The following is a 57,671-nucleotide window of genomic DNA, read 5'->3' as shown; positions in this document are numbered from 1 at the left end:
ACGCTAAGGGTTTTGACACTAAGCTCGTTGACATAAAGGATTTCACTTAACCGTAGAACACTTATAAATAGGCCGTTAGTGTAACTCAGGCCATAGTCCTTGCAAACTCTGGCGATCTGCATCAAATAGGCTTTCTCGGCGCAAAAACTTGCAGCTCAAGCTAAAATCCACTATAAATGCCGCCCCAGAAAAGTGGAACGCCAGCATGAACTACCCAGTCAACGAAGTATTTGAAACCATTCAAGGTGAAGGTGTCTTTACCGGAGTGCCCGCCATATTTGTCCGCCTGCAAGGTTGTCCCGTGGGATGCGCTTGGTGCGATACGAAACAGACATGGGATGTGCTTGAAGTGAATAAAGTGACGCCAGAGCAAGTCATTACCGTAGACGGCACTATTGGGCGCTGGGCAGATCATACGGCGCAAAGTCTTATCGCAGCTTTTCATGCTAAAGGTTTTACTGCGCGCCATATAGTGATCACCGGCGGCGAGCCTTGTATGTACGATTTACGCGAATTAACTGAAACCTTGCGCAACCAAGGCTTTGCTACCCAAATCGAAACCAGTGGCACCTTCGACATCAATTGTGCCGATGACACTTGGGTGACGGTATCGCCCAAGTTGAACATGAAAGGTGGCTATAAGGTATTAGCGCAGGCGCTGAACCGTGCCAATGAGATTAAGCATCCTATCGCCACTGAAAATCACATTGCTGAATTGGATGAGTTACTGCAAGACATCGATATTTCAGCGAAAACGATTTGCCTGCAGCCGATTAGCCAAAAGCCCAGAGCGACTGAACTGGCGATGAAGGTGTGTATTGCCCGTAATTGGCGTTTATCGATCCAAACCCATAAGTATTTGAATATTGATTAATGCCCATGGGTTACTCTACCAACGATAAAAAAACGCCTCACAACAGTGGGGCGTTTTTTATGGCTGACGTTTAGCGGTGGACTTTAAAGCCGTCGACTCAAGGTAAAGTATTTAATCGAGTCGGTTAATCAAGCACACTTATTAAAGGCGCTTAGTCGTACGGGCTTAGTCATACGGGCTTAATCAAGCTCGCTTAGCTGACCAAAATGATTGAATGCTGCGAGTTGGCGCTGATAGGGCGCAATATCGCCGATGTTAGCCGCAATCCAGTCTGCATCGTAATAGGTATCGAGGTAACGCTCACCCGAATCACAAATTAGGGTCACGATTGAGCCTTGTTCTTCGCGCGCTTGCATTTGTACGGCAAGTTGCAATGCACCGTACAGGTTAGTGCCCGTCGATGCGCCGGTTTTACGGCCAATCAGTTGTTCTAACCAATGAATTGTCGCTACGGAAGCCGCGTCGGGGATTTGCAGCATAGAATCCACAACGCCAGGAATAAACGATGGCTCGACTCTTGGTCGACCTATGCCTTCAATTTTACTGCCATTGCAACAGGTTAAGCTGGCATCGCCGCTCTGATAAAAATCAAAAAATACCGAGTTTTGCGGATCAACTACGCAAAGCTGGGTCGCCAACCTTTGATAGCGGATGTAGCGGCCTATGGTCGCCGATGTGCCGCCTGTACCCGGACTCATCACTATCCAACGCGGGATTGTGTGTGGCTCGCGTTCCATCTGATTGAAAATAGAATTGGCAATATTGTTATTGCCGCGCCAGTCTGTTGCGCGCTCGGCGTAGGTGAATTGATCCATGTAATGGCCGCCCAGCTCTGCGGCTAGGCGCGCCGATTCGGCGTAAATCTCACTGGAATGGTCGACAAAATGACATTGGCCGCCATAGAAAGTGATCTGTTCAATCTTCTTTTTAGCCGTGCTTTTAGGCATCACGGCAATAAAAGGTAAACCGAGTAAGCGGGCAAAATAGGCTTCAGAAATCGCTGTGCTGCCCGATGAGGATTCGATAATGGGCGTACCTTGCTTAATCCAGCCGTTACACAGGGCATAGAGGAAGAGTGAGCGGGCGAGGCGATGCTTTAAGCTGCCTGTCGGGTGGGTACTTTCATCTTTAAGATAAATATCTATGCCATCGAGCATAGGTAATTCAAGCTTAATCAAATGGGTATCGGCGCTGCGCTGAAAATCCGCTTCAATCTTGCCTATCGCATGGGCTTCCCACGTTGGGCAGAGTCTGTGAGCGCTGTGTGAGTCCACTGGCGGTTGAATTGTGTTAGATATCATCATAGTCACTTCGAAAGGGATCATTTTTAGAGCATATCACAGGGACGGGCAAAGCGGTTTTATTGGATCTGCTTGGCGTTACTCGCTTGGGGGCATTAGCTTGAAGTCGCGCGAGGCGTGATTGATGTTAAAGACAAATATTGCGAACTAAAAAGATGGCTTCAAATAGAAGTGCAGTTTAATACAAAGAATGTAATTAGAACAAAATGAATAGATGAAGCTATGGCAGATAAAACTGGAATAGACAAAACGGAAGTTGAACAAGAGCGGTATATACAATGAAAGAAATGGTGGAGGGAGAAGGATTCGAACCTTCGAAGGCTGAGCCGTCAGATTTACAGTCTGATCCCTTTGGCCACTCGGGAACCCCTCCACAAACTTTCTTTACTTTTAAAACTCAACCAAACATTGGCCATGTTTGGTACTTGAAAATGATTATCTGCGTTAGAGATAAAGATGGTGGAGGGAGAAGGATTCGAACCTTCGAAGGCTGAGCCGTCAGATTTACAGTCTGATCCCTTTGGCCACTCGGGAACCCCTCCACGAATACCTTTAACGCTTTTGTAAAACTCTACATCATTTTCGAACAACACTCACAAACTTACAGTGCAAATGGTGGAGGGAGAAGGATTCGAACCTTCGAAGGCTGAGCCGTCAGATTTACAGTCTGATCCCTTTGGCCACTCGGGAACCCCTCCTCAATTGCGGCCGCCATAGTAGTCAGAAACCTTTTGCATGTAAATACCCAATTTAAAAATTTTCCTAAAGTTATGCATCAAATGGTCGATTAACTAACAACGAATTGTTTTGACGATGTTTTTTTATGCAAATTGATGTTCCTTTAGTCAACGAAGCCCAAATTGGCACCCGCTTAAACGCGGCGATAGAAAACGACAGACGGGGCGAATTCGCCCTGTTGCTGTCGTTACTGTCGGTTGACGCACGGGACATGGCGCAATTTCAATGGCAAAACGAGCTTGATATGGCGCAAAAATTACAGCGTCAGTTCGAATTACCACCGCAGCAAAGCTTAATGGCGGATTTATCTTGTGCCGAACCTGTAGTCGATAACAGCAGTATTTTTATGGCCCAAGGTCCGCGGGCATTTCAATTACAGCAGGCACTGCGACCGGAAGCCTTAGTGATCCGAGGCTGTGAGAGCGTAGCAATGGCCGAGGCCCTGAGTAACTGTGATCATGTCACCCAGCTCAGGCAAAGGGGCCAACTCAGCGCGCCTAAGGTTGAAATCATGCATTTTGCCGATCAATTGGCAATCCAACGTAATCTGGTGCCTCTGCTCGCTTCTGCCTAGTTACCAACTCCTGCAAGTGTTCTTTAAAACGCGTGTTCTGCTATAGCAATAGCAATAGCAATAGCAATAGCAATTGCGTCAATCTGCGCCATTTCAGTAAATAAGCGTGAGCTAAAGCCAGTTATCTTGAGGCTTAATTACCTATAATTCTGATTAACCTATCGAGTTAGCCACTTACCGCGCAAATAAATTAGCGAGCATAGTTTAGTGATGCCGTTAATCAGTCGCTTTATAAATAAGGAATACAGATGAAAGGCATAATAGAAGCACAAAATCCGGCAGTGAATGATACTTGCACCGATTGTGGCAGTTTTGTCGATATCGGCGCCGTCATTGATGAACACGATACCTTATTGACGTTAAATTTTGTTGGCGATAGCGCGCAAACAGATGCAGAAAGTATGGCGAGCCGTGCCCAAGCTCGATTTGCTGAAGTGCAAACTGAGTTTGTGACCACGGCTGCGGGTATCGATTTACTGCTGACCTTTGGTGTGAGCGCCGAGAAAATGATTTTCCAATTGGAAAACGGTTTATAAGTTTTTGTGCAGCACTTTTAGCGGATAGATTTTAGCGGATAGAATTCGAACTTAATCGTTTTAACTGTCTAAAAATGCTGCAGTTGTTAACTGAATTGTAATAAATTGTGCCACATGTTGCTGCACTTACAATAGATAGTGTAATCTGCCTCCAAATAAGAATAATTCAATCAGCTTAATTGCACATTTCAAGGTACGTTTGCGCGTAGCAAAGACCTTTAGCCCAACACGAAGTTTTGTAGGGAATCAGCGTGAAGCGACGTCAGCATCAGCATTTATTGGAGTCTTTGGTTCAGTCAACTGCAAAACAGCAGGGCGATTTCACCAAGACAGCAGAGTTAGCCACAGAGTTGTTGTGCCAGAATTTAACGGTTTCTTTGGTGTCAGTGTGGACGTTCTCAGCTGATCAACAAACCCAAACACTCGTTGCACAATTTGGTTCTATGATGTTGCAAGACATTCATAGGCCTAAACTATTACAAGCTTGTCCCCGTTATGTGCACGAGCTTAAAACCCTGCGCCATATCGATGCTGGCAATACGCTGACCGATCCCCGTTTAAGTGAATTGGCAGAGTGCTATTTTATCCCGCGGCACATCAATTCGAGTCTCGACATCGCCATTCGCATCAATGGTCGTCTGGAAGGTGTGCTCTGCATCGAGCGGGCGCAATTTACTCCCCATTGGCACGATAGCGAAATCCACCTCGCGTGCCAGATGGCAGATCAATTAGCCCTGACCTTAGCGACAAAACACAGCTACGACAAAGAAGAAAGACTGAGCTTGTTTCGCTGTGCGACGGAGCAATCGCGGCAGATCAGTATGCTCATTAATTTGCATACTGAAAAAGTCGAGTATGTGAATCAGGCGCACAGTGAAATCACTGGCATGCCCCGTGAGCAGATAATCGGCGCAAATATCCGTGAATTGGCTTTTTTTAAGCAGCATGCCCAATTAGCCGAGCAAACCCTAGCGCAAATTTTTAGGGGCGAAATTGCCAAAGGCGAAGTGCAGTTTAGTCGTGCCGATGGCAGCCGCTATTGGCTGACATACGTGCTGAGTCAATTTATTACCGATCGCGGCAATCATTATGCCTTGGTCTCGTGTGAAGAAAATACCGATGAGCACAACTACAAGTTAGAGCTTGAACGCCTCGCTTGGCGCTGTGGATTAACGGGGCTACATAACCGCACCCACTTTAATCGAGTGCTTGAACGTACCAATAAGGGACTGTTGTTATTAGTCGATCTGGTTGGATTTAAACGGTTTAACGATACCTATGGTCATGAGAATGGCGATAGCTTATTGATTGAAATCGCCCGCCGTTTGAAACATTTCTCCGAGATCAATAAAGCCACCGAAATTGCCCGCGTCGGTAGCGATGAATTTGCCGTGCTGCTGACCGATGATAACGCGGTATACGATCTCGATTATTTTAGTACGCGTCTGTATCAGCATCTGGCTATGCCTATCTTAATCGGTCGCGAACAAGTCGAGCCCAAGCCTGCCTTAGCTGTGGTTGATATCGCCTCGGTGGCGAGTTTGTTTGCCCCGTTAACCTGTGCCGATATTGCTGTGCAGTATGCTAAAAAGAAAAAAGGCACAGCAATCCAAGTGTTTAACAGCACTTTATTGAGCGCATTTAAAGAAGATGCACAGATAGAGCGTGATTTACACAGTGCCATCCGTGGCCGTCAGTTTGAGCTTTATTATCAGCCACTGAGGGATTTAGAGCAGAATACCTACATAGGTGCTGAAGCTTTAATCCGTTGGCATCACCCTAAAAGAGGCGTGTTATTCCCCGCGTCTTTTATCGACATTGCCGAGCAATCGGGGATGATTAATTCCATCGGCAGCTGGGTGTTAGAGGCCGCATGTCGCCAGCTAAACCTATGGCAACACCATAATGCGGACATGACGATGCACGTGAATGTGTCGGCCCGTCAGTTTTTCAGTGGCAATTTATTCGAGCAGGTCTGGCAGCTATTAACTCGCTATCGATTGAAACCTAATACGTTAATTTTAGAGATCACTGAAACTGAGTTGATGGGCGACATTCGCCATGCGACCTTGTTATGCCAAGAATTGGCTGAGTTAGGCGTGGGACTCGCGATTGACGATTTTGGCACGGGTTATAGCTCTATGCGCTATTTGAAGCAGTTCCCGATCAGTAAACTCAAAATAGATCGGTCGTTTATTTCAGATCTCACCGTGAGTCGTGAAAGCCGCGAAATTGTCTCAGCCATTATCGCCATGGCGAGTGCTTTGAATATCTCCTTGACGGCAGAAGGGGTTGAAACCCTTGAGCAAGAAGCCTTTTTAGCGAAAAGCTTTTGCCATCAGGCGCAGGGCTATCTCTATAGTCCCGCATTACGGGAGCCTGAGTTTGCACAATTTATCTTGTCGGCCAAAAGCCCTTCGGTCTTGACCCACTAAGCAGGTGTGAGCAGCTTTTAAACCGCTGTTTTCGATAACTCGCGATGACTCTTGATAACTTTTGATAAAGTAAGGGCAGGTAAGATTGCTAACTTAGATTACGCATCTAGCCTACACATCTAGAGCATAAACCTAGCCTGTCTTTATTTTTTAATCTCTATGCTTGTTAAATCAGTGATGTAAACCATTACTGTAATTCTTCAGCACAATTTTGCGCCGCATGCTCATAGCAACAGCTTATGATGTTAACTCAGAGAGACTTTAAGCAGCATTGTTTGAATTTTTTACCGCTATGGCAAACGCAAGCATCATTTCTGCCGGGTAACTTCGCCGTCATTTGCTGGCCTTGGCTGTAATACCAGCGGCCCGTTTGATAGATAAATTCCGAACGCTCATAGATAGCATCAATTTCACCTTCGAGTTTGTACCAAGCCTTAAATGTCACTGTGCCATGTCTTGGCTCCGCGATTGCTTGATTCGCAGCTTGAGAGTTGTGGGCGGGTGTTTCACTGCTGCTGAGTACTTCTAGTCCTAGCCAATGTGGGTGAGGGCCAGTATTAAGACACGCTAGGGTGAGGCCGTTTAGGTACTCGGGATGATGTGTTTTCAAAATGTAATCAAAATTTTTCAACACAAATGCGCAGTAACGTGAGCGCATGAGTTGCTCGGGCGTGCGCGCAACGACTTGCCCAGAATCGACATGAATATGCAGTGGATTGCAGCAATCTTGATAGCGTTTGCTACTGCCACAGGGGCAGCTTTGTTCAGTTGTAATCATGTTTTCTTTGCGATATCGATTAAATGATGATTTATTTCAATAAATTAGGATTTTATTCTAACGCATTAGGCTTGTATCTAAATGCGTTAAATAGCGTCAGCACAAAACTTAGGGTAATTTCTTACCCGCAGGTAAAGGCGGGAACTGGCGACCATAATACAAGTTAGGCACAGGTTTCGCATTCAGGTAATAGCTAGGTTCTGCACGATTATTGGTGTCTAAGCTCACTTTCCATTGGGTCGCTGAGACTTTTTCTGTACCAATGGCAAATTTGCCTGCAAATTCACTCACAGGTTCGCCCGTTTCTTTTGCTGGGTAAAATCGAACCAAATAATAGCCAGTATCTATGGCACCATCGCCGATAATTTTACGCTTGGTGATGCGAAAATCGACGTCGATAGTGGCTTTCTTCGCGCGGATTTTATCGAAAAACTTTTGGTAAATCGCGACGATATTATCTCGGCCATAGTAAATTTCTTTACTTTGACTCTCAGACAAGTAGCTAGCGTCATCGGCATAAATCTCACGAGTCACTTCAGGGGACAATTGATTAAAAGCGCTAATAAACAAAGGATAATTAGCGTTGATCAATTGATCATCGGTGGATTTTGTATGCGTTTTAGCTGGATTGGCTAAGCTTGGCAGCGACAATAGGCACATCAGGACTAGCGGCAAAAATTTCATTACTTTATTCTAATCTGGCAATCATGGCGTCACTATAATGGAGCCGCCCGCTGAACTAAAGCCTTGAATGATTACAAAGTGTGTTTCTGTACAAGAGTGTGAAGTAAAGGAGCTTGCCATGCTGGATGATGAATCAGCACTGTTTTTTGAGGAAATGGCTGGAGTTGTGCCACTGAAAGGCGAGGTGCCTGTGGTGAGTTTTGCGCCCAAAGCGTTAACGGCGGAACAAATCCACAGACGTGATGCCTTACAAAGGGAAGCTTATTTAGCGTGTATGCCGCTGGATTTAAAAGCGTTTGTGCAGCAAGCGCCGGATGACATTGTCAGCTTTAAACGTGAAGGGGTACAAGGCGGCGTTTTCAAGCTGTTACGCATGGGGCAATACAGTATCAAGATGGAGCTCGATGTGCATGCCTATCGGCTTAATCAAGCTCGCGAGGCCGTACTCAACTACTTACTGGCAGCGCATGCGCACGGTGAGCGGTGTGTGATGTTGATCCACGGTAAAGGTTATCAGAGCCAACCCTTTGCGGGATTACTCAAATCTGCTGTGTGTTGTTGGTTATCACAACTGGATATGGTGCTGGCCTATCATTCGGCGAAAACTGAGCAGGGCGGCACTGGGGCGCTGTATGTGATGTTAACTAAGTCTGAACAGCTAAAGCTTGAAAACCGTGAAGCCAATCGTAAAGGCATGGGATGGCGTTAGATCAAAACAGGCCATGTATTTGATAAAAAGTATTGAATAATAAGCTGGAATAAAAATGCCCAATCTCGTTGGGCATTTTGCTTTATGCAATTTGGCGATGACTTAACGCGTCATTACCAACCACATTGGCGATTTGCGGCAGTATTTTGCTCATCCAACCATGTTTTAAGTGGCGCGAAGTAATCGAGCACAGCTTTGGCATCCATAACTTCTTTGCCTGTGACTTCTTTCAATGCTTCAGGCCATGGCTTACTTAAACCTAACTCGAGCATCTTATTGAGTTTCTCTCCCGCAACTTGATTGCCATAAATACTGCATCTATGAACCGGACCTTTATCGCCCGCAGTTTCACATAGCGCTTGATGGAACTGGAATTGCAGAATATGCGCGAGGAAGTAACGAGTGTAAGGCACATTACCTGGCACATGGTATTTAGCGCCTGGATCAAAGTCAGCTTCGCTGCGCTTCGTCGGTGCTTTTACGCCTTGGTATTTTTCCCTGAGATCCCACCATGCTTGGTTATATTGGGCAGGTGTGATTTCGCCGCTAAACACTTTCCAGCGCCACTGATCTATCATCAGACCAAAGGGCAAGAAGGCGATTTTATCTAAAGCTTGCTTCAGTAAGAGGCCAATGTCCTTAGAGGCATCAGGTACTTCATCTAATAAGCCAATCTGTTTTAAGTAGCTTGGGGTGATCGACAGCGCAATCGTGTCACCAATCGCTTCATGGAAACCATCGTTGGCGCTGTTTTTAAACAGGAATGGTTGCTGTTTATAAGCGCGTTGATAGAAGTTATGTCCAAGTTCGTGGTGGATCACGCTAAAATCTTCGGCGGTCTTTTGGATACACATTTTTATACGAATATCGTCGAGATTATCGAGATCCCATGCCGAGGCGTGGCAAACCACATCACGATCCTTTGGCTGAACAAATAGAGAACGTGCCCAAAAACTTTCTGGCAATGGTGCAAATCCTAGAGACGTGAAGAAGCCTTCGGCTTGTTTCACCATTTTATGCTCGTCATAACCATTTTTTGCCAGTAGCTCAGTGACATCGTAACCCGGGTCGGCATTGTCAGGGGCGACTAAGTCATACACATTGCCCCATTGCTGGGCCCACATGTTACCGAGCAAGTGTGCAGGGATCGGTCCTGTGGTTGGTGCGATGCTATCGCCGTATTCTTTATTGAGTTCACCGCGTACGTAACAGTGTAATGATTCATAAAGGGGTTTCACTTGGCCCCAAAGACGATCGAGTTCCTGTGAAAAATCATCGGGTTTCAAATCATATTGACTGCGCCATAGCTCAGACAGGTTTGCATAACCAAGATCCTTAGCGCCTTCATTGGCCAGTTCCACTTCACGTTGAAACAAGGGACGCATGGGTTTGGCGATTTCACGCCAGCCTTTCCATGCTTCTAGTAAGGTTGCGGGATCCCGTGATTCGGCCATCAAACTCGATAGCTCAGGCTGGGTCATACATTTACCGTCAGTAAAACAGTATTTGCCTTTGCCGTATAAGCCATTTAACTCTGAACTTATTTGCGCAAGCTCGGCATTTTTCGCAGGGTCGAGCGGTGCGGGTAACACTAACGCACTGCGTAGGATATTAAGCTTGCGGGCATTAACGGGATCGAGTTGCACATTGGCGTACTTAGCCGCCTCTGTTGCAAATTTTACCGACGCTGCGCTGACCTTTTCACCGACTGCGGCAGACAGAGCCGCGGTATCATCGGTAATAAAGTTGCTGTAAATCCATTCGGCGCGATTAGACTCAATCGACAATTCAGCCATTTTAGCTTCAGCATCGTTAATAAAAGCAATGGCTTGTGCTTTATCTCGGGCGGTATTGATGACAGCCGCTTCAGTGCTAGCAGGCTTGTCGGTTTTGCTTTGTGCATCATTACAGGCCGTTAATCCCAGCGTTAAGGCCACTGTGAGGGCGATTTTACTGCGACGATTCAATGAAATAACCATGTCTACTTGTCCTTGTTGTTTTTGTGTTACACAGTTTACCTAAAGCTAAGGCTTATTGCACAAGGGTTAATGGGCTTGTTAGTCACACTTAATTCGTAGATGTTCGACATGCAGTGGGTATGCAGGCTAGAAAGCGGTGAGTTTGTCCAATTTTAGTTTGACATCCGTGGTGCCAATGTTTAATTTAAACGAGTGTTTTAAATTAATTCAAGGTCACGGAATGGCAAGTCGATCCGATACAAAAACTAGAATACTTGATGCCGCAGAAAAACTGTTCGCCGAACGGGGCTTTTCTGAGACCTCGTTGCGACTCATCACCAGTAAGGCTGAGGTGAATTTAGCATCGGTCAATTATCACTTTGGTTCTAAAAAAGAGCTGATCCGTGCAGTATTAGCGCGTTATTTAGACGTGTTTATGCCTGCGGCTTCAAACCAAATTAATCGCTTAAATGCCGCGCCAGCACAAGCAACACTCGAAGAAATTTTGTCTTCGCTGGTCGATCCTTTATTGGATTTAAACGCGCTACGTACCGAAGGCACTACGATCTTCCTGCAGCTTTTAGGCCGCGGCTATATCGAAAGCCAAGGGCATTTACGTTGGTTTATCACTACCCATTACGGCCAGCATCTCGATGCTTTTGTTAAAGCCGTGTCGGCCAGTGCGCCACATATTCCACCCGCTGAAATGTTTTGGCGTTTACACTTTACCTTAGGCACTATCGTATTCACTATGGCGTCCGCCGATGCCCTAAACGATATCGCTGCTGCTGAGTTTGGTGAGCATAACGACATCGAAGCCGTGATCCGTAAAGTGATCCCATATATGGCGGCTGGCGTATCAGTCCCTGTTTCTTCTTAATTAAAAGGTCTTGATAATGTTGACGATTATAATTCTTGCCCTGATAGCCATTGTCGTGTTGTTTGCGGTGAAAAATATCCGGATGCAGTTTATTACCCGCCCAGTTTTTAGTTTTTTCAAGAAGGTCTTGCCGCCACTTTCAGATACCGAGCGCGAAGCGATGGAAGCCGGTGATGTCTGGTGGGAAGGGGAGTTATTCCGCGGAAATCCTAACTGGAATACCTTGCACAGCTACGGCAAACCGACGCTGACCGCTGAAGAAAAAGACTTTATCGATAATCAAGTGATGACAGCACTGACGATGATTGATGATTTCGACATAGTGCATAACCGTAAAGATTTACCGCCAGAGTTGTGGGAATACTTCAAGAAAGAAGGCTTCTTCGCCCTGATCATTCCGAAGAAATTCGGTGGTAAAGCTTTCTCTGCCTATGCTAACTCTACCATTGTCAGCAAATTAGCCAGCCGTAGCGTAAGCGCCGCCGTGACTGTCATGGTGCCTAACTCTTTAGGCCCTGGTGAGTTGTTGACCCATTATGGTACGAGTGAGCAGAAAGAACGTTGGTTACCTGCTTTAGCTAAAGGCGATGAAATTCCTTGTTTTGCGTTAACCGGTCCAGAAGCGGGCAGTGATGCTGGCGCTATCCCGGATGTGGGTATTGTGTGCCGCGATACCTTCAATGGCGAAGAAATGCTTGGGCTAAAACTCACTTGGGATAAGCGTTATATCACGCTGGCGCCTGTAGCGACGGTTCTGGGTTTAGCGTTCCAAATGCGCGATCCAGAAGGTCTGCTTGGCGATAAGAAAAATTTAGGCATTACCTGTGCGTTGATCCCAACGGATCATCCTGGAGTGGTTATTGGTCGTCGTCATAATCCGCTAGGTATGGCGTTTATGAACGGCACTACCCAAGGTAAAGAAGTGTTTATCCCGCTGGATTGGATTATCGGTGGCCCTGAATTTGCTGGTAAAGGCTGGCGTATGCTGGTTGAGTGTTTGTCGGCGGGCCGCGGTATTTCATTACCTGCACTGGCAACGGCTTCTGGTCACATGGCGACGAAGACGACAACGGCTTACAGCTATGTGCGTCATCAGTTTGGTATGGCAATTGGCCAGTTTGAAGGGGTGCAAGAAGCGCTGGCACGTATTATTGCCAACACTTATCAGTTGGAAGCCGCACGTCGTTTAACCACTACGGGTATAGATCTTAAGGTGAAACCTTCGGTTGTGACTGCGATTGCTAAGTACCACATGACTGAGCTAGGCCGTTCTGTGATGAACGATGCCATGGATATTCAATCGGGTAAGGGCATTCAATTAGGACCTAAAAACTATTTAGGCCACCCTTATATGTCGAATCCAATTTCGATCACTGTGGAAGGCGCGAACATTCTAACCCGCTCCTTGATGATTTTTGGTCAAGGTGCGACTCGCTGCCATCCTTACGTGCTTGCCGAAATGGAAGCCGCAGCGATGGAGAACCAACATGAAGCCTTAGAGCGTTTTGATGCGCTATTAATGGGCCACATGGGTTATGCCACGCGTAATGCTTTCAGTGCGTTGTTTAGTGCCTTAAGTGGTAGCCGTTTTGGCAGTGCGCCAGTGAGCGGTGAAACTAAGCAGTACTATAAAGATATGTCGCGTATTTCATCTGCATTAGCCTTAATGACGGATTTATCAATGCTGATCATGGGTGGCGATTTAAAACGCAAAGAAATGCTGTCGGCACGTATGGGCGATGTGCTCAGCCAGTTGTATTTAGGCTCAGCAACCTTGAAGCTATTTGAAGACAATGGCCGTCAACAGGACGATTTACCCGCGGTACGTTACGTAATGGCCAATCGTTTGCACTTAGCGGCGAAAGCACTGGAAGACACGATTCGTAACTTCCCGAGCCGTCCTGTGGCATGGTTACTGCGCGGCTTAATTTTCCCGCTGGGTAATCACTTCAATGCGCCGAGCGATAAAATGGCGACCGATTTAGTCGGCGGCATGTTGAAGCCTGGCCCTGCTCGTGACCGTATTACCTTCCTATGTCCTGAATTTGAAGGAGATAAAGGCGGTATTGCGGAAGTTGAGCAAGCGTTTGTTGCGCAATATGCCTGTAAAGATATTTATAAAAAGCTGAAGAAAGCGCAGCGTGCCGGTGAACTGCCAGCCAAAGTGCCTAATCTCGTCTTGTTTGCAAAAGCACTTGAGACTGGCGTTATCACTGCTGATGAAGAGCAGAAATTGCAGCATGCTGATAAGCTGCGCTTAGCGGCAATTAATGTGAATGATTTCGAAGCGTTATAGTGATTGCTAGTGTTTGATGTTAGCGTTTAATGTTAGTGCGGTCTGGTCTAAGCGGTATTAAGTTTAATGATTACTCCGCTTGGGCCGTTTGGATTTCCCTCAGCAATGAGAGAACGACAAATTAGCACCAACAGAAATCAGCAGTCACAGATAACAGCATTTACAAAGAACTGCAGATATAAAAAAACCACCTTCATGAGGTGGTTTTTTATTGGCTTTTTTCTAACGCGCTTTAGTCGTTAGAAGAAGCTAAAGCAATTTAAGCTACGATCAACACTTTACAGGTGTTAGTGCCGCCAATCGTTTCCATTGCATCGCCTTTGGTCATCAGCACCATATCACCACTATTCAAATAACCTGCAGCAGTTAATGCTTTTAACGCTTTTTGCGCTAGCTCATCAGCTGGGTGGATAGTTGAATCGAAGTAGATTGGTAACACGCCGCGGTACAAGGCCATTTTGGCTAGGGTTGTTGCGTGACGTGATAAACCTAAGATCGGCAGTGCAGAACTGATGCGTGACATCAACTGTGGAGTCGCACCCGATTCAGTCAAAGCAATAATCGCCTTAACGCCTTCAAGATGGTTAGCCGCATACATAGTCGATAGTGCAATCGTTTCTTCAACTGAAGTGAAACGCACATCTAATCTATGCTTAGACACAATCACACTTGGGTGAGATTCTGCGCCAACACAGACGTTTGCCATTGCCTTAACGGTTTCTTCTGGGAAGTCACCGGCAGCAGTTTCAGCTGATAACATCACAGCATCGGTACCATCAAGCACAGCGTTCGCCACGTCCATTACTTCGGCGCGGGTTGGCATTGGACTTGAAATCATCGATTCCATCATCTGAGTGGCCGTGATGACGACTTTGTTCAGTTGGCGTGAACGGGCGATTAACTTCTTCTGCACCGCAACGAGCGCAGCATCACCAATTTCAACACCTAAGTCACCACGGGCAACCATAACAACGTCAGACGCTAAGATCACATCATCCATAGCCGCATCGGTCGCAACGGCTTCAGCGCGTTCAACTTTAGCCACGATCAAGGCATTACAACCAGCTTGACGGGCAAGATCACGGGCGTAATCTAAATCAGCACCACTGCGTGGGAACGAAACGGCTAAATAATCCACTTGGATCAATGCCGCAGTCAGAATGTCAGCTTTGTCTTTTTCGGTCAGCGCCGCAGCAGAAAGTCCGCCGCCTTGCTTATTAATACCTTTGTTGTTAGATAAAGGGCCAGCCACAGTCACTGTGGTGTGCACTTTACGGCCTTCAACACGCTCAACGCGTAATTGAACACGGCCATCATCTAACATCAGGATATCGCCAACAGTCACATCGTCAGGCAATTGCTTGTAATCGATACCCACTTGGGTCTCGTCGCCTTCACCTTTTGCTAACTCGGCATCAAGCACGTAGGCTTGACCTAACACCAGTTGCACTTTCTTATTGTCTTTGAAAGTAGAAACGCGGATTTTAGGGCCTTGTAAGTCACCCAGAATAGCCACATGAACGCCCAACTCTTTAGCGATTTCGCGCGCTTGAGTGGCTCGTTTTAAGTGATCTTCTGGGGAACCGTGGGAGAAATTAAGACGTACAACGTTTGCACCTGCCGCGATGATGCGGCGTAGATTATCATCACGATCGGTAGCGGGACCTAGAGTGGTGACGATTTTGGTTCTGCGGAACATAAGGATACTCCGTTAAAGTTAAAAAAAATCTTGGGCCTATATTACCATGCAATTCCAGATTATGTAGTAAAGTTACAATCAAATTGATCTAAAGTTATGTATGAAAATTGTGAGGTATCGCTGATATTTGCACGATAAATGGCTAGGTTAAGGATCAACACTAGCCATTTTTAGAAAAGGAAGTGAGTTACAGTATCGGATCTTTATTGATGCGAGACTCTTTTAATACTTCTTTCACCCGTTTCAAATTATCGCGGAAACGTGGGCCTCTGCGTAAGGTAAAGCCGGTTGCCAATACATCTATAGTGACTAATTGGGCTAAACGCGAGGCCATAGGTAAATACATGTCGGTATCTTCTGGCACTTCCATTGTCACGGGCAGCGTACATTCCATCGACAAAGGTGAGTTACGGGCGGTAATACCAATCACAGCTGCACCGTTTTCTCTCGCTAAACGTGCGATCTCAATCAATGACTTAGTGCGGCCTGTGTGGGAAATTAATACAACAACATCACCTTCATTGCTGTTTATACAGCTCATGCGTTGCATCAGAACATCGTCAAAACAGATGACAGGCACATTAAAGCGGAAGAATTTATTTTGGGCGTCATGGGCAACAGAAGCGGATGCGCCTAAGCCAAAAAAGGAAATAGTCTTAGCTTGAGTAAGTATATCAACCGCTTTGTTTATGGCTGAAATATCTAAACTTTGACGTGCGGTATCAAGCGAAGCCATTGAAGATTCGAAGATTTTTGTCGTATACGACTCAGTCGAATCATCTTCTTCAACGTGGCGGCTCACATAAGGAGTACCGTTCGCAAGACTTTGCGCTAGATGTAACTTAAAATCAGGGAAGCCTTTAGTATCTAAGCGGCGGCAGAAACGATTCACAGTAGGTTCACTGACATCTGCCATCTTTGCCAGTGTGGCGATGCTAGAATGTATAGCTGTCTGTGGTGATGCTAAGATCACCTCTGCAACTTTGCGTTCTGATTTACTAAAATGGGTGAGGCTTTTTTGAACCTTTTCTAGGGTATTCATACGCGTATGTCCGCTAAATTGAGAATGTAATTTTATTTATTTTTGTTTTGTGGGGACAGATCAAGGCTGGCGGCCCACAAAGAGACTCTATGTAGTAACTTTTCAGTACAATTTTGAAATAAGACTTTACTACCTTCAGTAATTTAAGCACAAAAAGCATATCAGATTAATGCTGTAAGTGCCTAGTTAGCTAGAATGTTAATATTTATAAAAATAGATGCATTTAACAAATTCTGTTGTTATATTACAACAAAAGTGTGGATTTCTTCATCGACATGAAGGGACACGACATACAAAGGAGATCGTAACGCAATGGGCAAAACAACATCAGGCGCCAAAGCTTGTGACTTCGTACTCTTTGGTACTAAAGGCGATTTGGCACGACGCAAGTTGTTACCTTCTTTATACCAGCTAGATAAAGCTGAACTTCTCGATAAAGATACGAAAGTGATCGGTGTCGCGAAAGACGAGTTTACTCAAGATGAGTTTATCGAATTAGTCACGCTTGCATTAAACACCTTCGTGAAAGAGCCTTTGTGCGAAGAGACTCTCCAACGTTTCCTGTCCCGCTGCCACTATATAGGTACTAACTTTACCGATTCAGCGGGCTACAGTGCCTTCCATGAACTGCTCAAACCAGAAGAGCGCGTCATGGTCAGTTACTTTGCTACGCCACCTGCGATATTCGGCGACATTTGCCGTTGTTTGCATGAACAAGATCTTATCCACCCCGATTCACGTGTGGTGCTCGAAAAGCCAATCGGTTCAGATTTAGACTCTTCTCGCGTTATCAATGATCAAGTTTCCGCTTACTTCAAAGAACGTCAGGTTTACCGTATCGACCATTACTTAGGTAAAGAAACCGTACAGAACTTGATTGCACTGCGTTTTGCTAACTCTTTATTTGCCTCTAAGTGGGACAACCGTACGATTGACCACGTCCAGATCACTGTTGCAGAAGAAGTGGGTATCGAAGGCCGTTGGGGTTACTTCGACAAAGCGGGTCAGATGCGCGACATGATCCAAAACCATTTGCTGCAAGTGTTAACGCTCGTTGCTATGGATCCACCAGTCAACTTAGACGCTGACAGCATCCGTGATGAAAAAGTCAAAGTGCTTAAATCACTGCGTCCGATTAATTCTGACAATGTGTATGAAAATACCGTACGCGGTCAGTACAGCGCAGGCTTCTTAAAGGGCAGCCCAGTACCGGGTTATTTAGAAGAGGAAGGCGCCAACCTTCAATCACACACAGAAACCTTCGTGGCGATTCGTGTGGATATCGACAACTGGCGTTGGGCGGGCGTGCCTTTCTATTTACGTAGCGGTAAACGTATGCCGTTTAAGAGCTCTGAAATTGTGGTGTATTTCAAAAACCCACCGCATAACTTATATCGCTCAAGCTACCGTAATCTGCCACCAAACAAGTTAACGATCCGTCTGCAGCCCCATGAAGGGGTTGAAATCCAGATGATGAACAAAGTGCCAGGTTTGGAGCAAAAACAACGTCTACAAACCACTAAACTCGATTTGAGCTTCTCCGATACCTTCAAAAATGAACGTATCGCCGATGCCTACGAGCGTCTATTACTCGAAGCTATGCTCGGTAATCAAGCGCTGTTCGTGCGCCGCGACGAAGTCGAGCAGGCATGGACTTGGGTGGATGGCATTATCCAATCGTGGGAACAAAGTAACGAAAAACCAAAACCTTATCCTGCGGGTACTTGGGGTCCAGTTGCGTCAGTTGCTTTGATCACCAAAGATGGCCGTTCGTGGGACGAGTAGGAGACTTTGATGATTAAAGAAACCGTATTCAAATCTTTCGATACGCCAAGTGCGTTAGAACAGCAACTGGCCAGCAAGATTGCGAGCCAGTTACAGGAAGCCGTCGATGCCCGCGGAAAAGCGAGCTTAGTGGTTTCCGGTGGTTCGACGCCGCTTAAGTTATTTCAACTATTGAGCATGAAGTCCATCGATTGGAGTGATGTTTATATCACTCTCGCCGATGAGCGCTGGGTTGAAGCCGACGCCGATGCTTCTAATGAACGTCTAGTGCGTGAACATTTATTACAAAACCGTGCGTCGAATGCCAAATTCCGCGGTTTAAAAAACATGTTTTCGACCGCAGAAGCGGGCGCCGATATGGCCGCCGAGTCTTTGTCTAATTTCCCTCGTCCTTTTGATGTGGTGGTATTAGGCATGGGTAACGATGGTCATACTTGTTCTTGGTTTCCCTGTAGCGCTGAGCTTGAAAATGCGCTCACAACCCAAGCCCTGTGCGTGGCGACGAACCCCACCACAGCGCCTCACGGCAGAATAACGCTCTCTAAGAGTGCGATTCTGAACAGCAGACAAATTTATCTGCACTTGGTTGGGGAACAGAAATTATCCGTATATCGTCAAGCGTTAGAAAGTGATGATGTCCATGCTATGCCTATCAGAGCCGTATTAGCGCAGCGTAAAACGCCCGTTGATGTGTTCTGGAGCGCTTAAGGAGTCAAGATGCACTCAGTAGTTCAAGCTGTTACCGACAGAATTATTGCCCGTAGCAAAGCGTCACGTGAAGGTTATCTCGCCGCATTGAATGATGCCCGTAACCATGGTGTACACCGTAGCTCATTGAGCTGTGGCAACTTAGCCCATGGTTTTGCCGCCTGTAATCCAGACGACAAAAATGCATTGCGTCAATTGAATAAGGCGAACATCGGCATAGTGACGGCATTTAACGACATGTTATCTGCGCACCAACCCTATGAAAGCTATCCTGAATTGCTTAAAAAAGCCTGTCAGGAAGTCGGCAGTGTTGCACAAGTGGCGGGCGGTGTTCCGGCCATGTGTGACGGTGTGACTCAAGGTCAACCCGGTATGGAATTGAGCTTACTGAGTCGTGAAGTGATTGCTATGGCAACGGCTGTGGGCTTGTCTCACAACATGTTTGATGGCGCTTTACTGCTCGGCATTTGCGATAAAATCGTTCCAGGTTTACTTATCGGCGCCTTAAGCTTTGGTCACTTACCTATGTTATTCGTGCCTGCTGGGCCGATGAAATCAGGTATCCCGAACAAAGAAAAAGCCCGTATTCGTCAGCAGTTTGCTCAAGGTAAAGTGGACCGCGCACAACTGCTTGAAGCAGAAGCCCAGTCTTACCACAGTGCAGGAACCTGTACCTTCTACGGTACGGCAAACTCGAATCAGCTGATGCTTGAAGTGATGGGGCTGCAGTTACCAGGCTCGTCATTTGTGAATCCTGATGATCCACTGCGCGAAGCCTTAAACAAGATGGCCGCTAAGCAAGTGTGTCGTTTAACCGAAATGGGTACCCAATATACCCCAATCGGTGAAGTGGTCAGTGAAAAGTCTGTGGTTAACGGCATTGTGGCGCTCTTGGCTACTGGCGGTTCTACTAACTTGACTATGCACATCGTCGCCGCGGCTAGAGCTGCCGGTATTATCGTGAATTGGGATGATTTTTCTGAATTATCAGATGCAGTGCCATTAGTGGCGCGCGTGTATCCAAACGGTCACGCCGATATCAACCATTTCCACGCAGCAGGCGGCATGGCGTACTTAATCAAAGAATTACTTGATGCGGGTCTATTGCATGAAGATGTGAATACCGTTGCGGGCTTTGGTTTACGCCGTTATACCCAAGAGCCAAAACTGCTCGACGGTGAACTTCGCTGGGTCGATGGCCCTACAACAAGTTTAGATACTGAAGTGTTGACTTCAGTCGCATCGCCTTTCCAAGGCAATGGTGGTTTGAAATTACTGAAAGGTAACTTGGGCCGCGCTGTGATCAAAGTATCAGCGGTACAGGAACAACATCGTGTCGTTGAGGCGCCAGCGGTAGTCATTGACGATCAAAACAAACTCGATGCCTTGTTCCAAGCAGGGGCTCTGGATAGAGATTGTGTAGTTGTGGTTAAAGGCCAAGGGCCGAAAGCTAATGGTATGCCAGAGCTGCATAAATTAACGCCATTGTTAGGCACGCTTCAGGACAAAGGCTTTAAAGTCGCGCTGCTGACCGATGGTCGTATGTCTGGCGCGTCGGGTAAAGTCCCTGCGGCCATTCACTTGACGCCAGAAGCCTTAGATGGCGGCTTAATTGCCAAAGTCAAAGATGGCGACTTGATCCGTGTCGATGCGTTAACAGGTGAACTGAGCCTGCTTGTCTCTGAAGCAGAACTTGCCACCAGAACCGCCAGAATAGTCGATTTACATCGCTCACGTTATGGTATGGGTCGCGAGTTATTTAGTGCGCTACGTTCCAATCTAAGCAGTCCAGAAACTGGTGCGCGTTGTACTAATGCCATCGATGAACTTTATTAATACAAAGGAAGAATAACGCAATGCTTGAGAATAACTGGTCACTACAGCCACAAGATATTTTTAAACGCAGCCCTATTGTTCCTGTTATGGTGATTAACAAGATTGAACATGCGGTGCCATTAGCGCGAGCACTGGTTGCCGGCGGCATTAGCGTGTTAGAAGTGACTTTGCGTACACCTTGCGCACTCGAAGCTATCACTAAAATCGCCAAAGAAGTGCCAGAGGCCTTAGTGGGCGCTGGTACTATTTTAAACGAAGCTCAGCTTGATCTTGCGATTGCCGCTGGTGCGCAGTTTATTATTACCCCAGGCGCGACGGTTGAACTGCTCAAAGCTGGTATGCATGGTCCTGTACCATTGATCCCAGGCGTTGCGAGCATTTCAGAAGTGATGACGGGTATGGCGCTTGGTTACACCCACTTTAAATTTTTCCCAGCCGAAGCCTCGGGTGGTGTGGATGCACTGAAAGCCTTCTCGGGTCCGCTAGCGGATATTCGCTTCTGCCCAACAGGTGGCATTACGCCAAGCAGCTATAAAGATTATTTAGCGCTGAAAAACGTCGATTGTATTGGTGGCAGCTGGATTGCGCCAACGGATGCAATGGAACACGGCGATTGGGATCGTATCACTCAACTTTGTAAAGACGCCATCGGTGCTTTATAAGTCGAGCTTGAAATAGCGACAAAAAAAACCACCGCAAGGTGGTTTTTTGTCTTTCATCTTTAGCCTTTGATAAAGAATGTCTGTGATAGCTGGCGCTATAGAAAGTCTAGCTTTTATAGATATTCGCACATTTACAAACGGTCTGGCTTTATAGCAAGTCGGGCCGCGCAATGCCTGCTTGGCTACATTTCCTTACTCAATTCGACATTTGAGCCGGCTTTTGGGCTAAATAGCTGTTGATACAGTCGCCCCGCAAACTCATCCGTCATTCCCGAAATATAGTCCGCCAAGACTCTGTGACTGTTTAAGCCTTGTTGCTCACTTTCGCGCCAGCGCTCTTGGGTGTTCAGCGGCAGTAAACGCTCGGGATCGGAAGCGAAGGCTTCGAATAAACCCATCACAATTTGCTGGCCTTTATATTCAAGCATTTGGATCTCAGGTTTACGGATCACGTATTTATAAACCAGTTGCTTGAGCACATTGAGCGCAATGGCAAATTCGGGCTCTAAGGTCGCATTAAAGCGTAATAATGGCTCTTCGAACACGTCATCTTCTGAGATAACAATCGCGGTGACAAAGCCATTAACGAGTGTACCTATGGCATCTTTACGTAGGTGATGCTCATGGGAAAACAGCTTATTGCCAATATCGGCAAGCTCTTGTCGTATCCACGCATCGCCGCTGTTTGTGAGTGTTGGTGCAACATCTTGGTGCCACTGGGATGCCGTGACTATGCCCATAACAATCGCATCTTCGAGATCGTGCACCGCATAGGCGATGTCATCTGCCAGTTCCATAATCGAGCAATCGAAGGATTTAAACTGAGTGCGCAGATGTGGATAGTGGTGCAGGGCGGGGTGTGATCCTTGCTGCGTAGATGTAAAACGACTGCGGTCTGCCTCAGACAAAGGCTCAAGTACCCAAGCGAAAATGTCGTTATCATCGTCGAAAATGCCCTTAACCGGCGGCCATTGTGACGGTTTGAGCTGTCTATGGTTGGTGATTTCGTTATGCTCGCCCGCGACAAATAACTTCGAGTGCGGCGCGGGGTATTTCAAAATCCCGAGCATGGTACGCCGACACAAGTTCATCCCGAAATCTAATGTATAGGGCTCAAGCTTAGAGAGAATTCGAAAAGTTTGGCCATTGCCTTCAAAGCCGCCGTGGTCGCGCATCATGTAATTCAATGCGACTTCGCCGCCGTGGCCGAAGGGAGGATGACCAATATCGTGGGCTAAACACAAGGACTCTAATAAGCTCATAGAGCAAAGCAGCTGCTTATGCTGTGGATATTTGCGTCTAAGCTGGGCGGCTATGCCAGTGCCAATTTGCGAGACTTCGAGTGAGTGGGTTAATCGAGTGCGATAGAAGTCATTCATGCCAACGCCGAGCACTTGCGTTTTGGCCTGCAGGCGGCGAAAGGCGGCCGAGTGGAGAATACGCGCCCTGTCTCTTTGGTAAGGGCTGCGGTGATCGTTACGCCGTTGTTTATCTTCACCATGACGGCGTTCTTGCCAAACACTTGAAGTCATATGCATTCCTAGCGAGAGTGGAAAATCAAAGCATCTTGTTAATTTCGTCTAAATTCAAGGTGAAACTGGGCACAAAGCAGCTCATAAAATACTGTACTGCGGGATCAGGATTTGTCGCCAGCATGTCTTCGAGACGCTTACGGGCGGTATTGAATTCACTGTTGCCGGCGCGGTTTTCTTCAAGACATTTAAGGTAAGCGCACAGAGTATCGGCGGATTTCACTATGGTCTTGTAAATGGGATCGGCGTAATCACTGATGAACAGACTGCGATAATCTTCTTTAAATTCCTCAGGCACCATATCCAGCATGCGCTGCTCGGCAATCGCCTCAATTTTTTTATACTCGGCTTCGATTTCTTTGTTGAAGTATTTCACCGGCGTCGGTAAGTCACCCGTGAGAATTTCACTGGCATCGTGAAAAATCGCCAGGCTCGTGGCTTGATGGGGATCAAGCGTCGTGCCGAACTTTTTATTACTGATGATCACCAGTGCATGGGCCACCATGGCGACTTGTAGCGAGTGTTCCTGAACATTTTCAGTGCGAACGTTGTACATCAAAGGCCAGCGTTGGATAAGTTTCATTCGAGCTAAATGGGCAAATAAGTGACTCATAGTTTTCCTGTTAATTCGAGGGCCTGCGTTGGATAAGCGTCATTCGTGTTCTAAAAACGGCACATAAATGACTCTTAGTTTGCCTGCTAATGAGTGAGTAGAAAGGCGACAAGCTGCATTGGAAGACGTGACACGCGTTGAATAAGCAGTATTGACGCTAATGAAGTCTTAGATTATCACAGCCTTGGGTGACACGTGAGTATGAGCGCGGAGGATTTGTCGAAATCACTAAAAATAAAGCGACCACTAGGATCGCTTTATGACTCAAACCGTTAGCCGAGGCTAAACCTACTGCCGATAGTTTTCGAGGAAGACGCCAAACTCGGTAAATGCTTTTTTCAGATCTTCTTTATAGGGTAAGAAAACCACTCGTAAATGGTCGGGCTCAGGCCAATTAAAGGCGGTGCCGTGCACTAACAAAATTTTCTTTTCTCTGAGTAAATCCAGCACTAAGCGCTCATCATCCCGCAGATTGAATTTCTTCATATCCAGTTTAGGGAAAGCATAGAGTGCGCCCTTAGGCTTTTTCACGCTGACGCCCGGGATTTGGTTAAGCAATTCGTAACAGGCATCCCGTTGAACTGTCAGGCGACCCTTAGGTAAAATTAGCTCGTTAATACTTTGATAGCCACCGAGCGCGGTTTGAATCGCATGTTGATTGGGCACGTTTGCACACAGGCGCATCGATGACAGCATCTCTAAACCTTCGATATAGCTCTTCGCTGCCTTAAGATTGCCAGACAACATCATCCAACCGACGCGAAAGCCCGCTGCGCGATAAGCCTTTGATAGACCATTGAAGGTAACAGTTAAAATATCGTCCGACAGGCCAGCCGCAGGAACATGCTTGGCTTCGTCATACAAAATTTTGTCGTAAATTTCATCGGCAAATAAAATCAAACTGTGTTCACGGCAAAGCTCAACCACTTGCAGCAGTAATTCTTTGCTGTAAACCGCGCCCGTAGGATTGTTCGGGTTGATCAGCACAATACCGCGGGTACGCGATGAAATCTTACTTTTAATGTCGTTGAGATCGGGGAACCAGTCCGCTTCTTCATCGCAACGATAATGCACGGCTTTGCCGCCAGCGAGATTGGCCGCCGCCGTCCACAGTGGATAGTCAGGCGAGGGGATTAAAATTTCATCATCGGTGTTAAGCAAACCTTGCATCGCCATCATAATGAGTTCAGAGACGCCGTTGCCTATATAGATATCTTCGATATCGACACCAAAAATCCCCTGAGCTTGATAATGCTGCACTATGGCCTTGCGGGCAGAGAATAATCCTTTTGACTCACAGTAGCCTTGGGCACTGGGTAAATTAAGGATCACATCGCGCACAATTTCCTCCGGCGCTTCGAAACCGAAGGGGGCCGGATTACCAATGTTAAGTTTGAGGATCCGATGACCCTCGTCTTCTAAACGTCTGGCTTCCTTGTGCACTGGGCCGCGAATGTCATAGCAAACGCTATCCAGCTTGTTGGATTTGATGATAGGGCGCATTTACACCTCGGAACATGCATAAAGTTTTGGCTTAAGTTAGCGCACCATAACGAAATTTCACTGTAGATGAAAGGGGGGAACTGCACAGAATGGGACTTTTTTTATAAATACTGCTTAGTTAAATATGCTTTAACAGTCAATCAATGAAATAAGAACAAGTTTTATATTCTGACTTTGGGATGGTTTTAAGAGTGTTTAGCTAATGCTGACGGTAAATAAAACCCGCTTTACGTGTTTTTGGCATGTAGGAAGAAAATAATCACGCTTGATGGAAATGCATTTTCAGTGGTTGACGGCTATTTCGTTTTATTTGTTTGTCCTATAAATCTTAGCAGGGGAAAAGTGTATTTTAGTAAAAGCTTAATGATTGATTTTTAATCACAGTTCCTCGATAAGATCAACTTATGCAAGCTGTATATGACCTTGTGATAAATAGGCATATTTATTGAATGCTTATTAAGCTGAGAGGATCATAAACGGTTTCGTTGCGAGTGAGTTAAAATGCTTTAAATTTAAAGTGTTATGTTGATTTTGTCTGCGACCGTTAAAATTATTTTCTATCAAGTTAAATTTATTGTTGACTCAATATTCGATGCGCTTTATTTTCTGCGCGATGTTTTTGGCAAGGCACCTCAGATAGCAAGCAATTAGCGGGTTTTATCTTCAGGGTTAGTCATCATGAAGCAGCTGTGTTGACGTTCTGAATCATGTTGATTTCAGACGTTATTCTAAAACCATTTGCCTTTTAGGCGATTTATTTAGAGGACCTAAGTGCATGTCTGAACCGACAGCGTTAAGTCTCATCCCACCTTTGGTGGTATTGGTGTTAGCTATTTGGTTACGCCGTCCCATTTTATCTCTGATCATAGGTGCGGTAACCGGTTTCCTGTTACTCGATCCCAGTCAAGTCTTAAACAATTTTGCCAGTGTGTCATTGAAGGTCATGGCCGATGAAACCATAGGTTGGTTGATTTTGGTGTGTGGTGGTTTTGGTGCGCTGATCGCGCTTTTGGTCCGCACTGGCGGCGCATTAGCGTTTGGTCGTAATGCACTGAGATTTGCTAAGGGACCCAAATCGTCCTTATTGATGACCTTTATTCTTGGGATCGTGATTTTCATCGATGATTATCTCAATGCGCTGACCGTGGGTGAAACCATGAAGCGTGTAACGGATAAGTTTAAAGTGTCCCGCGAGATGCTCGCCTATGTCGTGGATTCCACTGCCGCGCCTGTGTGCGTATTAGTGCCATTATCGACTTGGGCAGTATTCTTTGGTGGGTTATTGGTCGATAACGGTGTTGCGGCCGAAGGTCAGGGCATTGCTGTTTATATGCAAGCGATTCCTTACATGCTTTACGCTTGGTTAGCCGTGGCTATGGTGCTACTTGTGGTACTTGGCATAGTGCCTGCCATTGGCCCGATGAAAACTGCGCAGCTGCGCGCCGCCCAAGGCGAGCCAGCAGAAGCCCAAGTGGATTTCGACCAAGTACAAACCTCGGATGAATATGCGGTTAAAGCTATTGAAGAGGAATTTAAGCACGCCGATAATCATGGCAAATTACACAACTTTTTAGTGCCGATTGGTTTGTTAGTGGCCTTTACCGTGTACTTTGATATCGACGTGTGGAAAGGCTTGCTGGCGACTTTAGTCATCACTATCCCTTATTATGCTGTGCAGCGTTTGATGCCGTTATCCGAGATGATGGACCAGATGATTGATGGCTTTAAGAGCATGCTACCGGCGATTAGCACTGTGATTGCGGCGTTTGTGTTTAAGGACGTATGCGATCAGTTATTACTGCCGCAGTACGTGATTGAATCCTTAAGCCCGTTTATGACGCCTAAATTGCTGCCTGCTGTGGTGTTTTTATCCATGGCGATCCTCGCGTTTGCGACGGGTTCGAGCTGGGGCATTTTTGCGGTGACCATTCCTATCGTGATGCCATTAGCGCAATCGGTGGGCGCGGATATCCCATTAGTGATTGGTGCCTTGTTGTCGGCATCATCATTTGGTAGCCAAGCGTGCTTCTACTCAGATTCAACCGTATTGGCCGCACAAGGCTCAGGTTGTAACTTAGTGAGCCATGCAGTGACTCAGTTACCTTATGCGCTGATCGCCGCTGTACTGGCGTTTATCGGCTTTATAGTGATTGCGTAAACTAAGTCACTATTGAATTAGTCACTGTTAGAATAAGAAACCAGCTGCGGCTGGTTTTTTTATATCTGCCGTCATTGGGTTCGGCGGTTAAAGTTGGTAAAAGGCGAGTGGAGAGTGGCTAGGCTTGAACTAGGATAACCGCGCTTACACTCTTAAATGAAGACGCTCATCTGATGTCAAATTATATTTTACGGAATTGTCATTTATATTTTACATATTTCATCGTCGCCATGTAGCTTTTCAAATCAAAGCCTGATTATACTTTGCATCCTTCATGGTGTTATTTTCAACATTAGTGGCAAATGAATCAAATGGACTCAACCCTTCTTACTGCGTTTTTCCAGCACGGCACAATACGTGATGTCGAATGTTTATTCCCTGATATCTCAGGCTATCCAAGGGGGAAGCTCATGCCAGCCCGAAGCTTTGCTCAGGGTGCTGAGTTACGTATTGCCCAAGCGATTTCGATGCAGGCGATTACCGGTGAGTATTCCTACGATCCTATTTTCCCCGATGCTGATCCTGATCTGTTACTCGTCCCCGATTACAGCACCCTAAAAATGATCCCGTGGACCACAGTGCCGCGCGCATTTGCCATCCATGACTGTGTGTTGCTCGATGGCAATTTATGTCCATTTGCGCCGCGCTCCATTTTAAAAAATGTGTTGGCCCGTTACCAAGCCCTTGGGTTAACGCCCGTGGTGGCCCCTGAGATTGAGTTTTATCTGACTGAAGCCAATACCGATCCGAGTGCGCCGTATCAGGCGCCCATTTCAAAAAGTGGCCGAGCTGAAAACGGTCAATCTGCGTTTAGCATGAATATGCTCAATGAACTCGCGCCATTTTGGGATGAGTTTAATGCCGCCATCGATGCGATTGGGATTAAAGGTGATACTTGGATCCATGAGATGGGGCTATCGCAATATGAAATTAACTTAGTGCATGGCGATCCGCTGGCCTTAGCAGATCAAGCTTTTATGTTTAAATACGCGGCGAAAGAAATCGCCATTAAACATGGCTTGAACGCGATTTTTATGGCGAAACCCATAGCAGGCCAACCCGGCAGTTCTATGCATCTACATCAAAGTGTCGTGGATGATAAAGGCAACAATATTTTCAGCCATGCAGATGGTAGTGACACTGAACGTTTTCACCATTACATCGGCGGATTACAAAAGTATCTACCTGATTTAATGTTGTTATTCGCACCCAATATCAATTCATTTCGACGTTACATTTCCGGTAGCCAAGCGCCGATTAATCTAAGCTGGGGCGTAGATAACCGCACCACAGGCTTACGTGTGCCATTGAGTGCTCCAGTGGCGCGACGGGTTGAGAATCGCATTGCGGGCGCCGATGCCAATCCGTATTTGATGATTGCTGCGTCACTTGCTGCGGGACTTGCGGGAATGGAAGAAAAACTATCCCCAAGCGCGCCAGAAACCGGTAGTGCTTATGAGAGCAGCCATGACTTAGCGCAGACATTTCTCGCTGCATTAACGCAAATGCGCCAAAGTGATTCGGCAAGACGCTTACTCGGGGATGATTTTGTCACGGGTTTTGTATCAGTGAAGGAGATTGAGTTTCAAAGTTATTTGAATGAGATAGGTGCTTGGGAGCGACGTTTCTTAGGGCCGCAATGCTAGTGCTTATTTTCTGAGGGGATGTTGCTGGATAACGCTTTATCCCTTGAGTGACTCGACATCCCACAAATCACGCGACAAAAAAACAGCAACAAAAAAGCCAGTGCAAGCACTGGCTTTTCTTCGGCTGGAAACGAGGAGAGCGATTAAACGCGCTTCTTGAATTCGCCAGTACGAGTATCGATTTCAATCTTGTCGCCAACTTTCACGAAGTCAGCAACAGTAACAGTGCCGCCGCCAGTGATAGTTGCTGGCTTCATCACTTTACCTGAAGTATCGCCACGAGCTGAAGGCTCAGTGTAGATCACTTCACGTACGATAGTGGTTGGCATTTCAACAGAGATAGCTTTGCCATCGTAGAAAGTCACTTGGCAAGTTTCTTCCATACCGTCAACGATATAAGCCGCTGCATCACCTAAGTTTTCAGCTTCTACGTCGTATTGGTTATATTCTGCATCCATGAATACAAACATAGGATCAGCAAAGTAAGAATAAGTACAATCAAGACGATCTAGGATGATGTCTTCTAACTTATCTTCACCTTTGAAAGTCGTTTCAGTACCAGAGTTAAGCAGTAAGTTTTTCAACTTTAACTTAACGATAGCAGCGTTACGGCCAGAACGAGTTGTTTCAGTTTTCTGCACAACCCATGGGCTGCCATCTAACATGATCACGTTACCAGGACGGATTTCATGAGCAGTTTTCATTACACTATTTCCTATATTTAGATTTTTCTGTTTTCGCGCAGTATCTTAGCTGTTTTTAACGAACTGAACTAGTCGAGTAGCGAGATCTGCAGCATTTAATGCATTAATTGGCCATTGTTTAGCATGGTGCAACAAGGGCAAATTAACAGGATTAAGGTTTTGCCAGTGAAGGCTCACGGCAGATTGCTGTGCTTGGTTGAACGCAAGATTCAATTCAGACCAATAACAAGCAATTTTAGGTGGCAGATTATCGCAGTAAAGTTTGAGAAAAGCTTCTAATTTTACGAGGTGATAATCATCTTCTTGGGGATAAATGTGCCAAATGAAGGGTTTTGCGGCCCATTGGGCGCGTAAAAAGGAATCTTCACCGCGGACGATATTAAAATCGCAGCTCCAGAGCAGACGATCAAACCCCTGTTGGTCTGTCATGGGTAAAATATGCAGGGTTAAATTGCCATGATTTATTTGCTGACCCGGTACTAGCGCGGCAATATCACAGGGCAGTAACTGCGTCAGACTGTTTAAGCTGCGACCCTTGGGGATTAACGCATGAATTTTCTCGGCCGATTGCTGCCATAACTCGCATAACGCCGGCAGTGCCTCGGTCTCATAGCTAAAGATGCTAATCACAGTATCTTGAGCCTCAATCCCCTTAAGACCTAGCTGACTAAAAAGCTGTAATTTGTTAGCTGAGTTAGCTTGCCAAGCATCGCGCTCGGCAAACAAATCTTGCTCGCAGATGAGCCCACCGGTTTTTGCGCCAAAGCCTGGGAAGTAAAAATACTTCTTTAAACCATTGGCTTGTAATGAAGGCAAACCATGGCAGCCTTCGACCCAATCCTCAGCGCTTAAATATTCTAAATTCAACCAGATAGGCACAGATTCGGGGGCGTTCTGATGTAAATAAACCAACTGCGCTTTTACCTGTTCGGGTAATTCACAGGCAAAGGCTTCGATGAGTACTTCCCCTGCGACAAACACTATGGGTAAAGGCTTAGTCCAATGAATAATATTCACACCATTGAAGCTTTGAGCGGTTTTTAGTGGATCGAGTGTCGGTAATATGTGCGAGAAGCTTGCGAGGTCGTCGACCCACAAATTAACGGGAATCTGGTACTCATTAGCCATTTGTTTGGCTAAACGCCAAGTGACGCCAATATCGCCATAGTTATCGACGACGGTACAAAAGATATCCCAATGAGTGGAGCGGGGTGTGTTGGTCATGAGTGTGGTATGTCGTTATTCTTAGTCAGAAATATAAGCATAAAAAAAGCGGCGTTAAGGCCGCTTTAATCGAATGGTTAGCCCAATTAGTCTTCTAATTCAGCTAAGCACATTTCTTCGTAAATTTGCTTAACCCAAGCATCAACGCGTTCTTCGGTCAGTTCTGGCTGACGATCTTCATCGATACCTAAACCAATAAAGTGGTCGTCATCAACTTGACCCTTAGAGGCTTCGAAGTTGTAGCTTGCAGTTGGCCAGTGACCAATGATGATACCACCACGCGCCTGAACGATATCGCCAACCATGCCCATGGCATCAAGGAAATACTCAGCGTAGTCTTCTTGATCACCACAACCAAAAATAGCGACAAGTTTGTCAGTAAAATCAATTTGCTCTAGTTCAGGGAAGAAATCATCCCAGTCACATTGAGCTTCGCCGTAATACCAGGTCGGGATGCCGAACAGCAGCAAGTCATACTCTGCAATCTGTTCTTTGGTACTTTTGGCGATATCTTTCACCTCAACCATTTTTTTACCCAGTTTTTTCTGGATCATCTTGGCTACGGCTTCGGTGTTACCTGTGTCGCTACCGAAAAAAAGACCTACAGTTGCCATTGTCTATCCTTTAATGTCTAGTTCACTTATTACGTTAATCTTGCTGGTACTCGTTCAGCACTCAACTTGTTGCTGAAGAATTAATTCGATTAACTGGCTACGGCTGATGTTACTGGCCAATGCCTGCTCATTCAAGGCGTCATACAAATCTTGTGACACCTTTAACTCTATTCGCTTTAATCCGTTGGCTTTATCGCGCTGGATTTGATTGCGTTTGTTGACCTTAAGCTGCTGGCTACGGGACAAAGGATTACTTCGTGGGCGGCCCCGGCGCTTTTCATTGGCAAAAAGGTCAATGGTGGTTCTGTCAGTCGCTTCTTTTGCCATGTTCTTATTGTTAACCGATCCCTGAGCCTTCCCAAGTGATCTGGATAATACCTTTTACAATAAACCCGGCGCAGCCGAGAAATAACACTAACCAAACAATAAATCGACCAAATTTCGGCACGTTACCTTGTTTAAGCACATCGTGGATGGCCATGCCGATAAAGAAAAATATCGAGGCAAAAAACAGGTTCAGGCCGATGGTTTCAATTTGTTCCATGTACTGAGATAACATACTTTCTTAGTCCTCGAGAGTGTTCTAAGGCCAAAAGAGGCGCGAATATATCACATCAAGATGGCGGCTGCCATATGCTTTAGGTCGAGTTTGCTGCTGATTTACATTGCTTGTTTGTCAATAAATTCAGACACAATCCGGTTAAAGATGGCGGGTTTCTGTGCATGTAACCAATGACCACAGCCTTCGAGGGTTTTCGCCTGCGCCGCAGGGAATTGCGCCATGATAGCGCTTCTGTGCTCTCCAGTAACATAATTTGAGTCACCGCCGCGAATGAATAGACTCGGGCCATTATAGCTTTGTACTGAATTGGGCGCTTGATTGTGCCAACCAATAATGTTGGGATAACAAGCTTTTAGCCCAATTAAGTTCAGCTTCCAACGAAAACCCGTATCGGTACGTTGCAGATTTTTGAGTAAAAACTGCGCCGTGGCTTCGTCGATACCTTTGTCTATTAAGTGGTTTAGAGCAAAGCGTCTGTCGGTATGACCTTCTAAGGGCAGACTTTCTAATGCGGCAAACACTAAGTCATGTCTAGGCTCATAGGCGACGGGGGCTATATCTGCTGCCACCATGCTGATAATGCGTTCTGGATGAGCTAACGCTGTCGCCATGGCGATTTTACCGCCCATGGAGTGACCCACAATATGGGCGCGTTCAATAGCCAGTTCGTCGAGTAATGAAACCATGGCCGTGGCGAGGCGAGGGTAATCCATCTCATCCCAATGCTCACTTAAACCATGATTGGGCACATCGACACGAATAACCTGATACTGGCTTTCTAATACTTGCCCTAGGCCTTTGAGGTTATCTAGGTTGCCGAACAAGCCGTGGATCAAGAGTACTGCGGGTCCTTGGCCTGTAGAAACAAAGTTCATGGTGATTCCTGTTGGATATGTTTAGCTTAACGTGGCGCGAATTGTGCCCTTAATGCCGTTGGCTTGACAAGTCAGTTGCTACTTTGGCGTGTATGCGGCGATGAACTTGGGCGCTTTTTCGGCAATTGTCGATTATCTGCTAGTTTGCAGTGCTATTTCACGCATTTTTAGAATAATGGCGCTTTATCAGATTGATAGACATGGATACACTGGTAACCGATCGCAATGATCTGCCCCGATCGCTGTGGTACACTTTTTTCGGTTAAGCCTGTCGAATAACAAAGGATAATTAAGGTTATGAAATATATCGAAGTTGATGAAGAGCTCTATCGTCATATTGCCAGCAAAACAGAACGTATTGGTGAGAGCGCCTCTGACATTCTTCGTCGATTACTCGGCCTGTCCGTCGATGCGGTCGAACCACCTCAGCCTTTGGCGATAAGCCAACCAAGTTTAGAGGCTGAGCCGATTCAAGCTGTGGCGGTGCAAGCTGCACCTGCTGTGAATGACTTCAGCCGCTTAGTCGATGAACATCTGTTATCGCAACAAAAAGGCGCGGTAGGGCGTTTCCTCTTTTTGCTCGAAAGTCTGTATCAATTAGCCCCTGAGCAGTTCTCGCAAATTCTGCAGATCCAAGGGCGCGATCGTTTGTATTTTGCCCGTTCGAAAGAGCAATTACTGGAAGCGAGCGCATCGGCGAATCCTAAAGAAATCGGTACCAGTGGTTTCTGGGTGACAAGCAACAACAATACCGCCAAGAAACGCACCATTTTATCCGAAGTCTTAGTGCAATTTGGCTGTGATGCAACGGTTGCAGCTGGCATCGCCGAGCGCGTTTAATCCGCGGGTGAGCCGTTTCATCAGCTATTGAGCTAAGTTTAATCATTGTTTTTAATTGTAATTGAGTGCAGGAGAGCCATAGGTGGCAATACATCAAAGGGCAGGACAAATCGCTAATCAGACGGATCTGGTCAATATTCCAAAACTGATGAGCCATTATTACAGCATCACGCCAAATATGGATGACGTACAACAACGCGTCACCTTTGGCACTTCTGGGCACAGAGGCTGCGCCTTCAATGGCAGTTTTAACCAACAACACATTTGGGCGATTACCCAAGCTGTGGTGGATTATCGCCAATCGGTAAATATCAATGGGCCGTTGATCCTCGGGATTGATACCCATGCGTTATCCTACGCCGCTTATTTATCGGCAATTGAAGTGCTGGCGGCAAATAAAGTCACAGTGCACATCCAGCAGAATGATGGTTTCACGCCAACACCAGTGGTGTCCCATGGGGTGATTTGCGCCAATCGCGAAGCGAATATCACTGGTGCGGCACTGTCCGATGGTTTGATTATCACGCCTTCTCACAATCCGCCTCAAGATGGCGGGATCAAATACAATCCACCCCATGGCGGACCTGCCGAAGGTAATATCACGGCTTGGATTGAGTCGCGGGCCAATGATTACTTGCGCCAAGCGTTAGCTGGCGTGCAAAAATTAGCGTATGCCGAAGCGCTGGCCTCAGGCTATGTCAACGCCATTGATTTGATCACACCCTATGTAGCTGATTTAGAGAATGTTATCGATATGCAAGCGATTGCCAATGCTAAGCTGCGTATCGGTGTAGACCCGCTCGGTGGTTCAGGGATTTTCTACTGGGCACCGATTGCCGCGCGTTATGGGCTCGATATCACCTTAGTTAATGATAAAGTTGACCCAAGCTTTAGCTTTATGCCGCTGGATAAAGACGGCAAAATCCGCATGGATTGCTCGTCTCCCTATGCGATGGCAGGGTTACTCGCCCATAAAGAATCCTTTGATTTATGCCTTAGCAATGATCCTGACTATGACCGCCACGGCATTGTCTGCCCTGGTACAGGCTTGATGGACCCTAATCACTACCTTGCGGTCGCTATCGATTATTTACTGACGCACAGACCGGATTGGAGCGATAGCTTAGCCATAGGTAAAACCTTAGTATCGAGTGCGCTTATCGATAAAATCTGTGCTTTCCATGGCAAAAAGTTACTCGAAGTGCCTGTGGGTTTTAAGTGGTTTGTTGATGGTTTAGCCGAAGCCACCATCGCCTTTGGCGGTGAAGAGAGCGCTGGCGCGGCGTTTTTGCGCCGTGATGGCACTACGTGGTGTACAGATAAAGACGGCTTTATTCTTGGGTTACTTGCCGCAGAAATTCTTGCGGTGACAGGTAAAACTCCAGGTCAACGCCATCAAGAGCTAGTAAAACAATTTGGCCAAAGCTTTTACAAGCGTATCGATAGCCCAATCAGTCTTGAAAACAAGGCCAAATTTGCGTTATTAAATGCTGAAACCTTAAATGCCACAGTGCTTGCGGGTGAGGCAATCGAAAACGTGTTAACCCATGCACCGGGCAATAATGCGGCCATTGGTGGCATTAAAGTGACTACGGCGAATGGTTGGTTTGCGGCGCGTCCATCGGGCACGGAAGCGTTATTTAAAATCTACGGCGAGAGTTTTATCAGTGAGCAGCATTTAGCTGAAATTATCAAAGATGCGCAGGCATTAATTGATAAGGCGCTGAACGCTTAATGCAGCAGTAGGTTTATAAAGTATAAAAAAACAAACGCACTCAGATCTGAGTGCGTTTTTGTTTGTGTCTAATGTCAGTTATGAGTATTAAACTCATGCTGATTTGACTGTATTTAGTACTCAATATGACAACTCGGTAAGTTATTCTTATCAATGTAATTTTGGTGGTATTCCTCTGCCACATGGAACTGTTGCAATGGCACTATTTCAGTCACGATATGGCGTAATCCCCAACGACCTGATCGGGCAAAAGCTAATTTTGAGGCTTCTGCTGCGGCTTTTTGTTCACTGTCATGGAAGAAAATCGTGCTGCGATATTGAGTGCCTATATCTCCACCTTGCATGTTCAGGCTGGTTGGATTGTGGTTTTTCCAAAATACCTCGAGCAAGTCTTCATAACTGACCAGGGCAGAGTCAAACTCCACTTGTACCACTTCGGCGTGGCCCGTTTTGCCTTTTTTGACTTCTTCATAGGTGGTCGCGCTATTATTGCCGCCCATGTAACCGCAGGTGGCATTCGAAACGCCATTCACTTGTCTAAAAAAATACTCTACGCCCCAGAAACAGCCGGCACCAAAGGTTGCTAACGCCATAATCAAATCCAATAGAAGTCTAGATGGCTAAGGATTGTGATAAAACTCTCGCGCAAAAGCAAGCCTCTAGCAGGAATATTTATGCTGGACGATTTTTCGATAAGATGATGGGAAATTTACACTCGGCATAGCAAAGCGCCGCGTTGATCTTATTCCGTTCAAAACTGGGTCCTATGGCGATAAATGTCTGAGAACAGCATTAAAAACATGTGTTAGTATTGAAGCCGCTTTTTAAGGTGCGAGTCAGCCTAACCGCGATGAGATGAATGCTTGAGTGGTTATGGCTATCTGCACTGATGCTATTGCGCCGTTACTGTTACACACCATTATAAGGAGAATTCTGTGTTACAAGCTCTGTTAGATTCAAAGGATTTTTTAGCGCTCACCTTAGCCCATCCTGAACAGTTCGATGGCGAGTTTTCATTTAGCTTAGGCGACCATACCCAAGTTGAAGTGTGGGATACCGGCGTTATCGTTTTTGAGCCCGCTCAGAATGAAGGAAAAGATGTCGTCCTTTCTTGTGGTGTTCACGGTAACGAGACTGCGCCCATTGAACTCTGCAATGGCTTAATTAAGCAGCTTTTACAGCAAAAGATCATCGCGAAACAGCGCACTTTATTCCTAATTGGTAATCCATTAGCGATTAATAACGGCACGCGGATTATCGATGAGAACATGAATCGTCTCTTTAGTGGTGAGCATTCCAATCCTCCGGGATTAGTCAATCCTGAGCGAGTGCGCGCCAAAAAACTCGAAGCCTATATCGACCGTTTTTATACCGCGGTTGCCGATGGTCGTCAGCGCATTCATTATGATCTGCACACGGCGATGCGCGCCTCGAAGCATGAAAAGTTCGCTATCTATCCCTATCGTCCAGGGCGTGCCTTTAGCGGCGAGCAAATTATGTTTCTAGCCGCTAGCGGCGTCGATACAGTACTTTTTCACCACGAACCGACCACGACCTTTAGCTATTTTTCCTCCGAACGCTACGGCGCCGATGCCTTTACCATTGAGCTTGGCAAAGTCTATCCCATGGGGCAGAACGACATGACGCGTTTTATCGCGACCCATGAAATGTTTATGCGCTTGATCACCGCTAAGCCGTTGGAGTTGGATGCATTTGATGCCGATAAGGTTAACTTGTACCAAGTGTGCCGCGTCATCAATAAACATTTCGATGATTTTGAATTTACCTTCGCAACCGATGTCGAAAACTTCAGATCTTTCCCGAAGGGCTTTGTCTTAGCGCGGGAAGGTGGGCAAGAAATTAAAGTGGAACATGAGTTTGAGTCTGTCGTGTTTCCTAATGCCAAAGTGCCTATTGGCAATCGCACTGTGATTTGCCTGATCCCTGCGGTGAATGCGGACGTGCGTTAGGCTTGTAAAGCAATATATACATGCGAGGCAGGGATAACTTGTGGTTTGAGCTATGCCAATGGTTGATAGGTAGTTTACGTTAACGTAATGTTCGTCGGGCATATTCGTATAAACAGACGCATCAAAACGCTTTGGTGCGTAATGAGATAACAAGAGCACAATATGAGCAAAGCAACACTCAACACTGATACAGTGCACCGTGTCGGCTTCTTGGATAAGGCATCGCTACACATTCCTATCCTTCGAATTCTACAAGCCGACGGCACCACTTATGAAACCGCGGTTTTGCCTGTGATAGATGAAACCTTAGCCACTAAAATTTACGATACCTGCGTATTCACTCGGGTACTCGATGAACGTATGTTAGGTGCCCAGCGTCAAGGGCGCATCAGCTTCTACATGACCTGTACGGGTGAAGAAGCGGCGATTGTCGGCAGTGTGGCCGCACTCGATCAAGAGGACGTTATCCTCGCGCAATACCGTGAGCATGCGGCGTTGCGTTATCGCGGCTTTACCACTGAACAGTTTATGAATCAGATGTTCAGTAACGAGAAAGATCTTGGTAAAGGTCGCCAAATGCCAATCCATTACGGCAGTGCGGCATTGCATTATCAAACGATTTCTTCACCCCTTGCGACACAAATCCCGCAGGCGACAGGTGTGGGCTACAGCTTAAAAATGCAAGGTAAGCGCAAAGTCGCAGTTTGCTATTTTGGCGAAGGTGCAGCATCTGAAGGGGACTTCCATGCAGGTCTAAACATGGCCGCAGTATTGAAGTGTCCAGTGATTTTCTTCTGTCGTAACAATGGCTACGCCATTTCAACCCCAACTGAAGAGCAGTTTGCCGGTAACGGCATTGCGAGCCGCGGCGTGGGTTATGGCATGCACACCATTCGTGTTGACGGCAATGACATGTTGGCCGTGTTAGCGGCAACGCAGCAAGCCCGTGCCTATGCGATTGAGCATAATGCGCCTGTGCTGATTGAAGCCATGACTTACCGTCTCGGCGCGCATTCATCATCAGACGATCCATCAGGTTATCGCTCGAAAGATGAAGAAGCCAAGTGGCAGCAACACGATCCGGTTAAACGCTTCAAATTATGGCTTATCAACAAAGGTTGGTTAGCTGAAGCGGATGACGTGAAACTGCATGAGAAATATCGTGAAGAAGTATTGGCTGCGGTAAAAGTGGCTGAAAAAATTCCTGTGCCTATGCTGGATGAAATTATTGAAGATGTGTACGACAAGCCGACGCCAGTGCTGAGAAAGCAACTCGCCGATCTTAAAGAACATATCAAGAAATATCCGCAAGCCTATCCAAAAAGTGCAGGGAGACTATAAGCCGTGGCTGAAATGAATATGTTACAGGCCGTCAATGAGGCCTTGTCGATCGCCATGCAAGCCGATGAGCGCATGGTGGTTTTTGGTGAAGATGTGGGTCACTTTGGCGGGGTATTTCGCGCCACTTCCGGTCTTCAAGAAAAATTCGGTCGCGATCGCTGCTTTAATACCCCGCTGACAGAGCAAGGTATTGCCGGTTTTGCCAATGGTTTAGCCTCAAATGGCATGACTGCTGTGGCTGAAATCCAATTCGCCGATTATATCTTTCCGGCGTTCGATCAAATCGTCAACGAGTCGGCCAAGTTCCGTTACCGCAGCGGCAATGAATTCGATGTCGGTGGGTTAGTGTTCCGTACGCCCTATGGCGGCGGCATCGCTGGCGGCCATTATCACTCTCAATCACCCGAAGCTTATTTTACCCAGACACCGGGATTAAAAGTGGTGGTGCCACGTAACCCAGAGCAAGCCAAAGGCCTGCTGTTGGCGTCAATTCGTGACAAAAACCCAGTGATCTTCTTTGAGCCTAAGCGTTTATATCGCGCATCGGTTGGCGAAGTGCCAGCGGGCGATTATGAAATTGAACTGGGCAAGGCTGAAGTGGTTCGCGAAGGTAAAGACATCACCTTAGTGGCGTGGGGCGCGCAAATGGAAATCCTTGAAAAAGCCGCCGATATGGCCGCTAAAGAAGGGATCTCCTGCGAAATTATTGATTTACGCACCTTGTCACCCTGGGATATCGATACCGTTGCCGATTCAGTCAAAAAGACCGGACGTTTGCTGGTTAACCATGAAGCGCCATTAACCGGTGGTTTTGCCGGTGAAATTGCCGCGACAATCCAGCAAGAATGCTTCTTGTATCTAGAGTCGCCCATCAGCCGCGTTTGTGGTTTAGATACCCCGTACCCACTCATTCATGAAAAAGAATACATGCCTGATGCGTTCAAAACGTTTGAAGCCATCAAAGCATCAGTGACCTTCTAGGAGTCCGGTATGATTAAAGATTTTATTTTGCCGGATATTGGCGAAGGTGTAGTGGAGTGTGAATTGGTTGAATGGTTGGTCAAAGAAGGCGACACAGTCGTTGAAGATCAGCCGATTGCCGATGTCATGACAGACAAAGCCCTAGTGCAAATCCCTGCGCCTTTTGCGGGCGTAGTCACTAAATTGTATTACGCCAAAGGCGATATTGCGAAAGTGCATGCGCCGCTTTATGCCGTACAAATTGAAGGTGCCGTTGAAATCGCGAGTGAAGAGTCTATTGCGACTGAACCTGCTGCGACGACTGCAAAAGTAACTGAGCCTGTGGCGGCAACAACTGCCAATACGTCATCCAGTTCATCCGTCAGTATTGAAGAATTCTTACTACCGGATATCGGCGAAGGCATTGTTGAATGTGAACTCGTCGAATGGCTAGTGAGCGAAGGTGATTGGGTTGAGGAAGATCAACCGATTGCGGACGTGATGACAGATAAAGCGCTGGTGCAAATTCCTGCCATTAAAGCGGGTAAAATTGCCAAACTGCATTATCGTAAAGGTCAGCTGGCAAAAGTGCATGCGCCTTTATTTGCCATTGAAGTTGAACAGGCGGCTTCTGCACCTGCGGCGACAACAAACACTGATACTGTGGCCAATGCGGCACCGGCAACGCAGGCTGTAAGTGCAGAACCTGCTCGCCAAGGTAAATCCTTAGCCAGCCCTGCGGTTCGTCGCATGGCGCGGTCGTTAGATATCGATTTGAGCCAAGTACCTGGCACAGGAAAGCACGGCCGTGTGTACAAGGAAGACATCACTCGTTTCCAACAAGGCACGAGCAATGTTTCTGCTCCAAGTACGACTCAGGTAAAAGAGGCGCCAGCTCAAGCGACGCAAGCATCTCAAACCCAAGTTCCAACATCGACAGTGACTCAACGCGCTGACACGGTTGAGCCGATTCGCGGCGTAAAAGCTGTGATGGCACGCATGATGGTTGAGTCGGTGTCGAGCATTCCGCACTTTACCTATTGCGAAGAGTTTGATTTAACAGACTTAGTTGCACTGCGTGAAAGCATGAAAGTGAAGTATTCGTCCGATGAAGTGAAGCTGACTATGATGCCTTTCTTCATGAAGTCGATGTCGCTCGCGTTAAGTCAGTTCCCTGTGATGAATAGCCAAGTGAATGCTGATTGCACTGAGCTGACTTACAAGGCGCGCCACAATATCGGCATGGCGGTGGATTCTAAAGTCGGCCTCTTGGTGCCAAACATCAAAGATGTGCAGGACAAGAGCATTTTAGAAGTGGCGGCAGAAATCACCCGCCTGACCCAAGCAGCCCGCAGTGGCCGCGTGGCGCCAGCGGATCTGAAAGACGGCACGATTTCAATCTCTAACATTGGCGCCTTAGGTGGCACAGTGGCAACGCCTATTATCAACAAACCTGAGGTGGCGATTGTGGCCTTAGGTAAGTTGCAAACCTTGCCGCGTTTTAACGCAAAAGGGGAAGTCGAAGCCCGCCGAATCATGCAAGTGAGCTGGTCTGGCGACCACAGAGTGATCGATGGCGGTACCATTGCTCGCTTCTGTAATCTGTGGAAACAATATCTGGAGCAGCCGCAAGAGATGTTATTGGCCATGCGTTAAGCCGCTGGCACGCAGATTTGACAGTAAAAGGACGCTTTAGAGCGTCCTTTTTTATTTGCTTTGCACAAATGGGTTAATCTTTTGATCCCGATTACGTATAATTCCCGGACGTAGTTATCCTGATGGATGTGTTATGAGTCAGTTTGCCCCCAGCATAGAAACCATTGATTACCCGTTTCCGCCTAAGCCAGTTCCTTTGTCCGATGCGCAAAAAGCCGATTACAAGGCGCGTATCAAACAACTGCTCATTGAAAAAGATGCCGTTCTGGTTGCCCACTATTATACCGATCCTGAAATCCAAGCCCTTGCCGAAGAAACCGGCGGCTGCGTTTCAGACTCATTAGAAATGGCGCGCTTTGGCCGCGATCACCCAGCAAAAACCTTAATCGTTGCTGGGGTCAAGTTTATGGGCGAAACCGCCAAGATTTTAAGCCCAGAAAAAACCATTTTAATGCCGACCTTAGAAGCCACTTGTTCATTGGACTTAGGTTGTCCAATCGATAAGTTCAGTGCTTTCTGCGACGCGCACCCAGATCATACTGTGGTGGTTTACGCCAATACCTCGGCTGCCGTTAAAGCGCGCGCCGACTGGGTGGTGACCTCCAGTATTGCCCTCGAAATCGTTGAGCACTTAGACAGCGAAGGTAAAAAGATCATTTGGGGACCAGACCGTCATTTAGGCAGTTATATTGCTAAACAGACGGGCGCCGAAATGTTGATGTGGCAGGGCGATTGTATCGTTCACGACGAGTTTAAATCGAACGCGCTGCGCGATATGAAAAGCGTTTATCCAGATGCAGCTATCCTTGTGCATCCTGAGTCACCAGCCAGTGTGGTGGCGATGGCCGATGCCGTTGGCTCGACCAGTCAGCTGATCAAAGCGGCGCAGACTATGCCAAATGAGCGTTTTATCGTGGCAACCGATCGCGGCATTTTCTATAAAATGCAGCAGGCGGCGCCAGGTAAAATCTTAATCGAAGCGCCAACAGGCGGAAATGGCGCAACTTGTAAGAGTTGCGCTCACTGTCCTTGGATGGCGATGAACGGTCTACAGGCGATTGAAGCATCACTCGCCGACAGCGATAAAACCACCCATGAGATTTTTGTGGATGAAGACTTAAGAGTTAAAGCGCTGATCCCGCTGACGCGCATGTTGGATTTTGCTAAGACACTGAATATGAAAGTGAAGGGTAATGCCTAAACATGGCTAAGTCCCTTCTTTAGCTGTTCTCCAGTGTCATAAAAATCCCCGCCATAGAGTGGGGATTTTTTATGGCTGGAATTTAAGGCAATAAAAAGCCCCGCAAATGCGAGGCTTGATTGAGTAACGCGAGATCTAGTGACTAGATTACTTTGCGTTCATCAGTGCAACCGCGTTATCTAACATACGGTTACTGAATCCCCACTCGTTATCATACCAAGACATCACTTTTACTAAACGGCCGTTTACACGGGTTTGGGTGGCGTCAAAGTTTGAAGAGAACGCATTGTGGTTAAAGTCGATAGACACCAATGGCTCTTTATTTACCGCTAACACTTCGCTCAATGGCGCAACGCTAGCAGCACGTTCGATAATGGCATTCACTTCTTCAACAGTCGTATCACGGGCAGCGATGAAAGATAAATCCACCAGTGATACGTTAACTGTAGGTACACGAACCGCTAAACCGTCGAATTTACCTTGTAATTCAGGTACAACCAAACCTACAGCAGCAGCTGCGCCAGTTTTAGTTGGGATCATTGACAGTGCTGCAGCACGGGCACGACGTAAATCTGTGTGGTACACGTCAGATAAACGTTGATCGTTGGTATAAGCGTGAATGGTTGTCATCAGGCCTGATTCAATACCAATCTCGTCATTTAACGGCTTAGCAAAAGGCGCTAAACAGTTAGTGGTACAAGAAGCATTTGAAATCACTGTCATGTCTGACGTCAGCACGTTGTTGTTCACACCGTAAACAACAGTGGCATCGACGTTTTTACCTGGAGCTGAAATAATCACTTTCTTCGCGCCAGCAGTTAAATGCGGTTGAACGGTTTCTTTAGAAGTGAAGATACCGGTACATTCGAAAACCACGTCAACTTGCAACTCAGCCCATGGCAGTTTTGCAGGATCACGTTCTTGGAAAGTGAGGATCTTATCGCCATTCACATAAATAGCTTCGGCATCATGATCAACTTTGGCATTGAAACGACCGTGAACAGAATCGTATTTTGTCAGGTGAGCGTTGATTGAAGCGTCGCCTAAATCATTAATAGCGACAATCTTGATTGGATAAGCTTTTTCGCTTTCGTACAAGGCGCGTAATACGTTTCTACCGATACGGCCATAGCCATTTATTGCTACACGGATAGTCATCTCATATCCCTCTGGTGATTATAAAATTCAACTGGTAGTAAAATTACCAAACTGACAGCTATCGTCAAGTTAAATCGGCATTTTACCGCTGTCTTGATTAACAAATTAGGTATTTTTTTTACATCGGTCGCGAAATCACCATTTTTTACGCGTTAATTGGGTAAAAAATTACAAGATGGCAAACATTTTGCCATCGATTGCTTAGTCGGTTTTTTCGACAGGCGCAGGCGGCACAGCCTCGGTTGTCGTTGGCGCTTGGTCAACCGCTTGAGGATCAAGCCATTGTCTTACTGGACTCTGAGAATAAGTCCCGTTTTTTAGCGCATCGATAAGGGCTTGGGCTTTTAAATCGAGTTCAGTCGCCAGCGTTTTATTGCCACCGAGCAAGGCTAGCATTTTTTCCTCTGAATACTTCTGCTGCGTAAGTAGTAAATTTGCCTTCGTCAGCATATAGGCTTTATCGAATACCTGTTGCTGGCGATAGGCTGATGCAAGCCCAAGTAACCAGTTAACGTCGAAATCATCGTATTGGATGTCTTCAAAGACTTTAAGATAGAGTTGTTGCGCTTTAATGGCATTTCGATTGCTGTAATAGGTGGCGACTTGGGCAAGTAAGAAAGAGTCAGTCACTTCGCCGGCGTTTTCATGTTCTAACAATCGATTTAGCGCCGCGGTATCGCCAAAGCGCGTCCATTGGTAATAGGACATGAAAGGATCTTGTCGCTCGCGGGTTTGATCTTGTAGCAAGCTTAAATTCTGGGTGCTTAATCTAAAGGCTCTGGCTCTATCAGCGGTGCGATTGGTGTGGATGATATGCTGCACGCCAGAGGCGAGTTCAATGCAGCGGCTGTAATCCTCAAGATAGGTCAATTGCAGGTAGAGTTGTTTGCCTGTGGGGTTTTCGTTGTCTTTTAATTCGTAGCGGTTCTGGATAAGTTTGGTTTTTTCGGCCAAACACCAGCCATCCTTATGCAAATCGGCACAAATTTCAGGATTATTTTTACAAATTGCTGAGATATTTCGGTCATTATCACAACCGAAAAGACCAAAAAGGCTCATCCCTAAGGTAAATGATGTAATTATTACTAGATTTTGTCTCAAAACACTCTCCAAACGATATTTTTTCTAATAAAATTACAGATTTACAGAAAATATCTTACTGGCAACAAAGCGCGACTTTCATTACAATGGCGCCGACCAAAACAGGGTTTTCCCTAAAACCCGCATTAGATTATTGGTCTTTTCGTCATGTTACTCAAACCTTTCAGTACATTTTATTGAAAAGTGAGATAAAGGATCTGTAAATGAGCGCTGATAAACACCTACAAAGTTGGCAAGAACGTTTTGAAATGGCAGAGGCAATGCAGCCTTTGTTAGGCAAGTTGTACCGTAACCAAGGCGTTGAAGTCGTGGTCTACGGCAAGCCGTTACTCAATGCTTCTACGATTGAAATCATTAAAGCGCACCGTTTAGTTCGTCGTCATGTCGGTGAAAAATTACGTTTACGCGAGAGTTTCCCCTTCGTTCAAGCTTTGAGCAAACTCGCAGTTAAACAATGTAAAGTGGATATTGGTAAGCTTGCAGTCAATTACTGGCGCGATCACACCGATGTCAGCGAAATTGAAAACTATATGGCAAAAGAGTTGGCCGATGCCATCGACCATGCTGATGATGTCGCACCGCGTGATGTCGTGCTGTATGGTTTTGGCCGTATCGGCCGCTTATTAGCACGCCTGTTGATTGAACGCACAGGTCGCAGCAATAAGTTAAGATTGCGCGCTATCGTACTACGTGGCGGTAAGAAAGGTGATTTAGAGAAACGTGCCAGTTTATTGCGCCGTGACTCAGTCCATGGTCCTTTCAATGGCTCTGTAGAAGTTGACGAAGAGAACAATGCCATCATCGCCAACGGTACCTATATCCAAGTGATTTACGCGAACTCGCCTGATGAAGTGGATTACACTAAATACGATATCAGCGATGCACTCGTTGTTGATAACACAGGTATTTGGAAAGATGAAGCGGGTCTTGGTTTACACCTTAAGAGCCCAGGCGCGAGCAAAGTGTTGTTGACGGCTCCTGCAAAAGGCGCGATCAAGAACATCGTTTACGGTGTGAATGAAGGCGACATTACCCCAGAAGACATTATCGTTTCTGCGGCAAGCTGTACGACCAACGCCATTACGCCGGTACTGAAAGCCGTGAATGATAAATATGGTATTGAGAATGGTCACGTTGAGACGATTCACTCTTATACCAACGATCAAAACTTGATTGATAACTATCACACCGCTGACCGCCGTGGCCGCAGTGCACCATTAAACATGGTGATCACTGAAACAGGCGCCGCGAAAGCCGTTGCTAAAGCACTGCCAGTGTTAGCGGGCAAGTTAACCGGTAACGCGATTCGTGTGCCAACGCCGAACGTTTCTATGGCCATCATCAGCATGAACTTGAATGCTGAAACTAGTAAAGATGAGCTGAACGAGTACCTGAAAGATACGGCGCTGCAATCACCACTACAAAATCAAATCGATTACACCGACTCTACTGAGATTGTATCGAGCGATTTAGTGGGTTCTCGCTACGCGGGCGTGATTGATTCACAAGCGACTATCGCAGAAGGCAAGCGTGCCATTCTTTATGTATGGTATGACAACGAGTTTGGTTACAGCTGCCAAGTAGTTGGCGTAATGCAAACTATGTTAGGTTTAACGACGCTATCTCTACCAGCATAAGTTAGCTGCGTAAATCACTAGCGTAAGTTATGCGGATTCTTGAAAACTGCGCATAATCTTCACATAAAGCGCCCAGTAGGGCGCTTTTGTTTTTCTATACTTATGCAATTTAATTGGGTTCGACTCAATGCTCACATTCAACCACAGCTTTTCTGCCTCACTTAATCATCTGCCGCATCGGAGTCAGTATCGGCAAAAAAGCCTAAATTGATGAAGGAAACATCAACTTCGCGGACTTGTGGCGCTTTATTGGGCAAACGATGCGGCTTAGATCATTTTTTAAAAATTGTTGATTGACTCTGAGGTCTAAATCGGTAGAATGCCAATCCGCAGTCAGGGGAAAGCATGCCTAGCATGGCTTCTAATGATTAAGCGCAATGTTAGGCGACATTAGCTCAGTTGGTAGAGCGATACCTTGCCAAGGTATAGGTCATCGGTTCGAACCCGATATGTCGCTCCAAATTTAATAAATTTGGCAGTTTGGGCGCGATGGCAGAATGGCTATGCTGCGGATTGCAAATCCGTCGATCTCGGTTCGACTCCGGGTCGCGCCTCCATAGATTAAGATATTAATGACACGATTCCCGTCGTTAATATAAAGAGTTTGCCCGAGTGGTGGAATCGGTAGACACAAGGGATTTAAAATCCCTCGCTGGTAACAGCGTGCCAGTTCAAGTCTGGCCTCGGGTACCAAAAAACAGAAAATCCCTGACTTATGTCAGGGATTTTTTGCTTTTATCGGTTCTCAAAGCCGAATTTAATAATGCTTCACCTCGTGTCATATCTGATCATTCTTAGGCTAGGTCCGGTTAGGATTAGCCATGGGTTCAGCTCACATTTCCGGCATTCAGTATTGCGACATCAGCGCGCGATTCTTTTCTACAATATAAAACAGCAGGTTTTTGTGATCTAGATGTTATAAATAACTTTATATAAGTAATTTCATATTTCTGCTTATAATTACATAACAAAAGACGCTTTTTTTTGGTAAATCTACAATAACGTAAGAATTTCCCTAAGAAGGTGCTTAAGTAGCTATTACCCCCTTAAAGACAGTGGTATAAATAAGCCGAAATTTCCCCTACACGCGCATATTAGGATACGTAGTCATGATTTTCTCTCAGGTATTACTCGCACCCGCTGATCCGATTCTTGGTTTAACCGATACCTTTAAGGCTGATCCCCGTCAGGATAAAGTCAATTTGGGTGTCGGTATTTATAAGGATGAGGCTGGACAAACCCCAGTGCTGGCTTCAGTGAAAAAAGCCGAGGCTATTTTACTTGAGCAAGAGAAGACCAAAAACTACTTAGGCATTGAAGGCGTGCAAGCGTATAACCATGTTGTGCAAACATTGTTATTCGGTGAGTGCAGTGAGTTAATCACTTCTGGCCGTGCTGCCACAGCGCAAGCACCAGGTGGTACAGGTGCACTGCGTATTGCTGCTGAGTTTTTACTGCGTAATACCGATTCGCACACTATTTGGGTGAGCAATCCAACGTGGGCTAACCATCAGAATATTTTTGAAACCGCGGGTTTAACCGTTAAAGAGTACGGTTATTACAAAGCAGAAGCCCATGATATCGATTTTGATACCATGATGACGGACTTGTCTCACGCGAATACGGGCGATGTCGTGCTGCTACACGGTTGCTGCCATAACCCAACCGGTATCGATTTAACCTTGGCGCAATGGGAACTCATAGCCCAATTGTGTGCCGATAAGAAACTTGTGCCATTGTTTGACTTTGCATACCAAGGTTTTGGTGCTGGAATTGAAGAAGATGCCGCAGGTCTGCGTTTAGTGGCATCAAAAGTGCCTGAGCTGCTGGTTGCTAACTCTTTCTCTAAAAACTTTGGTTTGTACAACGAACGTATCGGCGCCGTAACTGTGGTGGCTGAGGATGTTGATGCTGCTTTGCGTGCCTTTAGCCAAGTGAAACGTACCATACGTGCAAACTATTCTAACCCGCCAGCACATGGCGCACTGATTGTCAGCACTATCTTAAATGACGCAGCCCTGAAAGCCATGTGGGTGCAGGAAGTCAAAGAGATGCGTGAGCGTATCGCCGAAATGCGTACCCTGTTCGTTGACAGCTTAAAAGCTGAAGGCGTGACTCAGGACTTTAGCTTTATTTCTCGCCAAAATGGTATGTTCAGTTTCTCTGGTTTGAACAAAGCCCAAGTGGCGCGCTTGAAAGACGAGTTTGGGGTTTATATCGTTGGTTCAGGACGCATTAGCGTAGCAGGCATGACTAAGACCAATATGCCAGTGATCTGTAAAGCCATCGCCCAAGTCTTGTAAGGCTTATTAGGTTATAGAATGTGGCTAAAGGAATTTCTCTTTAGCCTTCAAACATAAAGGACAGCATTTGCTGTCCTTTATGTTTTTATTGTGTCAGCACGTGCGGGCTATACAGTGATTAGCAGCTAAGCGCGAGAGGTTGGTGCGATTGCAGCGTGAGCTCAGATTTGATCCGCAATATGGCGCTTAATGCATCTAATAAGTTCGCTTGATCATGCAAGTTCGGGTTATGGCGATTCTTCAACGGAAAATAGTTGATCAGTGGCCCTAAACGCGTTTGTTCGCCATGACGCAGCACTTTGTGAATGATGGGCTTACCAATCACTTGATGACACCAAGCGATACGTTGCTCAATGCTAAATCGACCTGCGGGTGAGGCTTCTTCGGCCAGGTTATCGATAAAGATCACCTGCGCTTTAGTTGCGGCGAGGCTTTTGGCGAACTTAGGTAACAGCAGCGGCGGCATGATACTGGTTAAGAAGCTGCCAGGGCCTAGGATAACTAAATCTGCGTGCCGAACGGCCTCACAGGCTTCAAAGGTGGCATCGACCTGTGGCTCAAGGCAGAGCGCGATAGGTGCTTCATCCATGCTGTCAACATTGATCTCGCCAAAGACTTTACTGCCACAAGCTTGCAGAGCCACTAAGTGCGTGGGTTGCTCAGACATAGGGATCAGCTGGGTTTCAATCTTGAGTAAGTTACGGATGAGATTAACCGCTTCTAATGGACGAACGCACAGTTCATCAAGCGCCAGTAAAATGAGATTACCCAGATTATGGCCGCTAAGCTCAGTTTCACCCTGGAAACGGTATTCGAATAGTTGTGAGCCAACGGAAGGGCGATTGGCCAGATGGGATAGGCAGTTACGTAGATCGCCCCAAGCAATACAGTCCTGCTCGGCTCTGAGTCTACCGGTCGAGCCACCATTATCTGTGGTCGCGACAATCCCCGTTAAACGGCTGCCTAAAAAATCGAGTGAAGATAATACTCGGCCTAAACCATGGCCTCCGCCAATGGCGACGACACGTTCAAATTGATTTAACATCAAATGCTGCATCTGGGTTCTTCCTTCCTGAATACCCGAAAATATGAATGTTACTGGCATCACTGATTTACTTAACCTGAACTCGGGATAACGAGTGTCGAAAAATCTAAATTTAACAAACTAAGTCAATGCTATAAATGATTAGTTTTAAAAGAAAAATCTATTTTCTGACTGAATGCGCAGATTTTTTGCGCATATCAAGGCGCTCTGTCGTACGCCATAGCGAGCTATGATTAGACAGAGCAACGCAGAGAGGTCCGAAAAGATGCCTATTCAGCGGCTCTGCTTATCCCGAGCTCAGGTTACTTATAAAACAGGATGACGTAAGTGCTGCTGTGCAATGTCACTGCGTTAAGGAACCTTAGTATAAAAGCTCAGTCGAAAGCTTGCACCCATTATCGACAGTCATACGGCAAGCACGCATGTATGGCAGACATAGGGCTCAACATAGGGCTCAAGAGTGGCGCCTCAGGCGCAATATTGTACCTGAGTTGGTGGGCAAATTTCGTTAAATCTGACAATTAGCTTATAATCCGCCCTTTATTTGCCCAATACGGGCGTCACACTTAAGGTGAACTATTGAAAACGGGTAGAATCGGTTCGTTTACATTGGCATTAGCCATGGTCATAGTGGCGATTTTTGCATTACGCGTTTGGATCATTCCAAACACGAATGATTCATCTACCATTGCGACCCAACTCGTTGACGCTGTCGATCCTGTTACGCAAGTTCCTGACTTCTCTGCGATCAACGATATCACCGAAAAGAAGAAAGCCTTTTTTGATTTTCTGCGGCCGATTGTGCAGCAGCAGAATGCCATCATCTCGATGGAACGCGAGTTTGTCAGTGAAATGCTCGCTTTGGTTGAGAATGGCAAGAGTTTATCTGAGACCCAACTCGGGCAGCTCAATACGCTATTCGACAAATACCAATATGCGGCGCGAAACGTCGATGCTAAATCCTTAGCAAGCTTACTAAAGCGCGTCGATATTGTGCCTGAATCTATGGTGCTTATCCAAGCAGCGAATGAATCCGGTTGGGGCAGCTCACGTTTTGCTCATGAAGGCTTTAACTTTTTTGGTGAATGGTGTTTTACTGCTGGCTGCGGCATAGTGCCATCTTCACGGGGATCAGGTAAGAGCCATGAGGTGAAAGTGTTTTCATCGGTCGACGAGTCCGTTTCGTCCTACATGCGCAATTTAAATTCCAATACAGCCTATGCGCTATTTCGTTCTATCCGCGCCGATTTACGCTCACAGGAGCTAGAGCCGACTGCGGATCAATTGATTTACGGACTCGTGAATTATTCTGAAAGACAAGAAGCTTATATTGATGAGCTGCTTGATATGTTACGTCATAATGAAAAATATTTGGTGAATGTCGATGTATAAAAAACTGTTGTTTAGTGGCCTCTGTTTACTGGCAACTAGCGCCGCTGCTGAAACTGTATCCCTTGAATATAAAGGTTTTTATGATAGGTTAAAACAAGTCAACAAGGGCGGTTATCAACTCGTAGAAGTGGCTTTTAGTGTTCCAATGCAAAAGAACTGCTTGATCCAAAGCGGTTCTATTTCCAGTGAAAAAACCTCAACGCCACTGACGTATACCGATGCTCAGCGGTTATTTATTCCCTTAGATGATGATTTAAAAGATCAGCGTGCCTTGGTTAATCTCAATTTTGCTGGCAGTGCTGAGGGATGCGCTATCGCGATGCAAGTCAGAGCTAAGCAGACATTAGCCGAGTACGATAAAGCGCGTTTACAGCAAATTGTGACCGAAATGGACACGCTGCTTGGCGCCATGCAAGGCTTCCCGATGCGTTATTTTAGGGAGTCCATTGCCGGCCTTAACTTTGAATTCCAACCCGAGCAAGAAGTGTATGTACACCTTAATGGCCGTGAACAAGCCGTTAAGGGCAGTTATAAATTAGCTGCGAATGAGCTTGAAAACATCACTACGCTAAGCTTCAGTGCTCAGCCATTAGTGTTGAGTCCTTGGGTGAAGTGACCCTCTTTGCCTCGTTGAATTGACATCTTGAAATAATCGATTCAGAAGCACGGGCTCAAAGATAGTGTCGGCAGTCTTAACTTATTTTGTAGCCATAAAAATGCCCACTTAATGTGGGCATTTTTGTTTAGCTAATTTATCTTGCATACCTTCGTTGGGTTAACTTGTTTTACTGACTAGGGCGCTAAATTCAGCCTGAGTTAGACTTCATAAGTGTTAACGATATCAATGCGTTTTGCCGCATCCAAATCGATACGGCCGCTGTTGGCGATATCCAGGAAATCGAATGCGGGTAGATTGGCTTCGGCAACATCACCACGCATAGGCGCGTTAGGGTCACGCGTTAGAGACACAAAGTCGAACTGCTCACGGTCAACACCCTGTGATGGTGCGGTGTTTTGCATTGCGGTGAAAATCGTTTCAATACGACCTGGGTATTGTCTATCCCACTGATTCAGCATGTCTTTGACTGCGGCGCGCTTTAAGTTTTCCTGCGAGCCACACAAGTTACAGGGGATGATCGGGAATTCTTTTAAGTTGGCATATTCTTCGAGATCTTTTTCACGGCAATAGGCCAGAGGGCGAATGACCACATTAGCGCCATCATCCGACAGTAGCTTTGGCGGCATAGCTTTCATCTTACCGCCAAAGAACATGTTCAAGAACAAGGTCTCGATAATGTCATCCCTGTGGTGGCCTAGGGCGATTTTAGTGGCGCCGATGCGCTGGGCAAAGCCATAGAGCGTGCCGCGACGCAGGCGAGAGCACAGGGAGCAGGTAGTTTTACCTTCAGGGATTTTATCTTTCACTATCGAGTAAGTGTCTTTCTCGAGGATGTGATAAGGCACATTGAGCTTATCTAAATAAGCGGGCAGCACGTGCTCTGGAAAGCCGGGTTGCTTTTGATCTAAATTAACCGCAATGATTTCAAACTGAATGGGCGCGCGTTGCTGCAGATTCATCAAAATATCGAGCATCGCATAGCTGTCTTTACCGCCACTGAGGCAGCACATGATCTTATCGCCATCTTCAATCATATTGTAATCGGCGATTGCGCTACCCACTTCACGACGCAGACGTTTCTGTAATTTATTCAGACGGGTAGTGTGTTTTTTTGATAATTCTTCAGACATAGGATTTGCCGTAACTTCAGATATAGCTTCAAGCATAAAAAAGCGCCCAGTAACTCAGTTTCAGGGCGCGTATTATTCCAGCTATCTTTGGCGGGGTAAAGTGCCGCGTATCGCTTAGGCTTCTTCTAACGGTGATTTGTAGCCGTCGGGTTTGATGGCCAGTAAATCGCAGTTGATACTATCAATAACATGCTCTGCGGTATTGCCAATCAGTGCTGCTGAAAATCCGGTGCGACCGACAGTGCCTAAGATCACTAATTCGGCATCAAGTTTTTCAGCAAGCTCAGGGATCACATCCTCAGGCAAACCTTCTTTTACATGGCAATGATTTGGATCGATATCATAAGCACCAGCAAGGTAACTCACGCGCTGCTCATGCTGCATGCGAATGGTTTCGTTGTAGGACTGGGCATCAAAGTCTGGTAATTCAATGGCTAAGTTTACCGGCGTGCCGGGATAGCCATTGACTAAATGCACTTCGGCAGAGAACTTATCCGCTAAATCTTTTGCATGCTCGATGATTTTACCGTTAAGCATTTGATGATCGGTATCTTCGGTTGCCACATTCACAGCGCAAAGGATTTTTCCCGCTGCTGGCCAGTCATGGGCTTTCACCATCAACACAGGCACAGGGGCTTTACGCATTAAATGCCAATCGGTTGGGGTGAAGATCACCGCTTTAAGTTTGTCGTGGGCATGGGTGCCTTTAACAATCAAATCGTATTGCCCTGAAATCGCATGATTAATAATGCTTTCGAAGGGGCGGTTATGCCAAATGACTTGGGTATCGATATTGAGTTGCAGATGAGTATAAGCGGCGAGTAAGTCTTGGATCCAAGCGAGACGTTGATCTATGACGCCTTGGCGCATGGCTTCGCGCTCTTGATTCGACAGAATCGAAGTCATCTCATAGGAAAAGTCGAAGATAGAAAGAAACACAGTGACTTGAGCGTTGCATTTACTGGCCAAGGTCACCGCTCGTGCGAGGGCAACTTGATTCTCTGTGGTAGGGTCAACCACAACCAGTATTTTTTGATAATCCTTCATGGGAGGTTCCTTTAGTCATAGGCTCAATATCATCATGAGCCTTTGGCAGTTAGCTGTATTGTTCTAGATCAAACTCATTCGAAATTGATTAAAACTCACTTAAAAATCATGCCTTAATCTGTATGACATGTCTAGCCAGTCCCGGTTTTTCAATTGAATTGTTCTTGCCATTCATGACAAGGACCTAGCGCGTAACTCTCTTGCACTTAACTATTATGCTGCACTCAATTTTTTTGCAGCAAACACTCTTGCGGTGAACTATCTCGCTATGCGCGAATTACCCGCTAACAGATTCAGCTCTTGCGAGTCGAGGATAGTAATGTACTTACCCTTAACTTCAATCAAGCCTGATTTTTGGAAACGCCCAAGTAAGCGACTGATGGTCTCTACGGTCAAACCGAGATAATTACCAATGTCACCGCGGGTCATGGTTAAGCGGAATTCTTTGGGCGAGAAGCCACGGCTACCAAAACGATTAGCCAGATTACTGATAAAGGCTGCCAGACGTTCTTCAGCATTTTTCTTGCTGAGTAGCAGGATCATTTCTTGATCGCTCATGATCTCATTGCTCATCAGGCGCATGATCTGCTGACGCAATTTAGGCATAGTGCCTGAAAGTTCATCGAGGATATTAAAGGGGATTTCACAGACCATGGAGGTCTCGAGTGCCTGTGCAAAACTCTGGTGCAACTGGGCGTGGATACCGTCAAAACCAATCACATCACCCGCTAAGTGGAAGCCGGTGATCTGCTCATCGCCTTGCTCGGTAATAGTGTAACTTTTGATGGTGCCAGAGCGGATCGCAAACAGGGATTTTAACGCATCACCCGATTTAAAAATTTGCTCGCCTTTTTGGATCGGCTTTTTACGCTCGATAATATCATCGAGCTGATCTAGCTCACTTGCATTGAGGGTAAAAGGAATACAAAGGGTACCCATACTGCAATCGTGACAATGGATTGTGCATCCGCTAGCGGCAGGACGACGATTCTTATTTTGTTCAATTGTCATGTTGATTCTCAAGTTTATCCACTGCAGCCATGTTAAACCAATTCACTCACTTGGGCTAGTTTAGCTGCGCGAGTGCGATATATAAAGTTTGACCACCAAACGCAATTAACAGTAAGCCGCTCAATCGTCTAACGGTTTTCTGTTGAACCCAAGCAGCGAGTCGTTTTGCTGCCACGCCTGCACTCAATAGGGCGGGTAAGGTGCCTAATCCAAAGGCTAACATAATCAAGGCGCCTTGGCTGGCAGAGCCAGATGCGACCGACCAGGTTAAGGTGCTATAGACAAGGCCGCAGGGGAGCCAGCCCCAAATGAATCCCGCCATAACCGCTTGGCTCGGATTTTGAATAGGAACAAGGCGTTGCGCTATGGGTTTTAAATATTGCCATAACCATTGGCCAACGCGCTCAATCTGCACGATTCCAACCCAAATTTTGGCGATATACAGCCCAGTTGCGATCATCATCAGTCCGGCAATGATGCGCAGCACAATCAAATACGTATCCAGTTCAAATAAGTGACCAAGACCTGCCGCCGAAGCGCCCACTAAGCCGCCCGCTAAGGTGTAACTCAAAATACGCCCAAGGTTGTAACTCAGTAGATACTTGAGCTGATGCGCAAGCAGATTACCTGTTTTGCCATTGGGGATTTGGGCTGAGAACGCACCCACTAAACCGCCACACATGCCAAAGCAATGTGCGGCGCCCATGAGACCAACGAGAAAAGCCCCAGTGACATTGTACTCAATCACTGCGTACTCAATCACAGAGGCATGCCTCTTTCTTGCGCTGCTTCGGCTTTCTCTTTCTCAGGTACGGGATGGCTGTTTGGTTTTACAGTGTCTTCGTCGAATAATATCGACACACTTTGGCGGTCTAAATCGTCAAATTGTTCGGATTTCACCGCCCAAAAAAATACCATTACAGCGATGGCGACAAAGATCATGGCAATGGGGATAAGCACATAAATAATTTCCATAATGACCTCTTACTATTCTGGTTTTACTTTTATTGTGATCACACTTTAACCCGCAATAATCTCAGGCTATTACCGACCACAATCAAAGAACTCGCCGACATGCCAATGGCGGCGATATAAGGTGCCACATGGCCAGTAACGGCTAAGGGCAAAATTAGGGCGTTGTAACCCAGCGCCCACGCTAAATTTTGTCTGATAATCTGTGTTGTCAGTTTCGCAACGCTGACGGCTTGGGTGAAGCGGGACAGATGATCCCCCAATAAAATTAAATCGGCACTGTTTTTCGCGATAGCACTGCCGCTGCCCATGGCCACAGACAAATCGGCTCCCGCAAGCACAGGCGCATCGTTGATGCCATCGCCAAACATGGCAACCCGTGTATGCTGTTGTAATCGGGTCACGAGGGCAAGTTTATCTGCAGGCATTAAGCCGCTGTGCACATCGTCAATCCCAAGCTCTTTTGCCAGTTGATGTACATGCCCCGAGCTATCGCCGCTGGCAATACTGATGCGGCAACCTTGCTGCTTTAACATTTCAACCGTGGCTTTGCTGTCTTGGCGAATATTGTCTTGAATTTCAAAGCTTGCCAGTACTTCAAGCTGTTCATTGCATGAACGTGCTAACCAAATCTTTTGGGCTGGGTCACGAGTATCAATACTCGCGCCGGTAAATACGGCATTGCCAATTAAGTAATCAGTGCCATCAATACGACCTCGAACGCCAAAGCCGACTTTATGGTGAACCTCTTCGGCAACCAATGCATTATCTGCAAACACGGTAAATGCCGCTGCAATCGGGTGGCGAGAGCCTGTTTCCAGCGCTGCGGCAATGGCTAAGGCTTGCGTCTTGGATAAATCTGCCATGCACTGCGTTTGCCCGATAGAGAGGGTACCACAGGTGAGGGTGCCGGTTTTATCAAAGACAACATGTTTGATCAGCGGCAGTTTTTCAAAGACACCGGCTTTGCGAGTAATAATCCCAAGGCGAGTGAAAATAGCGGTCGCGCAGGTGACTGCTGTCGGTGTGGCAAGTGCTAAGGCGCAAGGACAAGTGGCGACCAAAACCGAAAGTGTTACCCAAAAGGCATCCTCAGGGGAAATTTGATGCCAAACCAAATAGGTGATTGTCGCTATGGTCAGGATTGTGCCCGAGAAATAACGCGATAATTTATCGGCTAATAGCGCAATTGCAGGTTTAGTATTGGATGCAAGCTCCTGCAGTCGAATAATCTCAGCCACAAGTTGGTCTTGCCCTAGCGCTGTGACGCTAACTTTGATGGGTTGGTCGACGTTGATTGTGCCTGCGTAAACTTGGCTAGCAATAGTTTTTTCAATTGGCATTTGCTCGCCGGTGAGCATAGCTTCATTGATGCTAGTGTGACCTTCAATCACTACACCATCGGCTGCAATCATTTCACCCGGTTTGACGAGGATCACATCATTGAGACGTAACTTTTTGGCGGGAATTTCTTCCTGACCATTGTCGTTCACTAAGTGCGCTGTGAGCGGTACCAACTTATGCAAATTACTCGAGCTGACCGAGGCCTTTTGTCTGGCTTTCTGCTCGAAGTAGCGTCCCAATAACAGGAAGAAGGTAAACATGGACACTGATTCAAAATACACTT

The 57,671-nt window shown here is 46.4% G+C and carries 50 protein-coding genes and 6 tRNA genes (2 of these 56 cut by a window edge); 27 read left to right on the top strand and 29 right to left on the bottom strand.

The window, feature by feature from the left end; translation table 11 throughout:
• A protein-coding gene (queC, locus tag AC5YB3_RS00630) for a 7-cyano-7-deazaguanine synthase QueC (protein ID WP_107947455.1) crosses the window boundary here: on the bottom strand, positions 1-34 show its beginning. It extends 689 nt beyond the left edge of the window; 34 of the gene's 723 nt are visible here — the first part of the coding sequence; the start codon lies at positions 32-34; its stop codon lies beyond the left edge, outside the window.
• 171 nt (positions 35-205) lie between these two features.
• Here queC and queE point away from each other — a divergent pair, with 171 nt between their 5' ends.
• Positions 206-874 carry a 7-carboxy-7-deazaguanine synthase QueE gene (gene queE / locus AC5YB3_RS00625; RefSeq protein ID WP_494526308.1) on the top strand — a complete coding sequence of 223 codons (669 nt, stop codon included), beginning with the start codon at positions 206-208 and terminating at the stop codon, positions 872-874.
• A 179-nt stretch (positions 875-1,053) separates the two neighbouring features.
• On the opposite strand, the gene AC5YB3_RS00620 is transcribed toward queE, so the two are convergent.
• The 4 genes from AC5YB3_RS00620 to AC5YB3_RS00605 all read right to left on the bottom strand — a co-directional run bounded on the left by AC5YB3_RS00620 (position 1,054) and on the right by AC5YB3_RS00605 (position 2,873).
• Positions 1,054-2,199, bottom strand: coding sequence for a PLP-dependent cysteine synthase family protein (locus AC5YB3_RS00620; protein WP_494526307.1), 1,146 nt, complete (start codon positions 2,197-2,199; stop codon positions 1,054-1,056).
• A 264-nt stretch (positions 2,200-2,463) separates the two neighbouring features.
• A tRNA-Tyr gene (locus tag AC5YB3_RS00615) sits at positions 2,464-2,548 on the bottom strand.
• An 84-nt stretch (positions 2,549-2,632) separates the two neighbouring features.
• A tRNA-Tyr gene (locus AC5YB3_RS00610) sits at positions 2,633-2,717 on the bottom strand.
• Positions 2,718-2,788: 71 nt separating this feature from the next.
• A tRNA-Tyr gene (locus AC5YB3_RS00605) sits at positions 2,789-2,873 on the bottom strand.
• Between the two features lie 125 nt (positions 2,874-2,998).
• On the opposite strand from AC5YB3_RS00605, the gene AC5YB3_RS00600 reads away from it, so the two are divergent.
• The 3 genes from AC5YB3_RS00600 (at position 2,999) to AC5YB3_RS00590 (ending at position 6,458) form a co-directional block, all read left to right on the top strand.
• On the top strand, positions 2,999-3,487 hold the full coding sequence (locus tag AC5YB3_RS00600) for a VC2046/SO_2500 family protein (protein WP_494526306.1): 489 nt from the start codon (positions 2,999-3,001) through the stop codon (positions 3,485-3,487).
• A 248-nt stretch (positions 3,488-3,735) separates the two neighbouring features.
• Complete coding sequence (locus tag AC5YB3_RS00595) at positions 3,736-4,023, top strand: DUF406 family protein (RefSeq protein ID WP_006081553.1); 288 nt, start codon at positions 3,736-3,738, stop codon at positions 4,021-4,023.
• 251 nt (positions 4,024-4,274) lie between these two features.
• Positions 4,275-6,458 (top strand): putative bifunctional diguanylate cyclase/phosphodiesterase, encoded by a 2,184-nt coding sequence (locus tag AC5YB3_RS00590; protein WP_494526305.1) that lies wholly within the window; start codon positions 4,275-4,277, stop codon positions 6,456-6,458.
• Between the two features lie 250 nt (positions 6,459-6,708).
• Here AC5YB3_RS00590 and AC5YB3_RS00585 read toward each other — a convergent pair whose 3' ends face one another.
• On the bottom strand, positions 6,709-7,236 hold the full coding sequence (locus tag AC5YB3_RS00585; RefSeq protein ID WP_494526304.1) for a YchJ family protein: 528 nt from the start codon (positions 7,234-7,236) through the stop codon (positions 6,709-6,711).
• A gap of 108 nt (positions 7,237-7,344) precedes the next feature.
• Positions 7,345-7,920 carry a YybH family protein gene (locus AC5YB3_RS00580; RefSeq protein WP_006087192.1) on the bottom strand — a complete coding sequence of 192 codons (576 nt, stop codon included), beginning with the start codon at positions 7,918-7,920 and terminating at the stop codon, positions 7,345-7,347.
• A 118-nt stretch (positions 7,921-8,038) separates the two neighbouring features.
• Between AC5YB3_RS00580 and smrA the strand changes: the two genes are divergently transcribed.
• Positions 8,039-8,629 (top strand): DNA endonuclease SmrA, encoded by a 591-nt coding sequence (gene smrA, locus AC5YB3_RS00575; RefSeq protein WP_494526303.1) that lies wholly within the window; start codon positions 8,039-8,041, stop codon positions 8,627-8,629.
• A gap of 113 nt (positions 8,630-8,742) precedes the next feature.
• Here smrA and AC5YB3_RS00570 read toward each other — a convergent pair whose 3' ends face one another.
• Positions 8,743-10,608, bottom strand: coding sequence for a M2 family metallopeptidase (locus tag AC5YB3_RS00570; protein ID WP_494526302.1), 1,866 nt, complete (start codon positions 10,606-10,608; stop codon positions 8,743-8,745).
• 220 nt (positions 10,609-10,828) lie between these two features.
• On the opposite strand from AC5YB3_RS00570, the gene psrA reads away from it, so the two are divergent.
• Positions 10,829-11,467: a TetR family transcriptional repressor PsrA gene (psrA, locus tag AC5YB3_RS00565; RefSeq protein WP_006081559.1), complete on the top strand. Its 639-nt coding sequence runs from the start codon at positions 10,829-10,831 to the stop codon at positions 11,465-11,467.
• A gap of 16 nt (positions 11,468-11,483) precedes the next feature.
• A complete protein-coding gene (locus tag AC5YB3_RS00560) occupies positions 11,484-13,763 on the top strand; it encodes an acyl-CoA dehydrogenase (RefSeq protein WP_115334659.1) in 2,280 nt (759 codons plus the stop codon).
• 259 nt (positions 13,764-14,022) lie between these two features.
• Here the strand turns inward: AC5YB3_RS00560 and pyk are convergent, their stop codons facing one another.
• Both pyk and AC5YB3_RS00550 read right to left on the bottom strand, forming a co-directional pair.
• The gene (pyk, locus tag AC5YB3_RS00555; RefSeq protein ID WP_494526301.1) at positions 14,023-15,462 is read right to left on the bottom strand and encodes a pyruvate kinase; all 1,440 of its coding nucleotides are present in this window, start codon (positions 15,460-15,462) and stop codon (positions 14,023-14,025) included.
• Between the two features lie 187 nt (positions 15,463-15,649).
• Positions 15,650-16,504 carry a MurR/RpiR family transcriptional regulator gene (locus AC5YB3_RS00550; protein ID WP_006081563.1) on the bottom strand — a complete coding sequence of 285 codons (855 nt, stop codon included), beginning with the start codon at positions 16,502-16,504 and terminating at the stop codon, positions 15,650-15,652.
• Between the two features lie 312 nt (positions 16,505-16,816).
• Between AC5YB3_RS00550 and zwf the strand changes: the two genes are divergently transcribed.
• The 4 genes from zwf to AC5YB3_RS00530 are packed head-to-tail and all read left to right on the top strand — an operon-like array spanning position 16,817 to position 21,495.
• A complete protein-coding gene (gene zwf / locus AC5YB3_RS00545) occupies positions 16,817-18,289 on the top strand; it encodes a glucose-6-phosphate dehydrogenase (protein WP_006081564.1) in 1,473 nt (490 codons plus the stop codon).
• Positions 18,290-18,298: 9 nt separating this feature from the next.
• Entirely contained in the window at positions 18,299-18,997 is a 699-nt protein-coding gene (gene pgl / locus AC5YB3_RS00540; protein WP_006081565.1) for a 6-phosphogluconolactonase, read from the top strand.
• Positions 18,998-19,006: 9 nt separating this feature from the next.
• Positions 19,007-20,833 (top strand): phosphogluconate dehydratase, encoded by a 1,827-nt coding sequence (gene edd / locus AC5YB3_RS00535; RefSeq protein WP_494526300.1) that lies wholly within the window; start codon positions 19,007-19,009, stop codon positions 20,831-20,833.
• A gap of 20 nt (positions 20,834-20,853) precedes the next feature.
• A complete protein-coding gene (locus AC5YB3_RS00530) occupies positions 20,854-21,495 on the top strand; it encodes a bifunctional 4-hydroxy-2-oxoglutarate aldolase/2-dehydro-3-deoxy-phosphogluconate aldolase (protein ID WP_006081567.1) in 642 nt (213 codons plus the stop codon).
• Between the two features lie 182 nt (positions 21,496-21,677).
• On the opposite strand, the gene AC5YB3_RS00525 is transcribed toward AC5YB3_RS00530, so the two are convergent.
• From AC5YB3_RS00525 to AC5YB3_RS00515, 3 genes are all read right to left on the bottom strand, one after another.
• Complete coding sequence (locus tag AC5YB3_RS00525) at positions 21,678-23,027, bottom strand: anti-phage deoxyguanosine triphosphatase (protein ID WP_259522774.1); 1,350 nt, start codon at positions 23,025-23,027, stop codon at positions 21,678-21,680.
• Positions 23,028-23,052: 25 nt separating this feature from the next.
• Positions 23,053-23,640 carry a 5'-deoxynucleotidase gene (gene yfbR / locus AC5YB3_RS00520; protein WP_115334657.1) on the bottom strand — a complete coding sequence of 196 codons (588 nt, stop codon included), beginning with the start codon at positions 23,638-23,640 and terminating at the stop codon, positions 23,053-23,055.
• Positions 23,641-23,928: 288 nt separating this feature from the next.
• The gene (locus AC5YB3_RS00515; protein WP_259541200.1) at positions 23,929-25,143 is read right to left on the bottom strand and encodes a pyridoxal phosphate-dependent aminotransferase; all 1,215 of its coding nucleotides are present in this window, start codon (positions 25,141-25,143) and stop codon (positions 23,929-23,931) included.
• A gap of 775 nt (positions 25,144-25,918) precedes the next feature.
• On the opposite strand from AC5YB3_RS00515, the gene AC5YB3_RS00510 reads away from it, so the two are divergent.
• A complete protein-coding gene (locus AC5YB3_RS00510; RefSeq protein ID WP_006081571.1) occupies positions 25,919-27,301 on the top strand; it encodes a Na+/H+ antiporter NhaC family protein in 1,383 nt (460 codons plus the stop codon).
• Between the two features lie 311 nt (positions 27,302-27,612).
• Positions 27,613-28,947, top strand: coding sequence for a glutamine synthetase family protein (locus AC5YB3_RS00505; protein WP_494526299.1), 1,335 nt, complete (start codon positions 27,613-27,615; stop codon positions 28,945-28,947).
• Between the two features lie 143 nt (positions 28,948-29,090).
• On the opposite strand, the gene efp is transcribed toward AC5YB3_RS00505, so the two are convergent.
• The 6 genes from efp to AC5YB3_RS00475 form a co-directional block, all read right to left on the bottom strand.
• On the bottom strand, positions 29,091-29,651 hold the full coding sequence (gene efp, locus AC5YB3_RS00500) for an elongation factor P (RefSeq protein ID WP_006081573.1): 561 nt from the start codon (positions 29,649-29,651) through the stop codon (positions 29,091-29,093).
• A 45-nt stretch (positions 29,652-29,696) separates the two neighbouring features.
• The gene (gene earP / locus AC5YB3_RS00495) at positions 29,697-30,875 is read right to left on the bottom strand and encodes an elongation factor P maturation arginine rhamnosyltransferase EarP (RefSeq protein ID WP_494526298.1); all 1,179 of its coding nucleotides are present in this window, start codon (positions 30,873-30,875) and stop codon (positions 29,697-29,699) included.
• A gap of 86 nt (positions 30,876-30,961) precedes the next feature.
• Complete coding sequence (gene fldA / locus AC5YB3_RS00490; protein WP_006081576.1) at positions 30,962-31,489, bottom strand: flavodoxin FldA; 528 nt, start codon at positions 31,487-31,489, stop codon at positions 30,962-30,964.
• A 54-nt stretch (positions 31,490-31,543) separates the two neighbouring features.
• Complete coding sequence (gene ybfE / locus AC5YB3_RS00485; protein WP_006081577.1) at positions 31,544-31,816, bottom strand: LexA regulated protein; 273 nt, start codon at positions 31,814-31,816, stop codon at positions 31,544-31,546.
• A 10-nt stretch (positions 31,817-31,826) separates the two neighbouring features.
• Positions 31,827-32,048 carry a DUF2788 domain-containing protein gene (locus tag AC5YB3_RS00480; RefSeq protein WP_006081578.1) on the bottom strand — a complete coding sequence of 74 codons (222 nt, stop codon included), beginning with the start codon at positions 32,046-32,048 and terminating at the stop codon, positions 31,827-31,829.
• A 101-nt stretch (positions 32,049-32,149) separates the two neighbouring features.
• Positions 32,150-32,926 (bottom strand): alpha/beta fold hydrolase, encoded by a 777-nt coding sequence (locus tag AC5YB3_RS00475; protein WP_494526297.1) that lies wholly within the window; start codon positions 32,924-32,926, stop codon positions 32,150-32,152.
• A 297-nt stretch (positions 32,927-33,223) separates the two neighbouring features.
• Here AC5YB3_RS00475 and seqA point away from each other — a divergent pair, with 297 nt between their 5' ends.
• On the top strand, positions 33,224-33,766 hold the full coding sequence (seqA, locus tag AC5YB3_RS00470) for a replication initiation negative regulator SeqA (protein ID WP_006087176.1): 543 nt from the start codon (positions 33,224-33,226) through the stop codon (positions 33,764-33,766).
• Between the two features lie 82 nt (positions 33,767-33,848).
• Entirely contained in the window at positions 33,849-35,501 is a 1,653-nt protein-coding gene (gene pgm / locus AC5YB3_RS00465; protein ID WP_494526296.1) for a phosphoglucomutase (alpha-D-glucose-1,6-bisphosphate-dependent), read from the top strand.
• 113 nt (positions 35,502-35,614) lie between these two features.
• Here pgm and msrA read toward each other — a convergent pair whose 3' ends face one another.
• On the bottom strand, positions 35,615-36,094 hold the full coding sequence (msrA, locus tag AC5YB3_RS00460; protein ID WP_311905870.1) for a peptide-methionine (S)-S-oxide reductase MsrA: 480 nt from the start codon (positions 36,092-36,094) through the stop codon (positions 35,615-35,617).
• A gap of 342 nt (positions 36,095-36,436) precedes the next feature.
• On the opposite strand from msrA, the gene astE reads away from it, so the two are divergent.
• From astE to nadA, 5 genes are all read left to right on the top strand, one after another.
• Complete coding sequence (gene astE, locus AC5YB3_RS00455; protein WP_012089196.1) at positions 36,437-37,471, top strand: succinylglutamate desuccinylase; 1,035 nt, start codon at positions 36,437-36,439, stop codon at positions 37,469-37,471.
• A 162-nt stretch (positions 37,472-37,633) separates the two neighbouring features.
• Positions 37,634-38,812, top strand: coding sequence for a thiamine pyrophosphate-dependent dehydrogenase E1 component subunit alpha (locus AC5YB3_RS00450; RefSeq protein WP_107404477.1), 1,179 nt, complete (start codon positions 37,634-37,636; stop codon positions 38,810-38,812).
• 3 nt (positions 38,813-38,815) lie between these two features.
• Positions 38,816-39,793 (top strand): alpha-ketoacid dehydrogenase subunit beta, encoded by a 978-nt coding sequence (locus AC5YB3_RS00445; RefSeq protein WP_006081587.1) that lies wholly within the window; start codon positions 38,816-38,818, stop codon positions 39,791-39,793.
• A 9-nt stretch (positions 39,794-39,802) separates the two neighbouring features.
• A complete protein-coding gene (locus tag AC5YB3_RS00440; RefSeq protein ID WP_432289555.1) occupies positions 39,803-41,428 on the top strand; it encodes a dihydrolipoyllysine-residue acetyltransferase in 1,626 nt (541 codons plus the stop codon).
• 133 nt (positions 41,429-41,561) lie between these two features.
• Positions 41,562-42,629, top strand: coding sequence for a quinolinate synthase NadA (gene nadA, locus AC5YB3_RS00435; protein ID WP_011839901.1), 1,068 nt, complete (start codon positions 41,562-41,564; stop codon positions 42,627-42,629).
• A 147-nt stretch (positions 42,630-42,776) separates the two neighbouring features.
• Here nadA and gap read toward each other — a convergent pair whose 3' ends face one another.
• The gene (gap, locus tag AC5YB3_RS00430; protein WP_006081590.1) at positions 42,777-43,787 is read right to left on the bottom strand and encodes a type I glyceraldehyde-3-phosphate dehydrogenase; all 1,011 of its coding nucleotides are present in this window, start codon (positions 43,785-43,787) and stop codon (positions 42,777-42,779) included.
• A 201-nt stretch (positions 43,788-43,988) separates the two neighbouring features.
• On the bottom strand, positions 43,989-44,888 hold the full coding sequence (locus AC5YB3_RS00425) for a DUF2989 domain-containing protein (RefSeq protein ID WP_107404480.1): 900 nt from the start codon (positions 44,886-44,888) through the stop codon (positions 43,989-43,991).
• Positions 44,889-45,091: 203 nt separating this feature from the next.
• On the opposite strand from AC5YB3_RS00425, the gene AC5YB3_RS00420 reads away from it, so the two are divergent.
• The 5 genes from AC5YB3_RS00420 (at position 45,092) to AC5YB3_RS00400 (ending at position 48,828) form a co-directional block, all read left to right on the top strand.
• Positions 45,092-46,525, top strand: coding sequence for a glyceraldehyde-3-phosphate dehydrogenase (locus tag AC5YB3_RS00420; RefSeq protein WP_011839899.1), 1,434 nt, complete (start codon positions 45,092-45,094; stop codon positions 46,523-46,525).
• A 384-nt stretch (positions 46,526-46,909) separates the two neighbouring features.
• Positions 46,910-46,985: transfer RNA gene (locus AC5YB3_RS00415), tRNA-Gly, on the top strand.
• 23 nt (positions 46,986-47,008) lie between these two features.
• Positions 47,009-47,082: transfer RNA gene (locus AC5YB3_RS00410), tRNA-Cys, on the top strand.
• A 49-nt stretch (positions 47,083-47,131) separates the two neighbouring features.
• Positions 47,132-47,218 (top strand) — tRNA-Leu (locus AC5YB3_RS00405).
• A 416-nt stretch (positions 47,219-47,634) separates the two neighbouring features.
• Positions 47,635-48,828, top strand: coding sequence for an amino acid aminotransferase (locus tag AC5YB3_RS00400; protein ID WP_494526295.1), 1,194 nt, complete (start codon positions 47,635-47,637; stop codon positions 48,826-48,828).
• A 118-nt stretch (positions 48,829-48,946) separates the two neighbouring features.
• Here AC5YB3_RS00400 and AC5YB3_RS00395 read toward each other — a convergent pair whose 3' ends face one another.
• A complete protein-coding gene (locus AC5YB3_RS00395; RefSeq protein ID WP_494526294.1) occupies positions 48,947-49,885 on the bottom strand; it encodes a YvcK family protein in 939 nt (312 codons plus the stop codon).
• A 567-nt stretch (positions 49,886-50,452) separates the two neighbouring features.
• On the opposite strand from AC5YB3_RS00395, the gene AC5YB3_RS00390 reads away from it, so the two are divergent.
• Entirely contained in the window at positions 50,453-51,265 is an 813-nt protein-coding gene (locus AC5YB3_RS00390; protein WP_494526293.1) for a glucosaminidase domain-containing protein, read from the top strand.
• The gene (locus AC5YB3_RS00385; RefSeq protein ID WP_011839896.1) at positions 51,258-51,881 is read left to right on the top strand and encodes a DUF2987 domain-containing protein; all 624 of its coding nucleotides are present in this window, start codon (positions 51,258-51,260) and stop codon (positions 51,879-51,881) included. Before AC5YB3_RS00390 ends, AC5YB3_RS00385 begins: the two co-directional genes overlap by 8 nt.
• A gap of 200 nt (positions 51,882-52,081) precedes the next feature.
• On the opposite strand, the gene ttcA is transcribed toward AC5YB3_RS00385, so the two are convergent.
• The 6 genes from ttcA to AC5YB3_RS00355 form a co-directional block, all read right to left on the bottom strand.
• Complete coding sequence (gene ttcA, locus AC5YB3_RS00380; protein WP_259569764.1) at positions 52,082-53,050, bottom strand: tRNA 2-thiocytidine(32) synthetase TtcA; 969 nt, start codon at positions 53,048-53,050, stop codon at positions 52,082-52,084.
• 78 nt (positions 53,051-53,128) lie between these two features.
• Complete coding sequence (uspE, locus tag AC5YB3_RS00375) at positions 53,129-54,061, bottom strand: universal stress protein UspE (protein ID WP_006081598.1); 933 nt, start codon at positions 54,059-54,061, stop codon at positions 53,129-53,131.
• A 258-nt stretch (positions 54,062-54,319) separates the two neighbouring features.
• Entirely contained in the window at positions 54,320-55,072 is a 753-nt protein-coding gene (etrA, locus tag AC5YB3_RS00370) for an electron transport transcriptional regulator EtrA (RefSeq protein ID WP_006081599.1), read from the bottom strand.
• A gap of 55 nt (positions 55,073-55,127) precedes the next feature.
• The gene (locus AC5YB3_RS00365; protein ID WP_494527208.1) at positions 55,128-55,820 is read right to left on the bottom strand and encodes a sulfite exporter TauE/SafE family protein; all 693 of its coding nucleotides are present in this window, start codon (positions 55,818-55,820) and stop codon (positions 55,128-55,130) included.
• A gap of 11 nt (positions 55,821-55,831) precedes the next feature.
• On the bottom strand, positions 55,832-56,047 hold the full coding sequence (gene ccoS, locus AC5YB3_RS00360) for a cbb3-type cytochrome oxidase assembly protein CcoS (RefSeq protein WP_006081601.1): 216 nt from the start codon (positions 56,045-56,047) through the stop codon (positions 55,832-55,834).
• A 38-nt stretch (positions 56,048-56,085) separates the two neighbouring features.
• Positions 56,086-57,671: the 3' portion of a heavy metal translocating P-type ATPase gene (locus tag AC5YB3_RS00355; protein WP_494526292.1), read on the bottom strand. The gene runs 814 nt beyond the window's last position; the window shows 1,586 of its 2,400 coding nt (coding positions 815-2,400); the start codon falls outside the window, past its right edge; the stop codon is at positions 56,086-56,088.

The sequence above is a fragment of the Shewanella sp. 1311 genome, from assembly GCF_059338235.1.
This window is presented reverse-complemented; position numbering and strand designations above follow the sequence as displayed.

Coding starts and splice junctions, on each gene's coding strand:
- AC5YB3_RS00515 (WP_259541200.1), bottom strand. CDS start 25,143: ATGCGCCCTATCATCAAATCCAACAAGCTGGATAGCGTTTGCTATGAC.
- AC5YB3_RS00475 (WP_494526297.1), bottom strand. CDS start 32,926: ATGAACTTTGTTTCTACAGGCCAAGGACCCGCAGTACTCTTGATCCAC.
- nadA (WP_011839901.1), top strand. CDS start 41,562: ATGAGTCAGTTTGCCCCCAGCATAGAAACCATTGATTACCCGTTTCCG.
- AC5YB3_RS00580 (WP_006087192.1), bottom strand. CDS start 7,920: ATGAAATTTTTGCCGCTAGTCCTGATGTGCCTATTGTCGCTGCCAAGC.
- edd (WP_494526300.1), top strand. CDS start 19,007: ATGCACTCAGTAGTTCAAGCTGTTACCGACAGAATTATTGCCCGTAGC.
- AC5YB3_RS00395 (WP_494526294.1), bottom strand. CDS start 49,885: ATGCAGCATTTGATGTTAAATCAATTTGAACGTGTCGTCGCCATTGGC.
- AC5YB3_RS00600 (WP_494526306.1), top strand. CDS start 2,999: ATGCAAATTGATGTTCCTTTAGTCAACGAAGCCCAAATTGGCACCCGC.
- AC5YB3_RS00385 (WP_011839896.1), top strand. CDS start 51,258: ATGTATAAAAAACTGTTGTTTAGTGGCCTCTGTTTACTGGCAACTAGC.
- AC5YB3_RS00505 (WP_494526299.1), top strand. CDS start 27,613: ATGGACTCAACCCTTCTTACTGCGTTTTTCCAGCACGGCACAATACGT.
- ccoS (WP_006081601.1), bottom strand. CDS start 56,047: ATGGAAATTATTTATGTGCTTATCCCCATTGCCATGATCTTTGTCGCC.
- AC5YB3_RS00525 (WP_259522774.1), bottom strand. CDS start 23,027: ATGACTTCAAGTGTTTGGCAAGAACGCCGTCATGGTGAAGATAAACAA.
- queE (WP_494526308.1), top strand. CDS start 206: ATGAACTACCCAGTCAACGAAGTATTTGAAACCATTCAAGGTGAAGGT.
- ttcA (WP_259569764.1), bottom strand. CDS start 53,050: ATGCTTGAAGCTATATCTGAAGTTACGGCAAATCCTATGTCTGAAGAA.
- zwf (WP_006081564.1), top strand. CDS start 16,817: ATGGGCAAAACAACATCAGGCGCCAAAGCTTGTGACTTCGTACTCTTT.
- AC5YB3_RS00440 (WP_432289555.1), top strand. CDS start 39,803: ATGATTAAAGATTTTATTTTGCCGGATATTGGCGAAGGTGTAGTGGAG.
- AC5YB3_RS00570 (WP_494526302.1), bottom strand. CDS start 10,608: ATGGTTATTTCATTGAATCGTCGCAGTAAAATCGCCCTCACAGTGGCC.
- AC5YB3_RS00420 (WP_011839899.1), top strand. CDS start 45,092: ATGAGCGCTGATAAACACCTACAAAGTTGGCAAGAACGTTTTGAAATG.
- psrA (WP_006081559.1), top strand. CDS start 10,829: ATGGCAAGTCGATCCGATACAAAAACTAGAATACTTGATGCCGCAGAA.
- pgl (WP_006081565.1), top strand. CDS start 18,299: ATGATTAAAGAAACCGTATTCAAATCTTTCGATACGCCAAGTGCGTTA.
- AC5YB3_RS00400 (WP_494526295.1), top strand. CDS start 47,635: ATGATTTTCTCTCAGGTATTACTCGCACCCGCTGATCCGATTCTTGGT.
- smrA (WP_494526303.1), top strand. CDS start 8,039: ATGCTGGATGATGAATCAGCACTGTTTTTTGAGGAAATGGCTGGAGTT.
- AC5YB3_RS00595 (WP_006081553.1), top strand. CDS start 3,736: ATGAAAGGCATAATAGAAGCACAAAATCCGGCAGTGAATGATACTTGC.
- fldA (WP_006081576.1), bottom strand. CDS start 31,489: ATGGCAACTGTAGGTCTTTTTTTCGGTAGCGACACAGGTAACACCGAA.
- AC5YB3_RS00530 (WP_006081567.1), top strand. CDS start 20,854: ATGCTTGAGAATAACTGGTCACTACAGCCACAAGATATTTTTAAACGC.
- yfbR (WP_115334657.1), bottom strand. CDS start 23,640: ATGAGTCACTTATTTGCCCATTTAGCTCGAATGAAACTTATCCAACGC.
- seqA (WP_006087176.1), top strand. CDS start 33,224: ATGAAATATATCGAAGTTGATGAAGAGCTCTATCGTCATATTGCCAGC.
- AC5YB3_RS00585 (WP_494526304.1), bottom strand. CDS start 7,236: ATGATTACAACTGAACAAAGCTGCCCCTGTGGCAGTAGCAAACGCTAT.
- AC5YB3_RS00620 (WP_494526307.1), bottom strand. CDS start 2,199: ATGATCCCTTTCGAAGTGACTATGATGATATCTAACACAATTCAACCG.
- pyk (WP_494526301.1), bottom strand. CDS start 15,462: ATGTTCCGCAGAACCAAAATCGTCACCACTCTAGGTCCCGCTACCGAT.
- AC5YB3_RS00480 (WP_006081578.1), bottom strand. CDS start 32,048: ATGTTATCTCAGTACATGGAACAAATTGAAACCATCGGCCTGAACCTG.
- uspE (WP_006081598.1), bottom strand. CDS start 54,061: ATGAAGGATTATCAAAAAATACTGGTTGTGGTTGACCCTACCACAGAG.
- efp (WP_006081573.1), bottom strand. CDS start 29,651: ATGAAAACTGCTCATGAAATCCGTCCTGGTAACGTGATCATGTTAGAT.
- gap (WP_006081590.1), bottom strand. CDS start 43,787: ATGACTATCCGTGTAGCAATAAATGGCTATGGCCGTATCGGTAGAAAC.
- AC5YB3_RS00450 (WP_107404477.1), top strand. CDS start 37,634: ATGAGCAAAGCAACACTCAACACTGATACAGTGCACCGTGTCGGCTTC.
- earP (WP_494526298.1), bottom strand. CDS start 30,875: ATGACCAACACACCCCGCTCCACTCATTGGGATATCTTTTGTACCGTC.
- msrA (WP_311905870.1), bottom strand. CDS start 36,094: ATGGCGTTAGCAACCTTTGGTGCCGGCTGTTTCTGGGGCGTAGAGTAT.
- AC5YB3_RS00510 (WP_006081571.1), top strand. CDS start 25,919: ATGTCTGAACCGACAGCGTTAAGTCTCATCCCACCTTTGGTGGTATTG.
- ybfE (WP_006081577.1), bottom strand. CDS start 31,816: ATGGCAAAAGAAGCGACTGACAGAACCACCATTGACCTTTTTGCCAAT.
- AC5YB3_RS00560 (WP_115334659.1), top strand. CDS start 11,484: ATGTTGACGATTATAATTCTTGCCCTGATAGCCATTGTCGTGTTGTTT.
- etrA (WP_006081599.1), bottom strand. CDS start 55,072: ATGACAATTGAACAAAATAAGAATCGTCGTCCTGCCGCTAGCGGATGC.
- AC5YB3_RS00550 (WP_006081563.1), bottom strand. CDS start 16,504: ATGAATACCCTAGAAAAGGTTCAAAAAAGCCTCACCCATTTTAGTAAA.